The following is a 57,671-nucleotide window of genomic DNA, read 5'->3' as shown; positions in this document are numbered from 1 at the left end:
CACCCATTCCGGGTCGATACGCGCAGCAATGCGCCCCCACAGGCGGCTGGTTTCTACCAGTTCCGCCACCATTACCCATTTCGGCGGTTTTTTGAATAAACCAGAACCGGGGAAGATGGAGAAACGCGCGTTACGTGCGCCGGTATATTCTTGTTTATCGGCATCTTTCATGCCGATATGGGAAAGTAAACCCGTCAGCAACGCAATGTGAATTTCGCGATACTCCGCCGGTTCGCTGTTAACCGGAATGCCAAGTTCTTTCACCACCTGACGCAACTGGGTGTAGATATCCTGCCATTCGCGCACGCGCAGATAGTTGAGGTAATCGGTACGACACAGGCGACGGAAGGCGTTGGAAGAAAGCGCCTTTTGCTGCTCGCCAAGATAATTCCACAGATTTACAAACGCGAGGAAGTCGGATTCTTTGTCGTGGAAGCGACGATGTTTTTCGTCCGATGCCTGCTGTTTGTCCATCGGCCGCTCACGCGGGTCCTGAATGGAGAGCGCGGACGTGATAATCATCGCCTCACGCACGCAGCCATGTTTCTGCGCTTCCAGCACCATACGCGCCAGACGTGGGTCGACAGGCAACTGCGAGAGCTGGCGACCGAGCGGCGTCAGTTTATAGGCGCTGGCCTGTTCATCCGTGGTGATCGCGCCCAGTTCTTCGAGCAGACGCACGCCATCCTGGATATTGCGTTTATCCGGTGCTTCGACAAACGGGAACGCAGCGATATCGCCCAGCCCCAGCGCGGTCATCTGCAAAATAACCGAGGCCAGGTTGGTACGCAGAATCTCCGGATCGGTAAACTCCGGGCGCGAAAGGAAATCGTCTTCGGAATAGAGACGAATACAGATCCCTTCGGACACACGCCCACAGCGGCCTTTACGCTGATTGGCAGACGCCTGCGAAATGGGTTCAATCGGCAAACGCTGCACTTTGGTGCGATAGCTGTAGCGGCTGATACGTGCTGTACCGGGGTCGATAACGTATTTAATCCCCGGTACGGTCAGCGAGGTTTCCGCGACGTTGGTCGCCAGCACAATGCGCCGTCCGCTGTGCGACTGGAACACGCGGTTCTGTTCGCTGTTCGAAAGCCGCGCATAAAGCGGCAATATTTCGGTATGACGCAGATTTAGCTTGTTCAGCGCATCGGCGGTATCGCGAATTTCCCGCTCACCACTCATAAAGATCAGAATGTCGCCAGGGCTTTCCTGACTCAGTTCGTCTACGGCGTCAAAAATCGCCTGCAACTGATCGCGCTCGGTGTCGTCGGCTTCTTCAACAATCGGTCGATAGCGCACTTCCACCGGATAGGTCCGACCGGAGACTTCGATAATCGGCGCATTATTAAAGTGGCGCGAAAAGCGTTCCGGGTCGATAGTCGCGGAAGTGATAATGATTTTTAGGTCAGGACGCCGCGGCAGCAACTCTTTCAAATAGCCGAGCAGAAAATCGATATTCAGGCTGCGTTCGTGTGCTTCGTCAATAATGATGGTGTCGTACTGCATCAGCAGGCGGTCTTGCTGGATCTCCGCCAGCAGGATACCGTCGGTCATCAGCTTGACCATCGTGTTATCACTAACGTGATCGCTGAAACGCACTTTGTAACCGATGCAACCGCCCGGCTCCGTTTTCAGCTCTTCCGCAATACGGTTCGCCACCGTTCTTGCCGCCAGGCGACGCGGCTGGGTATGGCCGATCAGCCCTTTAATCCCGCGCCCCAGCTCCATACAGATTTTCGGTAACTGAGTCGTTTTACCAGAACCCGTTTCCCCGGCGACGATCACCACCTGGTGATCACGAATCGCTTCGAGAATGTCCTGTTTTTTCTGACTAACAGGTAAATTGTCAGGATAAGTAATTTCCGGTCGTGCCGCTTCACGCAGCAGGACTTTCCCTGCCGCCTGGTCAATCTCTTTCGCCATCTCCTGGAAAATGGCCTGTTGTGCATCAGGATTTTTAACCTTCTTAACACCGTGCAGACGCCGAGAAAAACGCAGTCTGTCGCGCAGCATCAGCGAATCCAGCCGCTGCTGCAAGGCCGTAAAGGTCAATTTTTGTTGTTCTGTCATAACGTTAGTGGGCAGTAGTCTGCCTGATTAATTTTCTTTTAAATGATAGATATAGAGTACCACATCGCGGCTTTCTATGCGTTGTTCAATAAATTCGAACATAGGCTTCGATTTATTGCGCTATCTCTGTGGCAGGATTGTGAATAAAGTGTCAGCAAGCAACGGGCATCGCCCATTCAAACATCTATAAGGAAACACCATGAGCAAGGTATTAGTTCTTAAATCCAGCATCCTGGCAGGGTACTCTCAGTCTAATCAGTTGTCCGATTATTTTGTTGAACAATGGCGCGAAAAGCACTCCGCTGATGAAATCACCGTTCGCGACCTGGCTGCAAATCCGATTCCGGTACTGGATGGCGAACTGGTTGGTGCACTGCGTCCGAGCGATGCGCCGCTGACTCCGCGTCAGCAGGAAGCTCTGGCGCTTTCCGATGAGCTGATTGCCGAGCTGAAAGCCCACGACGTTATCGTTATTGCGGCACCGATGTATAACTTCAACATCTCAACTCAGTTGAAAAACTATTTTGACCTGGTTGCACGCGCAGGCGTTACTTTCCGCTATACCGAGAACGGTCCGGAAGGTCTGGTAACGGGTAAAAAAGCCATCGTTATTACCAGCCGCGGTGGGCTCCACAAAGATGGACCAACGGACCTGGTGACGCCGTATCTGTCCACGTTCCTCGGCTTTATCGGCATTACCGATGTGAAATTTGTCTTCGCCGAAGGGATCGCATACGGTCCGGAAATGGCAGCGAAAGCGCAGTCTGACGCGAAAGCGGCCATCGACAGCATTGTTGCTGCATAACCGGACACGATCTTGATGTGGACTGTAGTTCAGTCCACATCTCAATCCACTTACCTGTTTTCCCATAATTTCAGCATCGCTTTGTGATCTTCCTTAAGCACAATATGCGAACGTCTGGCTCGAATATAACTAATCGCTTCATCAACGGTTTTACAGTGTCCGTAACATAACAACCATGCCGCCACTACCAGCGCACTGCGCGATAATCCCAACGCGCAATGGACCAGAACGCTGCCTTGCTCTTCGCGTAATGTTTCCAGCATCGCCACGGCCTGTCGGAGCTCCCCCTCTTCCGGAACCACCAGATCCAGCATCGGTACACAGAAATAGAGTCGATCTTTTGTCGCTCGTCCGCGAGGGAATTCAAAGGTGACGTCCAGAACCGCATTCTGTGCCGGAATATGTCGTGGAAACGCCCCTAAATAAACACCAGCAGTCATTTTGCTCACCGGCTCCAGGCGACGACAAAACCAACGCATAGACAGCCACATCCCGATGCGGCAGGGCAATGTCAGCCAGTAAACGGCGGGCGGGAGTTTCCCCTGACTATCTTTCCCTGTTGTTATCGCGCCAAGCCCACCGTACCCACGGCCAATAATGAGTAGCGATAATACTGGCCAACATAACCAGACTGACCACCATAACTGAATCATCACCATTAGCTCCATCAACACAATGCACGAGCCCGCGCCTACGACATATGGCAGTGCTATTTTGATTCGACGTTGATCAGGTTTCTGATAATTCCAACGACGATCGACGGGCACCATCCAGTCAATCAACATACCTACCGCCAGCCCTGTGATGACATCAATAAAATGATGCTGCCAGGTCGTCAGAGTAGAAATAGCGATGAGTAAAAACCATCCGCCACAGACTTTACGCCACCTCTCAGCCAGATGCTGACGAAAGTGACGCCAAAGTAGCCAGCAGAGAATAATATGCAGCGAAGGAGACTGGTTATAAGGCAGATCAAACAGTTCAAGTTGCGAAAATAGCCATCCCGTCACCCCACTCACTTCAGGACGGATAAAACTAAACTTCAGCGGATAGAGCAAAAAACCGCAGCAGGCCATTACCGTTGCCAGAATAAGCCGGTGGACAAGTCGGCGCTGTTCGAATGTCGTGCTACAAACGAACAGCGAAAATCCATATAAAAGATCCAGACTCCAGTAAGGAACAATAGTCCAGGGAAGAAAAGGGATCGCCGTTTCCCAACCGAATACCTGACTGGGGATATCATGGCTGTTAAGGTCCTGAACCGCGGTGAACTGATTAAGAGATCCATAGGTGAAGAAGAAAAACGGGGCCAGCAACAATAACCAGCCAGCGCCTTGTAGCAATACGTTCCGACGTTCAGTTATCACGACGCACCGCCATCGAAACCGTAAAAATACCCCACTCATCAATCCGTTGTGTGCATTTATCAAATCCGGCATCACGCACGAGTGAATCCATCTCCCCTTGCGAACGCACGCGCATTACCCACGGTTTACCATCTTTATGACTGGTTAACACCCCGGCAATCATCTCCAGTTGAGGGTGCCACGGCTGCCCGGTGTAGATGAGAATGCCGCCCGGTTCGATGGCATTGGCAAGACCTGCGAGTGAGTTTTTTACCTGCTCATTTTCGGGAAAAAGCTCATACAGGCCAGAGACAATCGCCAGCGTAGGCCGCGGAGTTAACGCGCTGAGTTCCTCCGGGTTAAACGCATCGCCCTGTTCAAAACGCACCCGCCCAGACATTCCCCGTTGGGCAATCATCGCTTGCCCCTGTGCAACATTTAACTCACTGTAATCACGTAACAAAATATCGCTTACGGCAGGCTCGTTTGCCAGCGCATCCAGTACATAGCGCCCATGCCCTGCGGCAATGTCAACCACGCGGACGGCTAAACCTTTGGCGTGGAGATCGGCAACGGCTTGTTTAATCAGTATTTGTAAATGGGTTTTACGCTGGCGAATACCGCGCCAGCCAACACTGTTCAGGTAGATTTTGTCAATTAAGCGCCCGAATGCGTTACTGCCTTGCGGTTGATTTTGATAGACATAATCCAGGGAACTGCCTGAATCAAAGCCGGTGCTCATTCCGAGATGCAGGCCCGCAGAGTGCGCCCCGAACAATTTCATCGCCTTTCGCATAAAGCGATACGCCAAATCAACCGGCGATAATGGCACGGGTCCACCTGAAAGGAGCCGCCAGCGATCCGCTGATGGTCCAGTGCGGTCTTCATGCTGATAATCAAATTTTTGTGACTTGTTAGCATATAAACGACTAATAAAGCTTTGCATTTTTTCAAATGCCTGCGCCCTGTTCTCTTCACCCAACGTGTCGTGATAAAAGCCTGGCAGCAGATGCAGCTCTTTCAGAGGGCTACGTAATCTCTGATAAAAATCAATCTGCGGTTGGCGATGCACCACATAGTCATCGCCTGATATCAGAAGTTGCGTGGGGAGCGTAATCGCCGCCGCATCTCTAATAATACGTTCAGACGTTTTGTAGAGATCGAGCAAGATATTAACGGCAATCGCCCGTGTGATCAGCGGATCATTATTGAAACTCGCCACCCGTTGCCGATCGTGGGTCAAATAGCGTCCTTTCACATAGGAATTAATAAAAAACAGACCACGCAGACGATGCCATAACGCCAGCGCAGGACGTGCCAGCGGTACATACAATTTAACCTTAAAGGCCGGAGAAGCCAGCACCAGCCCGCGAATTGCAGGCGCATAATCATGAACCCATGTGGCAACCAGCACTGCGCCGACGCTTTGCGCGATCACTACCACCTCATCCAGTCCGACCTGGCTATCGCTGGCAGCAAAACGAACAAATTCATCGACATCCTGCACTGAACGCGCAAGAGATGGGCTATAACCACGCGGCCCCGAAGTTTGTCCATGCCCTCGGGCATCCCAGGCATAAAAAACAGTATCTGGCATCGCCAGTTCATCAACGAGATGTTGTAGACGACCAGAATGTTCATGACCGCGATGAAATAAGACGATGACCTTTTTAGCCCCGGGCTGTAAAGCGGGCCAGTGCCGATAAAACAACGCTGTATTATCACTGCTGGTAAAAAAATGTTCCCCATGGATGCGTGAATTTTCCATTTTCTCTATTTTCCTTCAGTAACAGCAGTAGCGAATAAAATAAAAAAATACCGGAGCGGTGAAAATTAATGAGTCAATCCTGTCAAGGAGTCCGCCATGTCCTGGTAATAGTTTCCCACTATCTTTAACACCAATATCTCGTTTGATGGCTGACATCACGACATCGCCGCAAAAACCACTAATACCAATTAACAAACCCGCTAATAATGCCTGTAATGTATTTAGCGGTGTCAGCAACGGTCCAATAATCAGTGACGCAATCATGGTGGTGATTACGCCCCCCACCAGACCTTCCAGCGTTTTTCCCGGGCTGACTTTGGGGACCACTTTTCTTCTGCCGCAGGATTTCCCCCATAAATACTGTGCAATATCGTTTGACTCGGTTAATGCCAAAAGAAATAACACCAGTAACGCCCCGCCCTGGATATTTGTGGTTGGCAACATTAATAACCAGGCGGCATGACTCAAGGCGAAAACGGTCATTATCCAGCCCCAAAAAATGGCGCTCACGGTATGCAGAAAACCGGAGGGGTCCCCCATAAAAACTTGCCCGGTGGCTAATATTAGAAACCCAGCCAAAGGTATAAATAATAGATACAGCTCAAAGCAATTAAAACCGATAAACAAATAGTTAAGAGGAATAACCCAATATAACCACCGCGGAAAATGTACAGATATAAGCGTACAATATTCTTTCAATGCCAGAAAACTTATCAGCGCAAAAAACGTCAACGTCATCCAGCGTGGACCTGAAATCACCAGTGAAAAACAAATGACGATGCCCCACCAGGTACGAATACGTAATGTAACTTCATCCTCTTTTCTCTCCGGTAACCGCCATAGCAGAAAATGGTTTATCAGCGTTGCTAAAATTAACAACGCGAAAAGTGTTGCCAGAGATTTTTCCAGCATTATCTTTCAGCGCTCATAAGAAGCACACTCCGACAACGATTAATCGCAGTCCAGAGAAGCAGAATTGAAGCAATGCTCCATAAAAGATTATTCCACTGCATCCACTGTGGATAAATGGCAACGGCCAGACCCCACAGACCAAATATTAACGCGCGATCGCTTTTGCCAAATGGACCGGCATAACTGCGAACACCGTTAATCGTCTGCGCGAGTAAACCGCAAAACTCGGTCAATATGGTGCAAAATAACATGAGTATCACGAGTGATGCGTTACTTTCCGGTAAAAATAAAAATGGTAAATAGAGCGCAATATCGGAAATAACATCACCAGTCTCATTCAAAATTGCCCCAAGCCGTGTTTGCTGATTGCACTCACGCGCCAACATGCCATCCAGCGCATTGAGCGCCATACGGATAAAAAGCACGATGGGCAATAGCATAAAGAGGATGGGTTGTGCCACCAACATCAACAGCAATCCGGTAAGAAGAGAAAGCGCCAGTGCAGCAAGAGTGATGTGATTCGCTGTAACGTGGTGCTTGTAAAGCCAAAACATCGTCGGCCTTAACAGCGACTGAAAGAGCGGTTTTATCTGGTAGAGCGTCATTATCAATCCTTGATAATTCGGTTTGCGCTATGGTGCATCAATTCCCCTGACGGAGATATCGCAACACGCCGCTTCATTAAAAATTCAGAATATATCAAGGTATTGGGGACTCACTGTCAGGAATAATTATACCCAATTAATCAAAGGGTTAAGAAATATTACGTTGTGGATCAATACAACTCATCAAGTTTTCTCATCGCTTGTTCCCGTATTGCGCGCGTCTTACCGTTAAGCGCCAGCTGGCGGACTAAATCCAGTTCAGGGTTAACAAGCTCTAACGCCAGCAAAGGATCACGTTTCAGCCTCGCCTTTAATACATCAACTGGAAAACGGGGATTATTCATCGCCACAATCCACCACTCGGGATCAATTTCTGCCGCCAGTACTGCAGGCGGTGTGTGGCGGTTGTTAAGTGCGCCGAACTTGAAAAATGTGAGATTGCTTTTCGCCAGTGTACTCCACCATATACGATCCGGTTGTTTTGCCAGTACATCCAGTTGTGCTAACGCATCGGGGTCGAGTGCATAATAGACGCGTAATGCTTCATCAACCTGCGCACGGGAGCTGTTTTCCTGCCTCAGAAAAAACTTCGCCCAAATATCATTGCGTGGCGTATTTTGCTGTAATTCCTTGAGGACAACAGCGGGTAAATTATCACAACTAACTAATGCACTCTCTAAAAAGTCCCAGTCTTCCAAACGTATCAGGGCGGTGGCATTTAATAGCATCTGATCATCAACTTCACCGTGGCTGATAAGCTCAGACAAAATCATATCAGCGCTGGTTTCATACGCAGCTGAATCTGCTTTCGGATTATTTTTCCGATGCGATAAAGCACGTTGCCAAATTTTTTGTTTCATCGACGTGCTCAGATACTGATTTTTCGCCAGATTACTCCACCCCTCAGGATCGTTGAAACGTGTCAATAACCGTTGTAGAGCAGCGTCAGAGTGAATTACCTGCATATCCCGACAGCAAAAGTAGGCAGGGGATTTTTTCTCCATCCTTTTAACAAAATTAAACTGTAAGTTATCTGGCAATGCTAAAAATAACACACGTATTAGATCATCGTCATTCTCGAATTTTTGGTATAAATAGGCTGCAACTTTGTCACTCTCTTGTGGCGTCATCCGCAATAATTGACCATGGTGTTTCATCTCTGCCAGCTTGAACGCTAAGCTTGTGACAACATTGTTTGATGAATCGTTCGCCAACTGCATTGCCTGATTGTAGGTGAGTTGTCCTCCAGCACCGACCTGACGAATAGAGGAATCATCACTGCGGATATAGCCATCAATAATGGATTCAGGCAATAACCACGCATCTTTATAAAGCTCCTGAATGATCATATCCCAATCTCTTTTCGCCAGAGTCATTACGATATCCAGAGGGAGATTTTCACGTAGCGCAAGATTCAACGGACCGACACCATCAGGTAGACGACTCATTCGCGTCATTATTTCGACAGAGAGCGGTTCACGGTCGAGCAACCCCAGAACAACAGGCTGGTAACCCAATTGCTGATCGGTCAACTCCAGAATCTCATTGTCAGGCATATATCTCGCCATACTTTCAATCGTTTGTTCATCATTGCTATTAATAAGTTGTTTGCGTAGGTTAGCTGAAATTCCTTTAAGCCTTGGGAGAGTTCGCATTATGGCAAGATCAAATGTCGCAATATCTCGTCCTTCAAATGCAGCAACGTTGCCTTCATCCAGCATTTGCAATTCCTGCACTAACTCAGGAGAAGGCTTAGGGCGAAACAGCGCTTCTTTTTTCATCTGATTACAGACATTCCCTGCCATGCGAATATTGCTTCGCTTAAAAATTTCTTTCAGAGCATCTTCATCATTTATTAGACCCCAATAATATGCATCAGGATTTATTATCATCAGCGCTTTTTTGACATTTTCAGTGTCATTTTTGTCACTCGCACGGACCATGAATTCACTATTTGTCGAAGACGCAACAACAGGTGCAATTATGTCATTGATAAATATTCCACGCGCATTAATACTCCCCTTAATCGAAGACGGATTATCGTAATATGAGTCGATAAATACCAGTCCACTTGCATTTATCGAACCGGTAATTAACAGTGGTGAATCCGTAACTATATTCGTTGCCGTCACGTTACCGAGAATAACCCATGGATTAGAAAGAGAGAAAGTGGAAATATTACCTTTGACTGTCAAATTACCAAGAACAATCAATTTTTGATTACTCTCTATATTACCTTCTACCACTAAATCGCCACGATGCACTTTCCAGTCCGATGCAGATAAACCGAAGGGGACAAGATTCACGCTACTGTTGATAGCTTGTTCAACTTGTTGTTTATCTTCAGCGGTAGCCGCAGAAAAAAATGGTTCAATATCAACTGTATTTGCAACACATCGAAGTTCCGCCTGTACTGGAAGACTCAGCATAAACAGGGGAAGTAAACCTATCCAGCCGCAAATCCTGGCCTTAAACATATGCACTCCATGCCATTAAAAAAGAAACAAAAGGGAAATGCATCTTTCCCTTTTGTATATTCGTTATTCTCGCGAAATACCATCCAACGTAGACAACACTTCCTCAGAAAGATGCAATTTTTCAGCAGCCATATTCTCCCGTAAATGCGCAACAGAAGACGTCCCTGGGATCAGCAAAATATTCGGTGAACGTTGTAACAGCCACGCCAGCGCCACCTGCATGGGTGTTGCACCCAGGCTCGCAGCAACATCCGACAGCGTAGAGGATTGCAGCGGTGTAAAGCCCCCGAGCGGGAAGAACGGCACGTAGGCAATGCCGTCACGAGCCAAAGCATCAATCATTGCGTCATCAGCACGATGAGCAATGTTGTATTCGTTCTGCACACAGACGATTTCGGCAATCTTGCGCGCCTCTGCAACCTGCGTCGGTGTGACGTTGCTCAGGCCAATATGTTTTACCAGGCCTTGTTGTTGCATCTCTGCCAGCACGGTCAGGCTGGCTTCAATCGATCCTTCCGCTGGGCCATGACCATCCCCCATAATAACGCGCAGGTTAACCACATCCAGTACGTCCAGGCCGAGATTACGTAGATTATCGTGCACCGCTTTTTGCAACTCTGCCGGAGAAAAGGCGGGCAACCAGGAAGCGTCCTCTCCACGCCGCGCACCAATTTTAGTGACAATTGTCAGGTCGTCAGAGTAAGGATAAAGCGCTTCGCGGATAATCTGATTGGTGACGTGCGGACCATAAAAGTCGCTGGTATCAATGTGATTGACGCCCAATGCCAGCGCCTCGCGCAGCACGGTTATAGCGACGTGGCGATCTCTTGGGGGGCCAAAAACCCCAGGACCTGCCAGTTGCATCGCGCCATAACCAAGACGGTTAACGGATTTTGTACCGAGAGTAAATGTATTGCTGCTCATCGCACCCTGCCCTGTAATAAAACGGATTAAGAAAAATCAGTATAGAAACGAAAAGAGATAAATAATGCGAGGGCGTAAACAAGATTACTGGATGAGTTGCTCTATTGTCCTGAAAAACACAAAACAAAACGCGTCAAGTACCGCATCCGGCAATAAAAAACCGCAACCTGTATCAGCGTTGCGGTTTAGGTATCACATGCTAAAAATTAGAATGTTCAGTATCTGGACGTTACTGTTTCGGTCGCAGATTCTCATCAAATACCAGGCGCTGCCTGCCAGGTTCAACTTCCCGCAATGGTTCGACTTGATGCAACGTCTGCTTACAGCGTGTCACCAGCACCTGGTACTCATGCGTACCCTGCTTTTTCCATGCCAACTCCTGCTCACTGAGTTCACGAATCGCTTTCGCCGGGCTGCCGACAATCAGGTAATTAGCTGGCATTTCTGCTTTGGCTTTCACAAATGCGGATGCGCCAACAATGCTGTTCTCGCCAATCACCGCGCCGTCCATCACTACCGCGTTCATTCCCACTAATGCATTGCGGCGGATAATGCAACCATGAAGGATAGCGCTATGACCAATATGCCCATCTTCTTCCACGACAGTATCCTGTTCGGGAAAACCGTGCATAACGCAATTATCCTGAATGTTCGCGCCATCTTTCACCACGATACGACCAAAATCGCCACGCAGGCTGGCATTTGGCCCAACGTAAACACCCTTGCCGAGAATAACATCGCCGATCAATACCGCTGTCGGATGAACAAAACTCTCTTCTGGCACAACCGGAGTCAGACCGTCTATCTGATAAATTGGCATAACGCCTCCTGTTCAATATTCAAGCCGCCAAAACGTTGAAAATACAGGCTTCCCGGCGCAGGCAGTTCACCGACCGAGGTTTCACCTTTTTCACTAACGAACGCTAAAGCAGCAGGCGCTACGCGCTGATAAATGTTGATACACAGCTGACGCGCCGTATGCCCTGCCCAGTGTGCCGGAAGCAACTCCTCCGGCAACAATGGGTCTTTAAGGACGACACGGCGATAAAAATGGATCAGTAAAAGCTGAATATGAAATGCCCGCTCCGGGGTTAACTCGTCTGCCGCCTCTTTTAACAGCGGCACCAGCGGGCGGAATGACTGAATAAAGGTTTCGTACATGGCATTTTGTTCAGTTAAATGCCAGCACTCTTCTACTCTGGCACGCAGTGCTGCACGAGAAAGCGCCAGTGGTATTTGCGCTTCAAAACAAATCACGTTATCCGCCACACCCGCTTCATGCAAAAGTGTCTGTACATCGGCCAGTTTTTGCGACGGCGATGCCATCAGGCTGGGTGCCAGTGCGCCAAAACCTTGCCAGATCAACTGCTTTTTGACATCAGCCAGCGTTGATTTATCTAAACCTTCCGAGAGCAACAGGAGCCATTTACCATCCCATGCAGGTTGCTCTGCGCGATAAATTTTACTTTCTGCCCGTCGCGTCAGGCGCAAGCCTTTATCACTGAGGCTATAGAAACTGCGTCGCCCGATGCGGGAAACATCCAGCCAGCCTTCTTTATTAAGACGAAACAAAGCGGTGCGGACGAAACGCTCACCAAATCCCAGCCCTTCCAGCAAAGCAGCCAGACTACCAAGCCAGATTTCACCACCACGATGGGAAAGCGAATCACCATACAGAGAGGAGATCAAAGATGTGCCACTGACCGGAACAGCGTTTACAGCATGTTGGATAAAAGTATCAAGTTTACTCATTCGCTTCAGTCTGTTGTTATTGTTGTGATTTATGAATCATAGCACAGGTCGTATCGACTTCTGGCCCTGGCGCTTTACCCCACCAGGGCCAGACGATACGTCAGGCACCAACAATATTGCGCAGATCAAACACCCGACACGCCTTGCCTTCTGAACGCGGGATACTGCCACAGTTAACGATCATCACATCGGTAGAGATCCCCACCATCGACTTAATCCGATGGCGCAGCTGGTGGCATACCTGGCAACGCTGCTCATGCGTCAATGTCAGGCTACTTTCTTTCAACTCCACTTTCACAGAAAGTGAATCAAGATGCCCCCGGCGGTTCACCTCCAGTTGGTAATGCGGCGATAAATGTTCGAATTTGACAATCTCTTCTTCCAGTTGTGACGGAAAGACATTTACACCGCGAATAATCAACATGTCATCGCTGCGTCCGCTGATGCGATCCATGCGGCGCATAGTCCGCGCCGTTCCTGGTAACAGTCGGGTTAAATCACGCGTGCGGTAACGAATGACCGGCAATGCTTCTTTGGTCAGCGTGGTGAATAACAGTTCGCCATGTTCACCATCGGCAAGCGGTGTGCCGTCATGAGGATTAACAATTTCAGGATAGAAATGATCTTCCCAAATAGTTGGACCGTCGGTAGTTTCCAGACACTCCATCGCCACCCCCGGCCCCATCACTTCTGACAGGCCATAAATATCCAGTGCGGTGATCCCCAGACGCCGTTCAATCTCTTTACGCATGGCCTGTGTCCACGGCTCAGCACCAAACACGCCAACCCGCAGCGAGCAACCGCTGGCATCACCGCCCAACTGCCGCTCCAGCTCTTCAATCAGGTTAAGGCAATAAGATGGCGTAACCATGATCATATCTGGTTGAAAATCGCGGATCAGTTGCGCTTGTTTTTCCGTCTGCCCGCCAGACATCGGGATCACCGTAGCGCCCAGACGTTCGGCACCATAGTGCGCGCCCAGCCCACCAGTAAACAGGCCGTAACCATAGGCAACATGAATTTTGTCTTTGGGCGAGCCCCCTGCCGCACGCAAAGAACGCGCTACAATATTGGCCCAGTTATCAATATCGTTTTGCGTATAACCGACAACTGTCGGTTTACCTGTGGTTCCCGAAGAAGCATGAATGCGCACCACTTGTTCCATCGGCACGGCAAAGGTGTCAAAGGGATAGTTGTCGCGCAGATCCTGTTTGGTGGTACAGGGAAATTTACGCAGGTCTGAAAGTTCCCTGAAATCATCAGGATGTACGCCTGCTGCGTCGAATTTTCGCCGATACATCGGGACATTTTCATACGCGTGTTTGAGCGTCCATTTCAGACGCTGTGTTTGCAACGCCTGTAACTCATCAACAGACGCGGTTTCAATCGGGTCAAGCTTTGTATTGGTTATCATTGTAGGGTACTCGCAGGTTGATATGCTCAAACACGCTCCAGAATCATGGCGATGCCCTGACCGACACCGATGCACATGGTGCATAATGCGTAACGACCGTTACGCCGATGCAGCTCATGGCTGGCAGCCAGTGCCAGGCGGGCACCACTCATTCCCAACGGATGGCCTAAGGCGATAGCGCCTCCGTTGGGGTTAACATGTGGGGCATCATCAGGCAGCCCCAATTCGCGTAGTACACCCAACGCCTGGGCCGCGAACGCTTCGTTCAATTCAATCACGTCCATATCGTGAATACTCAGCCCCGCGCGTTCCAGCACCCGGCGAGTTGCAGGCACCGGACCAAGCCCCATCAGACGCGGTTCCACCCCGGCGGTTGCCATGGCTACGATACGCGCCCGCGGCGTCAGTCCTTGCGCTGCTGCCATCTGTTCACTGGCAATAATCAACGCAGCGGCTCCGTCATTCACCCCGGAGGCATTGCCTGCGGTAATCACCCCATTGGCACGAAACGGTGCTTTTAACCCACGTAACTGTTCCAGCGTCGTTTCCGGGCGCAGATGCTCATCATGTTGTATTTCTGTTACAACGCCTTTCTTGTTTTTCAACACAACCGGAACAATCTCCTCAGCCAGAATGCCTGAGGATTGCGCTTTTGCCGTACGTTGCTGACTGCGTAGCGCAAAACTATCTTGATCTTCTCGCGAGATTTTTAACAGTTCAGCTACATTCTCTGCCGTTTCCGGCATGCTGTCAGTTCCAAATTGTTGAGCCATGAGCGGGTTCACAAATCGCCAGCCAATAGTGGTATCAAACATCTCAGCCTGACGAGAAAATGCATTGGTTGCCTTGCCCATAACAAACGGTGCCCGAGACATTGACTCCACGCCACCAGCGATCAGCAAGTCGCCATCGCCCGCTTTAATCGCCCGTGCGGCAAACCCCAGTGCGTCCAGCCCGGAACCACACAAGCGGTTAATGGTTGTGCCGGAAACACTCTGCGGCAGCCCCGCCAGTAAAGTCGCCATCCGGGCTACGTTACGGTTATCTTCTCCCGCCTGATTAGCACAGCCGAGGATCACATCATCGATACACTCCGCATCGAGACGCGGGTTTCGCACCAGCAGTTCCCGCAAAGGGATAGCAGCCAGATCATCAGCCCGAACACCTGATAATGCCCCGCCGTAGCGACCAATTGGCGTACGAATTCCGTCACAAATAAAGGCTTCACGCATCAGGCTTCTCCTATAATGGTGCCGCCGATGCGGTGAGATTTACCGCGAAACAGCGCAACCGTTTTTTGTTGTTGGTTAACAATTTCGATGTCGTAAACACCGGTTTGCTTGCCCTGATGACGAACCTGCGCAGTCGCAGTTAAGGTGTCTCCGGCAAAGCCTGGACGTAAAAAATCAATCGTGCAGGCAGAAGCGACAGCTGCCAACCCCTGGCTATTGCAGGCGTAGGCAAAGGCAGTATCAGCCAGTGAAAATAGCTGCCCGCCGTGGCAACTTTGATGACCATTAAGCATTTGTACAGTGACGGTCATGGTCACTACAGCAAAGCCTTCATCCATTGAGATAATGTCGATGCCAAGCGCTTTCGCGCAGGCATCGTTCTCATACATTGCATGGGCATTTTGCCAGGCCTTATGACTCATAACCGCTCTCCAGAAGCGCCCGTTGGCGCAGCAATGAACATGGGCGATAGCGTTCTTCGCCATAGTGATGTTGTAGATTTTCCAGGAGCCTTAATATTCGCTGCCAGCCAAGTTGCGCTCCCCAGGCAAGCGGGCCATATGGATAATTCACCCCAAGACGCATGGCGGTATCGATATCCTGTTCAGAGGCCACGCCTTTTTGCAGCGCATCAAGGGCTTCATTGATGATCATTGCTACCGTTCGCCAAATCAGCATTCCTGGGTAATCTGCAATTTGCAGCACTGTTTTGCCCTGCTGTTGCAGGTAATAAATGGCCTTGTGGGTCGCTGAGTCCGGGTTCACCGCTGCCGCAGCAATGGTCACCACCTTGCCCGCCATTTTGTCGATAACTACCACCGGGCGCGCCAGTCGTGTTGCCAGCGCCTGTGCCGTCTCGCCTTGTGTCTCAATCAATAAAACATCGTCAATTTCCGTGACACCGTCACTTTTCTTTTCTACTTTCATTGGGCTAAAACTGTCGCTTACCGCTTCCAGGCCAACAACTGCCTCACGTTCCGCGCGCCAGTCGTACACGCCCAGCCCACTTTTCTTGCCCAACCGTCCACCAATCACCAGTTCCTGTTGCACCAGCGAAGGTAAAAAACGACGCTCCTGCCAGAAAGCGTTAAACACCGAACAGGTGACAGCAAAATTGACGTCCTGACCAATCAGATCGGTTAATTCCAGCGGCCCGATCGGGAAACCAGCGCCATCGCGAAGTGCAGCGTCAATCACTTCTGGTGCAGCAACCTGCTCTTCCAGTGCCCGCCAGGCCTCGGAATAATAAGGACGCGCAACACGGTTAACGATAAATCCGGGGGTCGAATGACAGCGCACTGGCTGCTTACCCCAACTCAATGTCAGTTCACACAACTGCTCGACAACTTCCGCTGCCGTTGCCAGCCCACTGACCACCTCCACCAACTTCATCACCGGTGCCGGGTTAAAAAAATGCAGCCCCGCAACACGTTCAGGATTTTTTACCTCCGCAGCAATCGCGGTTATAGAGATTGACGAAGTGTTAGTGGTCAATAGCGTTTGTGGCGGGCAAACTTCCGCCAGTTGTGCAAAGAGCGCTTTTTTAACTTCCAGACGTTCAGACGCCGCTTCAATAACCAGATTCGCTGCTGCCAGCGCGTGAATATCGGTCACCGGGATCAGGCGTTTCAATGTGCGTTCACAGGTTTCAGCGGTCAGTTTTCCCCGCGTCACGCGTGAATTTAGCCGCGCGTGTATCCCGTCGATTGCGCGGGTCAGCGCTTCAGCAGAAATGTCATACAGTAAAACCTGATGTCCATGACTGGCGGCAACTTCAGCAATGCCTGCCCCCATGGTGCCGCTCCCAATCACTGCCACAGTTTGCACATTTATCATCATGCTATTTCCCCGTGAACTGCGGTGAGCGTTTAGCCAGGAACGCACTGACACCTTCACGATAATCTGCGCTCCGTCCGGCAAGTCGCTGATAGTCACGTTCCAGATCCAGTTGCGTATCGAGCGTATTGGTTTCAGCGCTATTTATCGCTTGCTTGATAAGTCCAAGACCAAATGTCGGTTGTGTCGCCAGATGCCGTGCCAGCTGTTGCGCGGTATCTGCCAGCGTTTCATCATCAACAACCTGCCAGATCATCCCCCATTCGTGCGCCTGTTCAGCACTCAGTTGATTCCCCAGCAGTGCCAGCCCCATGGCGCGCGCTCGTCCGGCAACGCGTGGCAGTAACCAGGTTCCACCGCAATCGGGTATTAAGCCTAACTTACTAAACGCCATGACGAATTTTGCTGAACGGGCAGCAATAACGATGTCGCACCCCAGTGCCAGTGTTGCGCCTGCCCCTGCCGCCACGCCATTGACTGCACAGATCACCGGTTTTGGCAGTTTTGCCAGGCGACGTACCAGTGGGTTATAGAAACGTTCAACTGACATCCCTAAATCCGGTGCGGGGCCTGTGGGATCAACGTTACGATCGTTAAGATCCTGACCAGCACAAAATCCGCGCCCGGCACCTGTAAGTAACAGGCAACGGATAGTGTCGTCGCGCTCGACCTGTTTCAGGCACTCTGCCAGTTGTGCGTGCATCTCATCATTAAAACTGTTCAGGCGTTCCGGGCGGTTGAGCGTTAGTGTCATCACGCCCTTTTCTACATGACTGAGGATGAATTCCATCATTAGCGTCCTTTAAAGTCGGGCGTGCGTTTTTGTAAGAAAGCGGAGATGCCTTCATGACGATCTTCTGTTGCCGCCAGCAAGGTGAATAACTGTCGCTCCTGGGCAAGTCCGGCTTGCAAAGCCACTTCCTGCGACTGGCGCAGCGCTTGCTTTGCCGCTTGTAAGGCCAGCGGCGAGTGACGTGCCATTTTCGATGCCAGCTGTAAGGCGTATTCGAGGGTTAAATCGCTGGGGAAGACGTCGCTAACCAGCCCGGCCTGCTGTGCTTGCTGGGCGGTGATACTTTCTCCGCTCAGCACCATTTTGCTGGCTAACGATTTACCGACACTACGGATTAAACGTTGCGTTCCGCCTGCGCCAGGCATGATGCCGAGAGTGATTTCCGGCAACCCAAAACGCGCGTTCTCTCCGGCAACCACCACATCGCACAACAATGCCAGTTCGCAACCCGCCCCAAGCGCGTAACCGTTGACGGCTGCGATGAGTGGTTTATTAAAGGCCTGCAATCGCGCCCATAGCTGCGGACGTGTATCGTTTAAGGTGGCCGCGAGATCTTTTTCCGCCATTTCGTTGAGATCGGCCCCGGCGGCAAAAAAGCGTGCATTACCGGTAATCACACAGACCGAAATGCTGGTATCGATAGCCGCAGCTTCCAGTTCATTTACCAGTTGCGTCAGAAGGGCATTATTTAGCGCATTACGTGCGGCGGGACGGTTAAGGGTCAGCAACAATACTTGTTGCTGACGGCTGACGATCAGTTCGCTCATGCCATCCCCTTCGCGTCAAAGTCAACCACCACATCGCTGGTCAGCGGCAGTGCCTGGCAACTCAACACATAGCCTGCGGCCAGTTCATCCGGTTCCAGACTGTAATTGGTTTCCATCGCCACTTTGCCACGCAGCACTTTGCATTTGCAGGTCGCACAGACGCCGCCTTTGCAGGCATAGGGCAGATCAGCCCCCTGGCGCAATGCCGCATCGAGAATGCTTTCATCGTCGGCATTAAGCACGATTTCCCGATCCCGCCCATCCTGACGTACAGTCACTTTTTGTCCGTCACTTTGCACGTTAACGCTACGTTTGACGCGCGTGCCAGGCGTATTAAACCGCTCCAGATGAATGGTTTTATCTGGCATTCCCAGTGCTTTTAAGGCGGCTTCCGTCTCATCCATCATCGCCGCCGGACCACAAATAAATGCCTCATCATAAAGACGAAAATTAATGAGCGAGGCCCCAAGTGACTGTAATTTTTCACCGTCAATACGCCCGTGAAGCAGATCGCTGTCGAGGGTTTCCTGACTGAAAATGCACAACAACTGTAAACGCTGAGGATATTTGTCTTTCAGGTCTGCCAGTGCCTGGCGAAACATCATGCTCTGGCTGGTACGGTTACCGTAGATCAGGGTGAACTGACTTTCAGGCTCGGTTTGTAAAGTGGTGGCGATAATCGCCAGCATTGGCGTAATACCTGATCCTGCTGCAATAGCCAGATAGCGGCCCTGGCGTTCGGCCTGTGGCTGATAGCCGAAATGCCCCTGCGGCACCATGACCTCCAGCGTCATACCCTGGCGGATGTGTTCGCGGGCATAGCGGGAGAAACGTCCGCCTTCAATGGCTTTCACCGCCACACTAATTTCGCCAGGCAGATAGCTGCGGCAAATGGAGTAACAACGGCGTAATTCTTCACCATCAAAGCTGGCTTTTAAGGTCAAATGTTGACCGGGGCGAAAGCGATACGCCTCCTGCAAAGGCTGGGGCACCGCAAAGGTAATGGTCACCGCATCACGGGTTTCCGGCTCCACTTTTGCCACCGTTAAGGAATGAAACGTTGTCATGGCATCCTCAAATACATTTGAAATAATCGAAAGGTTCGCGGCAACTATCGCAGCGATACAATGCTTTGCAGGCCGTGGAACCAAATTCACTGATAAGTGTGGTATGGACGCTGGCGCAGCGCGGGCAACGTACTTCTGGCGGCAAATGGGCATGGCAACTGTGTCCGGCGGGCGGGCTAATGCCATACTGTCGCAGACGCTCACGGGCATCGGGGGTCATCCAGTCGGTGGTCCATGCCGGGTCGAGTTGCAGCACAACCTGAACGGGGGTAAACCCGTGGGTTGTCATTGCCTCACGTATCGCGCCAATCAAATGTTCCGTTGCCGGACAACCGGAATAAGTCGGCGTAAAGCCGATCACCCATCCTTCTCCCATCTGTGTCACATTACGCACCATGCCTAAATCGGTAATGGTCAGCACCGGGATCTCCGGGTCCGGGATCTGGCTGAGTAGCGCCCATATCTCATGAACCTGTGGCGGTGCAATGGTGGCCAGACGTTGCATACCCATCTCCTCTGTTACCATTGCTGACCGGGCAAGACACGCTGGAGATACTGCATTTCTGCTAGCATGGGTCCAAGGTGTTCGGTATGCAGTCCTTTTTTACCGCCAGTGCGATACGCCTGCTCTTGCGGTACGTTCAATGTGGCTTCGTTGATTCCGGCAAAAACTTCGGCTTCCCACGCTGCGCGTAAAGTGCGTGGATCAACCGCAATACCCTCTTCACTCAGTGCAATATCAATCTCGTCGGCATCGAACAGTTCGGCAGTAAAACGCCACAACTTGTCGATGGCCTGCTGCATCTTTTGCCCTGATACGTCAGTACCATTGCCCAGTCGCTCCAGCCAGCCACGACTAAAACGCAGGTGATAACGCGCTTCTTTAATTGCTTTGGCAGAAATCGCCGCCAGTTGCGGATCACGGCTTTCCATCAGACGGGTAAAGAGCGCCACATGCCATGCATCGATGAAATACTGGCGTGCAATGGTGTCGGCAAAATTGCCGTTTGGTTGTTCAACCAACAATAAGTTGCTGAACTGGCGCTCGTCTCGGGTGAAGGCCAGGGTATCTTCATCACCTTCTCCCGCTAATTCAGCGGCATACGATAAGAAGTTACGTGCCTGACCTAATAAATCGAGGCCAATGTTTGCCAGTGCGAGATCGATTTCCAGTTCCGGTGCGTGACCGCACCATTCCCCCAACCGCTGGGAGAGCACCAGACAGTTATCGCCCAGGCGCAAGGTGTAAGCCGTTAACTGATTCATTTCCGACCTCACATGTGCTCAATGCCATCAGGGATGGTGTAAAACGTTGGATGGCGATAGACCTTGCTTTCAGCCGGATCAAAAAATTCACCGCGTTCTTCCGGTTGCGAGGCAACAATTTCACTCGCCTTCACCACCCAAATTGAACATCCTTCGCTACGACGGGTGTAAGCATCACGGGCATTTTCCAGTGCCATCCGCTCATCGGCAGCATGTAAACTGCCAACATGGCGGTGTGATAAGCCCTGTTTGCCACGCACGAAAACTTCGTATAACGGCCAGTAAACATTACTCATTTTGAATCTCCTTATGCGACCTTACGGGCAAGTTGTTTTTGTGCATGGGCCAGCGCTGCTTCCCGTACCCAGGTACCTTCTTCCCAGGCTTTACGTTTGGCGTCAAGCCGCTCCTGATTACAAATTCCGCGACCGTTAATTACTTCGTTAAACTCCTGCCAGTCGATCTCACCAAAGCGGTAGTGACCGCTTTCAGTGTCAAAATGCAGATCCGGGTCAGGAACGGTCATACCGAGCATTTCAACCTGTGGAATGGTGTTATCCACGAAACGCTGGCGGAGTTCGTCGTTGGTGAAACGTTTGATTTTCCAGGCGAGACTTCTGGCGCTGTTTGGCGAGTTATCATCGTTTGGCCCGAACATCATTAAGGCTGGCCACCAGAAACGGTTAATGGCGTCTTGCAACATCTGCTTTTGAGCTTCGCTGCCCTGCGCGAGTGCCATGCAGGCTTCAAACCCCTGACGCTGGTGAAAACTCTCTTCTTTGCAGATTTTCACCATTGCTCTGGCATACGGGCCATAAGAAGTGCGACATAACGCCACCTGATTGACGATCGCTGCGCCATCCACCAGCCAGCCGATAACGCCGATATCAGCCCAACTCAATGTCGGATAATTAAAGATGGAGGAATATTTCATCCGTCCGTCGAGCATTTTTTGGTAGATGTCTTCTCTGGCGCAGCCCAGTGTTTCGGCGGCGCTATAGAGATACAGACCATGACCGGCTTCATCCTGCACTTTGGCCAACAGAATGGCTTTACGCCGCAAGGTTGGTGCGCGAGTGATCCAGTTACCTTCAGGCAACATACCAACAATCTCGGAGTGCGCATGCTGCCCAATCTGGCGGATCAGTGTCTTTCGGTAAGCATCGGGCATCCAGTCCTGTGGCTCGATAGCCGTTTCCTGGGCTATCCGTTGCTCAAAGCGTTCTTCTTGGGTCACATCATCACCTTTACGATTCCAGTTTTCGTGAATTAATTAAAAACACGAATCACATTGTTTTATGAAAGTTACACAATAGTTAACTAAAATCACAAATTTTGTATGCTTGAACTGTGACGGATTTCGCACCCTATTTTTATAAATCATTATTTATCAGTGCATTAATGTTTTCCGCAGTTGCTATACAGATCGCATAGTTAACATTTCGTTAAAAGATCCCTTGCTTTTTATGATTCGCGATTTAACTATTAGCAACAGAAATGTGAAACATCTGGAGAGTAGCGATGCAGCAGTTAGCCAGTTTCTTATCCGGTACCTGGCAGTCTGGCCGGGGCCGTAGCCGTTTGATTCACCACGCTATTAGCGGCGAGGCGTTATGGGAAGTGACCAGTGAAGGTCTTGATATGGCGGCTGCCCGCCAGTTTGCCATTGAAAAAGGTGCCCCCGCCCTCCGCGCGATGACCTTTATCGAACGTGCGGCGATGCTTAAAGTGGTCGCTAAACATCTGCTGAGTGAAAAAGAGCGTTTCTATGCTCTTTCTGCGCAAACAGGCGCAACGCGGTCAGACAGTTGGGTTGATATTGAAGGTGGCATTGGGACGTTATTTACTTACGCCAGCCTCGGTAGCCGGGAGCTGCCTGACGATACGCTGTGGCCGGAAGATGAATTGATCCCCTTATCGAAAGAAGGTGGATTTGCCGCGCGCCATTTACTGACCTCAAAGTCAGGCGTGGCAGTGCATATTAACGCCTTTAACTTCCCCTGCTGGGGAATGCTGGAAAAGCTGGCACCAACGTGGCTGGGCGGAATGCCAGCCATCATCAAACCAGCTACCGCGACGGCCCAACTGACTCAGGCGATGGTGAAATCAATTGTCGATAGTGGTCTTGTTCCCGAAGGCGCAATTAGTCTGATCTGCGGTAGTGCTGGCGACTTGTTGGATCATCTGGACAGCCAGGATGTGGTGACTTTCACGGGGTCAGCGGCGACCGGACAGATGCTGCGAGTTCAGCCAAATATCGTCGCCAAATCTATCCCCTTCACTATGGAAGCTGATTCCCTGAACTGCTGCGTACTGGGCGAAGATGTCACCCCGGATCAACCGGAGTTTGCGCTGTTTATTCGTGAAGTTGTGCGTGAGATGACCACAAAAGCCGGGCAAAAATGTACGGCAATCCGGCGGATTATTGTGCCGCAGGCATTGGTTAATGCTGTCAGTGATGCTCTGGTTGCGCGATTACAGAAAGTCGTGGTCGGTGATCCTGCTCAGGAAGGCGTGAAAATGGGCGCACTGGTAAATGCTGAGCAGCGTGCCGATGTGCAGGAAAAAGTGAACATATTGCTGGCTGCAGGATGCGAGATTCGCCTCGGTGGTCAGGCGGATTTATCTGCTGCGGGTGCCTTCTTCCCGCCAACCTTATTGTACTGTCCGCAGCCGGATGAAACACCGGCGGTACATGCAACAGAAGCCTTTGGCCCTGTCGCAACACTGATGCCAGCACAAAACCAGCAACATGCTCTGCAACTGGCTTGTGCAGGCGGCGGTAGCCTTGCGGGAACGCTGGTGACGGCTGATCCGCAAATTGCGCGTCAGTTTATTGCCGACGCGGCACGTACGCATGGGCGAATTCAGATCCTCAATGAAGAATCGGCAAAAGAATCCACCGGGCATGGCTCCCCACTGCCACAACTGTTACATGGTGGGCCTGGTCGCGCAGGAGGCGGTGAAGAATTAGGTGGTTTACGAGCGGTGAAACATTACATGCAGCGAACCGCTGTTCAGGGTAGTCCGACGATGCTTGCCGCTATCAGTAAACAGTGGGTGCGCGGTGCGAAAGTCGAAGAAGATCGTATTCATCCGTTCCGCAAATATTTTGAGGAGCTACAACCAGGCGACAGCCTGCTGACTCCCCGCCGCACAATGACAGAGGCCGATATTGTTAACTTTGCTTGCCTCAGCGGCGATCATTTCTATGCGCATATGGATAAGATTGCTGCTGCCGAATCTATTTTCGGTGAGCGTGTGGTGCATGGGTATTTTGTGCTTTCTGCGGCTGCGGGTCTGTTTGTCGATGCCGGTGTCGGTCCGGTCATTGCTAATTATGGGCTGGAAAACTTGCGCTTTATCGAACCCGTAAAGCCAGGCGATACCATCCAGGTGCGTCTCACCTGTAAGCGCAAGACGCTGAAAAAACAGCGTAGCGCAGAAGAAAAACCAACAGGTGTGGTGGAATGGGCGGTAGAGGTATTCAATCAGCATCAAACCCCGGTGGCGCTGTATTCAATTCTGACGCTGGTGGCCAGGCAGCACGGTGATTTTGTCGATTAATCGGTGAATGAAGGGCAACGGCGAATAGTTGCCCTTTTATTTCACTAAATTTTGTGACGTTGTCACATTATGCATGATGTGTACATCTATTTTCAGGGCATCCACTGTATGAAAAGCTGGCACACCTGCCAAACAACCTGGCAGGTGCAGGCAATCCCCTTTGCATCAGTACTGATAATGTGAACCTGACTAAACCGCCCACAGAGCGCGGTTGCTAACAAGAACACAACATCTGACGAGGTTAATAATGGGAAGCCCCTCTCTGTATTCTGCCCGTAAAACAACCCTGGCGTTGGCAGTCGCCTTAAGTTTCGCCTGGCAAGCGCCGGTATTTGCCCACGGTGGTGAAGCGCATATGGTGCCAATGGATAAAACGCTTAAAGAATTTGGTGCCGATGTGCAGTGGGACGACTACGCCCAGCTCTTTACCCTGATTAAAGATGGCGCGTACGTGAAAGTGAAGCCTGGTGCGCAAACAGCAATTGTTAATGGTCAGCCTCTGGCACTGCAAGTACCGGTAGTGATGAAAGACAATAAAGCCTGGGTTTCTGACACCTTTATTAACGATGTTTTCCAGTCCGGGCTGGATCAAACCTTTCAGGTAGAAAAGCGCCCTCACCCACTTAATGCGCTAACTGCGGACGAAATTAAACAGGCCGTTGAAATTGTTAAAGCTTCCGCGGACTTCAAACCCAATACCCGTTTTACTGAGATCTCCCTGCTACCGCCAGATAAAGAAGCTGTCTGGGCGTTTGCGCTGGAAAACAAACCGGTTGACCAGCCGCGCAAAGCCGACGTCATTATGCTCGACGGCAAACATATCATCGAAGCGGTGGTGGATCTGCAAAACAACAAACTGCTCTCCTGGCAACCCATTAAAGACGCCCACGGTATGGTGTTGCTGGATGATTTCGCCAGTGTGCAGAACATTATTAACAACAGTGAAGAATTTGCCGCTGCCGTGAAGAAACGCGGTATTACTGATGCGAAAAAAGTGATTACCACGCCGCTGACCGTAGGTTATTTCGATGGTAAAGATGGCCTGAAACAAGATGCCCGGTTGCTCAAAGTCATCAGCTATCTTGATGTCGGTGATGGCAACTACTGGGCACATCCCATCGAAAACCTGGTGGCGGTCGTTGATTTAGAACAGAAAAAAATCGTTAAGATTGAAGAAGGTCCGGTAGTTCCGGTGCCAATGACCGCACGCCCATTTGATAGCCGTGACCGCGTTGCTCCGGCAGTTAAGCCTATGCAAATCATTGAGCCTGAAGGTAAAAATTACACCATTACTGGCGATATGATTCACTGGCGGAACTGGGATTTTCACCTCAGCATGAACTCTCGCGTCGGGCCGATGATCTCCACCGTGACTTATAACGACAATGGCACCAAACGCAAAGTCATGTACGAAGGTTCTCTCGGCGGCATGATTGTGCCTTACGGTGATCCTGATATTGGCTGGTACTTTAAAGCGTATCTGGACTCTGGTGACTACGGTATGGGCACGCTAACCTCACCAATTGCTCGTGGTAAAGATGCCCCGTCTAACGCAGTGCTCCTTAATGAAACCATCGCCGACTACACTGGCGTGCCGATGGAGATCCCTCGCGCTATCGCGGTATTTGAACGTTATGCCGGGCCGGAGTATAAGCATCAGGAAATGGGCCAGCCCAACGTCAGTACCGAACGCCGGGAGTTAGTGGTGCGCTGGATCAGTACAGTGGGTAACTATGACTACATTTTTGACTGGATCTTCCATGAAAACGGCACTATTGGCATTGATGCCGGTGCTACGGGCATCGAAGCGGTGAAAGGTGTTAAAGCGAAAACCATGCACGATGAGACGGCGAAAGATGACACGCGCTACGGCACGCTTATCGATCACAATATCGTGGGTACTACACACCAACATATTTATAATTTCCGCCTCGATCTGGATGTAGATGGCGAGAATAACAGCCTGGTGGCGATGGACCCAGTGGTAAAACCGAATACTGCCGGTGGCCCACGCACCAGTACCATGCAAGTTAATCAGTACAACATCGGCAATGAACAGGATGCCGCGCAGAAGTTTGATCCGGGCACGATTCGTCTGTTGAGTAACCCGAACAAAGAGAACCGCATGGGCAATCCAGTTTCCTATCAAATTATTCCTTATGCAGGTGGTACTCACCCGGTAGCAAAAGGTGCCCAGTTCGCGCCGGACGAGTGGATCTATCATCGTTTAAGCTTTATGGACAAGCAGCTTTGGGTAACGCGTTATCATCCTGGCGAGCGTTTCCCGGAAGGCAAATATCCGAACCGTTCTACTCATGACACCGGTCTTGGACAATACAGTAAAGATAACGAGTCGCTGGACAACACCGACGCCGTTGTCTGGATGACCACCGGCACCACACATGTGGCCCGCGCCGAAGAGTGGCCGATTATGCCGACCGAATGGGTACATACTCTGCTTAAACCATGGAACTTCTTTGACGAAACGCCAACGCTAGGGGCGCTGAAGAAAGATAAGTGATTGTTTCAGACAAAAAAACGGCACCAGGTGCCGTTTTTTACTTATGAGCGAACCAGATTAATACCGTACACACACCGACTTAGTTTCACACCAACCGTCCAGCCAGTCGGGGCCAAAATCACGGCCCGTTCCTGACTGCTTCATCCCACCAAACGGTAAGTTAGCGTCAATTAAGGTATGGCTGTTTACCCACACCGTCCCTGCCTGTAAGCGATCGCTATATTCCAGAGCCTGGGAGAGATTTTGCGTCCAGACACTGGCAGTTAAGCCATATTCCGTGTCGTTTGCCAGTTGTAACGCCTCTTCTCCATCCGCTACTCGCACCAGGTTTACCACCGGACCAAACACCTCTTCACGAGTTAAGCGCAATTTAGCATCGGGATTTACCACCAGCGTTGGCGCAACATAATACCCCTCTCCGGCTGGTCCATTCGACCCGCGAATCAGCTCTGCTTGCTGTGCCTGCGCATCGTCGAGGAATGAACACACTTTGTCGCAGTGCGCACGAGAAACCAAAGGGTTAATCTGTGCAACAGGTGACATCCCCGGTCCCACTTGCAACGATTTTACCGCCTGCTCAAATCCACTAACCAGCGTGTCAAACAACGGCGCTTCAATATAAATTCGCGAACTGGCGGCGCATACTTGCCCTTGATTCAGGAAGCTTCCGGTCATCAAGCCTTCAATAACCCATTGCGGATCAGCATCTTTTAATACAATTGCCGGGTTTTTACCGCCCAGTTCCAGCGTTACACGCGTTAAGTGATCAGCAGCAGTTCTGGCAATACCTTTTCCCGTCGCGGTTGAACCGGTAAAACTGATTTTCGCAACATGAGGATGTGACGTCAGGGCCGCGCCGCATACAGCACCTGACCCGGTGACGACATTAAAAACGCCATCAGGGATACCAGCCTCGCTGGCCAGTTCCGCCACGCGCAACATCGTCAGTGGCGTGGTTTCCGAAGGCTTAATCACGATTGAACAGCCTGCTGCCAGTGCTGGCATCACCTTCCACATACCAATCATCAACGGAAAGTTCCATGGCACAATTCCCGCCACTACGCCAACCGGCTCTTTACGCGTCCAGGCCTGATAACGCGCCCCCTGGGGTAAGGGAATCGACAAGTCCAGCGTTTTACCCGCGATTTTGGTCGTTAACCCGGCGGTATAACGCATCCAGTTCAGCGTACAGCCCACTTCAAAAGCACGGGAAATGGCAATTGACTTGCCTTGCTCCAGGGTTTCCAGTTGCGCCAGCTCCTCACTGTGCTGTTCCACCAGATCGGCAAAACGTAGCAGAATACGTTCACGCTCTGCGGGTAATCGCCCGGCCCAGCGACGCGAGACAAAGGCCCGCCAGGCAGACATGACTGCGTTATCTACATCCGCTTCGTTGGCATCAGCAGTAGACGCAATTTCTTGCCCGGTGGCCGGATCAAAGATCGCCAACCGTTTTTCACTTTGTGCGGGGCCAGGACGACCATCAATATAAAGACCGTGTTGACGATCGAGAAACTGTTGGACCTGGCTTAATACTGCTACATGCGGCTCTGTCATCACTTTTCCTTATTATTTACCCAGTGTGATTTCAGTGTACGCAGCGACAAGAAAAGTCACTTTTTTCGCTGTGACATTCGCTTTGTCAGCTGTGACAAGCTCCGCAAATCGTGACAATAACCGCTTATGTCTCTATGCCTGACAAGACTTATTTCCTATAGTCAGGCTCATTAGCTTCGTTTATTGCAACACAAATGCAACAATAAAAATACATTTCACAGAGCGAAAACGTGCCATGAACCCCGCAATGGATAATGAGTTTCAGCAATGGCTTTCCCAAATCAATCAGGTATGCGGAAATTTTACCGGACGCCTGCTGACTGAGCGTTACACGGGTGTACTGGACACGCATTTTGCCAAAGGACTAAAGCTGAGTACCGTGACAACCAGCGGGGTGAATTTATCCCGCACCTGGCAGGAGGTAAAAGGCAGCGACGATGCCTGGTTTTACACCGTTTTTCAGCTTAGTGGTCAGGCAATAATGGAGCAGGATGAGCGTCAGGTGCAGATTGGCGCTGGCGATATTACGTTACTCGATGCCTCACGCCCCTGTTCGCTTTACTGGCAGGAGTCTTCTAAACAGATTTCATTACTTTTGCCACGCACTCTGCTGGAACAATATTTTCCCCATCAAAAACCTGTCTGCGCAGAAAGACTGGACGCTGACTTACCCATGGTGCAACTCAGTCATCGCCTGTTACAGGAGAGCATGAATAATCCGGCACTTTCTGAAACAGAAAGTGAAGCTGCGCTACAGGCGATGGTGTGTCTGCTGCGCCCGGTACTTCATCAGCGGGAATCTGTTCAACCTCGTCGTGAACGTCAGTTTCAAAAAGTGGTTACGTTGATAGACGATAATATTCGCGAAGAGATATTACGCCCGGAGTGGATAGCCGGAGAGACAGGTATGTCAGTACGTAGTTTGTACCGAATGTTTGCCGATAAAGGTTTGGTGGTCGCGCAATATATTCGTAACCGTCGTCTCGATTTTTGTGCAGATGCGATTCGCCATGCCGCAGATGATGAAAAACTGGCAGGCATCGGCTTTCATTGGGGATTTTCTGACCAGAGTCATTTTTCAACGGTATTTAAGCAACGCTTTGGGATGACGCCAGGCGAGTATCGACGTAAATTCCGCTAACTAATTGGCGTTGTGTGTACTGCAACGCCAATTAGTTAAAACAGATATTTGACTATGCATTTTTCAGGGCGAAAGGCAATTTGACAGGAGTTTTTGAATATTCACCTTGTTTCAGGAAAATAGATCAATCGCTTTCTCCTGTAGCGTTATCCCGATATTGCGGTTTTGCTATTAAAATTTTCGCACCCATTTACCGTTTATCCCTTGTACATATTCCCCCGGTTTGGCCCGAGCTACGAGCTTTTGCCCGGCGAGTTTCGCGATATCATCTACAGACACATTATTTTGCTTTGCCAGTTGTTGGTAACTCGCTTTACGTTCGGCATTAATGTCGGTTACTAATTTCTCTGTTTCAGCATCCGTTTTCAGCGCAACCAGATAACCATAAAATGTTTCACCTACCCGCCCCTGAGTTCTGGCTTCATCCAGAGTCAATGCCATTACATTGCTGCTTACCAGCCCAACAAGAAACGCACAAAGAAGTAATGTTTTCTTCATCATCGCCTCAGAAAAGATCGCTACGAGTTTCAAGCAGCTCTTCGACATCTTTGTCTGCCTTGATGATGATCTCATGCTCAATTTTAACGTTCATATTGATAGTGATCGGTTCCTTGGGCGCAGCGACTTCAATACGCGGCGTACAGGCAGCCAGCATAAAAGATGACGTCAACGCAGCCAGTAAAATTTTCATTGTTTTTCCTCACACTCTTTTCCTTGCGGACAGTCATTTCCCGGCAGACGTGCGTTCTGCTCCAACCATGCCTGGAGATTATCGCCAAAGCGTAAACTGCGCCACAGCGTAAAAATATTCTCTTCATGATGGTAATTAAGGTTTACCGTACCGCTTTTACCATCAACGCGACTGGTACCTGTAATGTTGGCCTGCATGGTTAATAAACCGAGATTATCTAAGTTAATTTTTGTCGATGACCGGCTAATTTCCATATAGCGCAACCAGTTAATTGCTGAACCCGCAGTCATATTGTCTTTCACCACCGCATCTGCGGTGTCTTTATCCAGCCGCAAGGTCATTGGCCCGCTATTTGCCAGCCAACCATCTTTCACTATCCATTTTTCGTTGTTTAGCCATAACGGCAATGCACCACTAAATGCCCCGGACATGGCGAATTGTTTCGGATTGACGGCGCTAACCAGTTCGCTGGATGAGAGATTATTCAGCCGCAACAGCGCCGGGTCATGTTGCGGCATACGTAATTGTTTCATCAGTACGTTACCGCCTAACACATCGACGCTAACATCAGTCAACAGCAAGGGTTCTTCTTCAGTCCACGGATAACGCCCTTGCAAATCAGCCGTAATATTTTTCGCTGTCACCAGATTAATCACTTCGGCAATTCGCAACGTAACGGGGCCGCGAGTCCCCAGATGCCAGGCTCCATCGGCAAAACGGAAAGGCAGGACAAAATCGACACCGTTAACCTGATTATCTGGCATCCAGGCACTACCGCCTTTCAACACGCCGTGTCCTCCCGCGCGGAATCCTTGTTCAGGCGCAGCAGAAAATGCAACCTGAGCATACAGTTCACCATCGCGTAAGTTCATCTTCCAGTCGGGTGGCACCAGCGGCTGGAATACAGTCAGTGATTGTTTTGGCCACCAGGCGTTACCGCGCAGACGAATACCGTCCCAGCGACCATTTACCCGAACCGGGCCAATCTCACCAGCATGTAAATCGCCTTTAAAGAGGAAATACGTCGGATCGCGCCCATCGACGCTAAATTTTAAGGTTGATGGCGGTAACACACTGCCGCCAGTGAACAGCGTTTGCCCGGCGTCCAGTGACAGCGCGCCGCTGAAGGAGGGATGCTGTGCGTCACGTACCCAGACGACGGGCTTGTCGAGAATTAATCGCGGCTTTTCTACCGTCATCGTACCGTATTGTAACTGGTCGAAACCGGTGGAGAGGTCGGTCAGCGTAATCGTGCTGTCATGCCATTCACCTTTTCCTGCGACATCCCAGGTGGCATTCATCGGTGTAAAACTGCCTTTTCCCCAGTAGCGCCACTGCCAGCGGCCCGCGTCAGGGAGAAAATCATTCGCCAGCCCATCCATATGCAGCACGAAATCGCCCAGTTCATTTTCATGCGCCTGCAAAATGGCCTGCAAACGTCCGTCAACACCACGTTGGGTGACTTTTACACCCGCTAAAGGCCAGCGGATTTCATCGATGTCCAGCGAATCGATGACTCTTCCCTTCGAACGTAATAACGCGCCTGGCTCAAAGGCCAACGTTGGGTCAGTCAGACTTCCGCTTAGCTGCGCAGGTAAACGGGCATATAAAATGAGGTCCGCCTGTTTCGCTTCACCGGTCAGTTGCAGAGGCAGCTGACTGTTATCCATGCTTAATTTTCCTGGGCCAAAATTTAGCACCGCGTTGCCTTTACCCGCTTGCCCCTGGGTCAGCACACTCAGTCGTCCGCTGATCAGAGCGTTCTCAAGCCCTGCCTGCCAGTTGTCGACTTTGACACCCAGTCGGCCACTCAAAGGAAAACCTGCATACGGCCAACTCCAGCGACCATCGCTTACGGTCAATTGTTGACGAGTAATTTGCCACGGCAAATCGAGCAACGGATCGCCGTTATCCCGTGCCAGCACAATCAATTGCCCGCTATTTTCCTGCCAGTCCAGCTCTGCATCCACCAGTGACGGTTCCTGCGGCAAGTTTAACGTCGCAGTAGCATGCCCACTTACAGGAAGTCCATCCGGCACGAGCGGCATAGTAAATTCCCCCACCAGTTTAACCGGCGGCTGATTTTCAAACGCGACGACATCCAGTTCGCTGACTGTAAGTTGTTGCCCTTTCAGCTGGCCTTGAAATTTAACTTTTTCGCCCTGATAACGCAGTTGCTGGATATCAGAGGTTAATGCGAGAGAGAGTTTTCCCTGCCATTCCTGCCAGGGAGAAAAAATCAGTTTATCGATATTGATCCAGGTGTTAGGCAGCATGGACTGCCACTGCGCGAGGGTTTTTGGAGCAGCTGGCGATTGCTCCGTCTGCGGCAATTTCGCCAGACAAGCAGAATCAAGTTCTACCGTGCCGACGTTCAATAACCAGCGGCTGGGATGTGAAAGGCTGGCGTTGGTGATATGCGCAAGCTGACAATCTCCCACCAGATAACGGAGATCGGGAATGATTAAACCTTTACGCGTAATGCGTGGGCTTTCATCTAATGCAATACGTGTCCCGAGCGGTAGCCAGATGCCCGCCAGCGTGGGAACCCACAGCCCGAGCGTCATCAGCAGCGTCAACGGCACAAGAATAATCAGTAATAACAGCGCGAGAACGGCTTTATATTTACCCAGCATGGGTAGTTAATATCCTGATTTAGCGAAAAATTAAGCATTCAATACGGGTATTGTGGCATGTTTAACCGTTCAGTTGAAGGTTGCGCCTACACTAAGCATAGTTGTTGATGAATTTTTCAATATCGCCATAGCTTTCAATTATATTTGAAATTTTGTAAAATATTTTTAGTAGCTTAAATGTGATTCAACATCACTGGAGAAAGTCTTATGAAACTCGCCGTTTATAGCACAAAACAGTACGACAAGAAGTACCTGCAACAGGTGAACGAGTCCTTTGGCTTTGAGCTGGAATTTTTTGACTTTCTGCTGACGGAAAAAACCGCTAAAACTGCCAATGGCTGCGAAGCGGTATGTATTTTCGTAAACGATGACGGCAGCCGCCCGGTGCTGGAAGAGCTGAAAAAGCACGGCGTTAAATATATCGCCCTGCGCTGTGCCGGTTTCAATAACGTCGACCTTGACGCGGCAAAAGAACTGGGGCTGAAAGTAGTCCGTGTTCCAGCCTATGATCCAGAGGCCGTTGCTGAACACGCCATCGGTATGATGATGACGCTGAACCGCCGTATTCACCGCGCGTATCAGCGTACCCGTGACGCTAACTTCTCTCTGGAAGGTCTGACCGGCTTTACTATGTATGGCAAAACGGCAGGCGTTATCGGTACCGGTAAAATCGGTGTGGCGATGCTGCGCATTCTGAAAGGTTTTGGTATGCGTCTGCTGGCGTTCGATCCGTATCCAAGTGCAGCGGCGCTGGAACTCGGTGTGGAGTATGTCGATCTGCCAACCCTGTTCTCTGAATCAGACGTTATCTCTCTGCACTGCCCGCTGACACCGGAAAACTACCATCTGTTGAACGAAGCCGCCTTCGATCAGATGAAAAATGGCGTGATGATCGTCAATACCAGTCGCGGTGCATTGATTGATTCTCAGGCAGCAATTGAAGCGCTGAAAAATCAGAAAATTGGTTCGTTGGGTATGGACGTGTATGAGAACGAACGCGATCTATTCTTTGAAGATAAATCCAACGACGTAATTCAGGATGACGTATTCCGTCGCCTGTCTGCCTGCCACAACGTGCTATTTACCGGGCACCAGGCATTCCTGACAGCAGAAGCTCTGACCAGTATTTCTCAGACTACGCTGCAAAACTTAAGCAATCTGGAAAAAGGCGAAACCTGCCCGAACGAACTGGTTTAATCTTGCCGCTCCCCTGCATTCCAGGGGAGCTGATTCAGATAATCCCCAATGACCTTTCATCCTCTATTCTTAAAATAGCCCTGAGTCAGAAACTGTAATTGAGAACCACAATGAAGAAAGTAGCCGCGCTCGTTGCGCTAAGCCTGCTGATGGCGGGATGTGTAAGTAATGACAAAATTGCTGTAACGCCAGAACAGTTACAGCATCATCGTTTTGTGCTGGAAAGCGTAAACGGTAAGCCCGTGACCAACGATAAAAATCCGCCAGAAATCAGCTTTGGTGAAAAAATGATGATTTCCGGCAGCATGTGTAACCGCTTTAGCGGTGAAGGCAAACTGTCTAATGGTGAACTGACAGCCAAAGGGCTGGCAATGACCCGTATGATGTGCGCTAACCCGCAGCTTAATGAACTCGATAACACCATTAGCGAAATGCTGAAAGAAGGTGCACAAGTGGATCTGACCGCGAACCAGTTAACGCTGGCGACCGCGAAACAGACATTAACTTATAAGCTGGCGGATTTAATGAATTAATAGCTGCCACAGCTCCCGGCGGCAAGTGACTGTTCACTACAGCGTTTGCCGTTGGGTAATGCACACATCCCAATCGCCGTACCATCCAGTTGACGGGCAACAGAAAGCGAACCGCCGATCATTGCACAATTTGCTTCTCCACTACTGGACATCGACGCTTTTAAACCTGGCGCTACGTGCGCCGCAGTCGCCTGCTGAACAGGTTCACTACTACACGCCGACAACAATAAAGCGGCACACCCTACCCAAAACGCTGCTCGCATCTTTTCTTCCTCTGATCTTCAAGCCAAACGACACCGCCATAAATAATAGGCAGCACAGAGGGCGACGTCGAGAGCTGTCCTGCGCGTTGCCCCGCATTTTTACTTTTTTATGGCTATTTTTTTGCCCTCTGTTTGATCAAAACATTCATTACGCTGATGTGGGGGACACAAAAGCGAAAATGCAGAAGAAAGCCATTTGCTAAAATTGAAGGATTACTACTGGGCGCGCAGCAATTTCGTGCGCCCCTCATTTGCGCAATGTAAGGGTGTCATATGATTACTATTGACGGTAATGGCGCGGTTGCTTCGGTGGCGTTTCGCACCAGTGAAGTTATCGCCATCTACCCTATTACCCCCAGTTCCACGATGGCAGAACAGGCTGATGCCTGGGCCGGAAACGGCTTAAAGAACGTTTGGGGAGACACACCACGCGTAGTTGAAATGCAGTCGGAAGCGGGTGCTATCGCTACCGTGCATGGCGCTTTGCAGACGGGTGCCCTTTCAACATCGTTTACGTCATCGCAGGGTTTGCTGCTGATGATCCCGACGCTGTACAAACTGGCAGGCGAACTGACGCCATTTGTCCTGCATGTAGCGGCACGTACCGTTGCCACACATGCACTTTCTATTTTTGGCGATCATTCCGACGTTATGGCGGTGCGCCAGACGGGTTGCGCGATGTTGTGTGCGGCTAACGTCCAGGAAGCGCAAGATTTTGCTCTCATTTCGCACATCGCAACGCTGAAGAGCCGCGTGCCATTTATTCATTTCTTTGATGGTTTCCGCACGTCCCACGAAATCAATAAAATTGTCCCGCTGGCCGATGACACTATTCTTGATCTCATGCCGCAGGCCGAAATTGATGCTCATCGCGCCCGGGCGCTCAACCCGGAACATCCGGTGATCCGCGGTACGTCCGCCAATCCTGACACTTATTTCCAGTCTCGCGAAGCCACCAACCCATGGTACGACGCGGTCTATGACCATGTTGAACAGGCGATGAATGATTTCTCTGCCGCGACAGGTCGTCAGTATCAGCCGTTTGAATATTACGGGCATCCGCAAGCGGAACGGGTGATTATCCTGATGGGCTCTGCCATTGGCACCTGTGAAGAAGTGGTTGATGAATTGCTAACCCGTGGCGAAAAAGTTGGCGTGCTGAAAGTTCGCCTGTACCGTCCCTTCTCCGCCAAACACTTGCTGCAAGCTCTGCCGGGATCCGTACGCAGCGTGGCGGTACTGGACAGAACCAAAGAACCCGGTGCCCAGGCAGAACCGCTCTATCTGGATGTAATGACCGCACTGGCAGAAGCCTTTAATAATGGCGAGCGCGAAACTCTGCCCCGTGTCATTGGTGGGCGCTATGGTCTTTCATCCAAAGAATTTGGCCCGGACTGTGTACTGGCGGTATTTGCCGAGCTCAACGCGGCTAAACCGAAAGCGCGCTTTACGGTTGGTATTTACGATGATGTGACCAATCTGTCACTGCCGTTGCCGGAAAACACCCTGCCAAACTCGGCGAAACTGGAAGCCTTGTTTTATGGCCTTGGTAGTGATGGCAGCGTTTCCGCGACCAAAAACAATATCAAGATTATCGGTAATTCCACGCCGTGGTACGCACAGGGCTATTTTGTTTACGACTCCAAAAAGGCGGGCGGCCTGACGGTTTCTCACCTTCGCGTGAGCGAACAGCCGATTCGTTCCGCTTATCTCATTTCCCAGGCTGATTTTGTTGGCTGCCACCAGTTGCAGTTTATCGATAAATATCAGATGGCTGAGCGTTTAAAACCTGGCGGCATTTTCCTGCTCAACACGCCGTACAGCGCAGATGAAGTGTGGTCGCGCTTGCCGCAGGAAGTTCAGGCCGTGCTAAATCAGAAAAAAGCGCGCTTCTATGTGATTAACGCGGCGAAAATCGCCCGCGAATGTGGCCTGGCGGCCCGTATTAATACCGTCATGCAGATGGCTTTTTTCCATCTGACGCAAATTCTGCCTGGCGATAGCGCCCTCGCAGAATTGCAGGGTGCGATTGCCAAAAGTTACAGTAGCAAAGGCCAGGATCTGGTGGAACGCAACTGGCAGGCTCTGGCGCTGGCGCGTGAATCCGTAGAAGAAGTTCCGTTGCAACCGGTAAATCCGCACAGCGCCAATCGACCGCCAGTGGTTTCCGATGCCGCCCCTGATTTCGTGAAAACCGTAACCGCAGCGATGCTCGCAGGGCTTGGTGATGCCCTCCCCGTTTCGGCGCTGCCGCCAGACGGCACCTGGCCGATGGGCACCACTCGCTGGGAAAAACGCAATATCGCCGAAGAGATCCCCATCTGGAAAGAGGAACTCTGTACCCAATGTAACCACTGCGTCGCCGCTTGCCCACACTCAGCTATTCGCGCAAAAGTGGTACCGCCTGAAGCGATGGAAAACGCCCCTGCCAGCCTGCATTCGCTGGATGTGAAATCGCGTGATATGCGCGGGCAGAAATATGTCTTGCAGGTGGCTCCGGAAGATTGCACCGGTTGTAACCTGTGCGTCGAAGTTTGCCCGGCGAAAGACCGTCAGAATCCAGAGATTAAAGCCATCAATATGATGTCGCGCCTGGAACATGTCGAAGAAGAGAAAATCAATTACGATTTCTTCCTCAACCTGCCAGAAATCGACCGTAGCAAACTGGAACGTATTGATATTCGTACATCGCAGCTGATTACACCGCTGTTTGAATATTCAGGTGCTTGCTCCGGTTGTGGCGAGACGCCGTATATTAAATTACTGACTCAGCTCTATGGCGACCGGATGTTGATCGCTAACGCCACCGGCTGTTCTTCAATTTATGGCGGTAACCTGCCCTCTACACCGTATACCACCGATGCCAACGGTCGTGGGCCGGCATGGGCGAACTCTCTATTTGAAGATAATGCCGAATTTGGCCTTGGTTTCCGCCTGACGGTCGATCAACACCGTGTCCGCGTGCTGCGTCTGCTGGATCAATTTGCCGATAAAATCCCGGCGGAATTACTGACAGCGTTGAAATCAGACGCTACGCCAGAGGTTCGTCGAGAACAGGTCGCAGCTTTACGCCAGCAACTCAACGATGTTGCCGAAGCACATGAACTGCTGCGTGACGCAGATGCACTGGTGGAAAAATCAATCTGGCTGATTGGTGGCGACGGCTGGGCTTACGATATCGGCTTTGGCGGTCTGGATCATGTATTGAGTTTGACGGAAAACGTCAACATTCTGGTGCTGGATACGCAATGCTATTCCAACACCGGTGGTCAGGCGTCGAAAGCGACACCGCTGGGTGCAGTAACTAAGTTCGGCGAGCACGGCAAACGTAAAGCGCGTAAAGATCTTGGCGTCAGTATGATGATGTACGGTCATGTTTATGTGGCGCAGATTTCTCTCGGCGCGCAGCTGAACCAGACGGTGAAAGCGATTCAGGAAGCGGAAGCGTATCCGGGGCCATCGCTGATCATTGCTTATAGCCCGTGTGAAGAGCATGGTTACGATCTGGCACTCAGCCATGACCAGATGCGCCAACTCACAGCTACCGGCTTCTGGCCGCTATATCGCTTCGATCCTCGTCGTGCCGATGAAGGCAAACTGCCGCTGGCGCTGGATTCACGCCCGCCGTCAGAAGCACTGGAAGAAACGTTACTTCACGAGCAACGTTTCCGTCGTCTGAATTCGCAGCAGCCAGAAGTGGCAGAACAGTTATGGAAAGATGCTGCAGCTGATTTGCAAAAACGCTATGACTTCCTGGCACAAATGGCCGGAAAAGCGGAAAAAAGCAACACCGATTAAATGCTCTGGATAAGGATTATCCAATTCTAAAAAAAAAGCCCGGACGACTGTTCGGGCTTGTCTTTTTATATGTTGGAAAATCAGTGGCAATGCAATGGCCCAACAGAAAATAAAATCTGTGACAATAAAGGCATATAACCCGCGCAGAATAACGTATAGCAAATTAAAAGTATAATTTTTATTTTGTATGTATTATCTTCGATACATTCACCAAACTTATTATCATTTCAGAGGAATTATTTGATTAAGGTTTTACTTAAGGCGTAACAAATGATATTTATCGGCTAACTGAACTTCTCCTTTAGGATGTTTTCACTCCCCGAAATGGGGATAAAAGGCAAATAAAATAACTAAAGGATTTATTCAATGAAAAGCAAAGTACTGGCACTTTTAATTCCTGCCCTGCTCGCCGCAGGTGCTGCACATGCAGCCGAAGTTTATAATAAAGACGGCAACAAATTAGATCTGTATGGCAAAGTTGATGGCCTGCATTATTTTTCTGATAATTCGGCGAAAGATGGCGACCAGAGCTATGCGCGTCTGGGTTTTAAAGGCGAAACCCAAATTAACGATCAACTCACTGGCTACGGTCAATGGGAATACAATATTCAGGCAAACAACACTGAATCTTCAAAAAACCAGTCATGGACCCGTCTGGCATTTGCCGGGCTGAAATTTGCAGATTACGGTTCTTTCGATTACGGACGTAATTATGGCGTAATGTACGACATCGAAGGCTGGACCGATATGCTGCCTGAATTTGGCGGTGACTCTTATACCAATGCAGACAACTTTATGACTGGTCGAGCCAATGGCGTCGCGACTTATCGTAATACTGATTTCTTCGGTCTGATAAATGGTCTGAACTTCGCGGTGCAGTATCAAGGTAACAACGAAGGTGCCAGTAATGGTCAGGAAGGCACCAACAACGGACGTGATGTTCGCCATGAAAACGGTGACGGCTGGGGTCTTTCCACAACATATGATTTAGGCATGGGCTTTAGCGCTGGTGCGGCATACACCTCTTCTGACCGCACCAATGATCAGGTTAACCATACTGCGGCGGGTGGTGATAAAGCAGACGCGTGGACTGCTGGGCTAAAATACGATGCTAACAATATTTACCTGGCAACCATGTATTCAGAAACGCGTAATATGACCCCGTTTGGCGACAGCGATTATGCTGTTGCAAACAAAACCCAGAACTTTGAAGTCACTGCACAGTACCAGTTTGATTTTGGTCTGCGTCCGGCAGTCTCTTTCCTGATGTCTAAAGGCCGTGACCTGCACGCTGCCGGTGGTGCAGACAACCCGGCAGGTGTTGATGATAAAGATCTGGTTAAATACGCCGATGTTGGCGCGACTTACTATTTCAATAAAAACATGTCCACTTATGTTGACTATAAAATCAACCTGTTGGATGAAGATGACAGTTTCTACGCTGCCAATGGCATCTCTACCGATGATATTGTCGCTTTAGGTCTGGTTTATCAGTTCTAAATCCTCCTGCCCGCTGTTATGGCGGGCTTTTTCTGCTTATTCTTCCTCCTTTGATCTAAATTAAAAATGTGAACTCCGTCATTACACAAAAAGTGTCATCTGGCGTTACACTTTATGCGGATACTAAAACAGGAGGTTTTATGAACAGAACGATTCTTGTCCCTATCGATATTTCCGATTCAGAATTAACTCAACGCGTGATTAGCCACGTTGAGGCAGAGGCAAAGATTGATGATGCAGAGGTTCATTTCCTGACGGTAATACCTTCACTGCCCTACTATGCCTCTCTGGGTTTAGCGTATTCCGCAGAATTACCGGCAATGGATGACCTGAAAGCGGAAGCCAAATCGCAACTGGAAGAGATCATTAAAAAATTTAAACTGCCAACCGACAGAGTGCATGTCCATGTTGAGGAAGGCTCGCCCAAAGACCGCATTCTGGAAATGGCGAAGAAGATCCCCGCTCATATGATCATCATTGCTTCCCATCGACCGGATATCACCACTTATCTGCTCGGTTCCAACGCCGCAGCTGTAGTGCGTCACGCAGAGTGCTCCGTGCTGGTTGTGCGCTGACACTAACGCCCGCACATTGCTGCGGGCTTTTTGATTCATTTCGCAAATGTGCTGACATTTTCCCCTCTAATCCGTACCATACACGCCACAGTTTTTATATCAGATTTCTTATGCTGGGCGTTCCGGCATGACGCATACTCTTCTGATGCCATATAACGAATTGAGTCGCTTTTAAATGTCGCAAAATCAAGAAATTAGTAAGAAAGAACAATACAACCTGAACAAATTACAAAAACGTCTGCGTCGTAACGTGGGCGAAGCCATTGCTGACTTCAATATGATTGAAGAAGGCGATCGCATCATGGTTTGCCTCTCCGGGGGTAAAGACAGCTATACCATGCTGGAGATTCTGCGCAATTTGCAGCAAAGCGCGCCAATCAATTTTTCGCTGGTGGCTGTTAACCTCGATCAAAAGCAACCGGGCTTCCCGGAACACGTTCTGCCCGAGTATCTTGAAAAGCTGGGCGTTGAGTACAAGATTGTTGAAGAGAATACTTACGGTATCGTGAAAGAGAAGATTCCAGAGGGCAAAACCACTTGCTCACTGTGTTCTCGCCTTCGTCGCGGTATCCTTTATCGTACCGCAACGGAACTGGGGGCGACGAAGATCGCGTTGGGTCACCATCGTGACGATATCCTGCAAACGTTGTTCTTAAATATGTTCTACGGCGGCAAGATGAAAGGTATGCCTCCGAAACTGATGAGCGATGATGGCAAACATATCGTTATTCGTCCGCTGGCCTACTGCCGCGAGAAAGATATTCAGCGATTTGCCGATGCAAAAGCGTTCCCGATTATTCCGTGCAACCTGTGCGGTTCACAGCCTAACCTGCAACGTCAGGTGATTGCTGACATGTTGCGTGACTGGGATAAACGTTATCCAGGGCGTATCGAGACGATGTTCAGCGCGATGCAGAATGTGGTGCCGTCGCATCTGTGCGATACCAACCTGTTCGATTTCAAAGGCATTACCCACGGTTCTGAAGTGGTTAACGGGGGTGATCTGGCGTTTGATCGCGAAGAGATCCCACTACAACCGGCGGGCTGGCAGCCAGAAGAAGATGAAAATCAGTTGGATGAGTTACGGCTGAATGTGGTTGAAGTGAAATAACCAGGATAGCGCCCGATTCGCAAGCGTATCGGGCTACTCTTATGGAGGCCGGATAAGACGCGGCCAGCGTCGCATCCGGCAATCCCGCATAAGATGTTTACTCTTGCACCCGGCAATTCAACATTTCATTATTTTAATAACCGCACCCGGCACGTTTTTCCTTTAATCTTCCCGCCCTGTAACTGTTTCCATGCTTTATGAGCAACAGCCTGACGGACCGCGACATAGACATGCGCCGGATGCACGGCGATTTTGCCAATATCTACGCCATCAAGCCCGATGTCTCCTGTCAGCGCACCTAATACATCACCCGGGCGCATTTTGGCTTTTTTCCCGCCATCGATACACAACGTTGCCATTTCTGCTTCCAGCGGCAAAATGGAACTATTAGCTGGCGGCGTTTGCCAGTTAAGTTTTATCTGCAACATGTCAGAAATGATATTGGCCCGCTGTGCTTCTTCCGGAGCACAGAAACTGATCGCCAGACCGCTATTTCCTGCACGAGCTGTACGACCGATGCGATGTACATGAACTTCAGGGTCCCACGCCAGCTCAAAGTTCACCACCAGCTCAAGCGATTTAATATCCAGACCACGCGCAGCAACATCAGTCGCAACCAGTACACGGGCGCTACCGTTAGCAAAACGTACCAGGGTCTGATCGCGATCGCGTTGCTCCAGATCGCCGTGTAACGACAATGCACTTTGCCCTACTTCATTCAGCGCGTCGCAGACAGCCTGGCAATCTTTTTTGGTATTGCAAAACACCACACAAGAGGATGGCTGATGCAAACTTAATAACCGTTGCAACAGAGGAATTTTGCCTTTACTGGATGTCTCATAAAATTGTTGTTCAATGGGTGGCAAAGCATCTGTTGAGTCAATTTCAATCGCCAAAGGATCGCGTTGCACTCGTCCGCTGATTGCGGCGATGGCTTCCGGCCAGGTTGCCGAAAACAGAAGCGTCTGTCGAGATGCAGGCGCAAAACGGATGACATCATCAATGGCATCGCTAAATCCCATATCCAGCATGCGGTCGGCCTCATCCATCACCAAAGTATTCAGCGCATCCAGTGATACCGTGCCTTTTTGCAAGTGATCCAGCAAACGACCCGGCGTTGCCACGATAATATGCGGCGCATGTTGCAACGAATCACGCTGCATACCGAACGGTTGACCACCGCACAACGTCAAAATTTTGGTATTTGGCAGAAAACGCGCCAGCCGACGCAATTCACCTGCCACCTGATCCGCCAGTTCACGCGTAGGACACAGCACTAAAGCCTGGGTTTGAAATAGCGACGCATCAATTTGCTGTAACAAGCCGAGGCCAAAAGCCGCCGTTTTGCCGCTGCCGGTTTTCGCCTGCACGCGAACATCTTTTCCGGCAAGGATCGCCGGAAGCGCGGCGGCCTGCACCGGCGTCATGGTTAAATAACCCAACTCATTAAGGTTCGTGAGTTGGGCGGGAGGCAAAACATTCAGGGTAGAAAAAGCGGTCACAATCTATTCTCGTGGTCATCGACGCAAAGTTAGCAGGCGCGTATCCTCGCAGATCTACGCTCACGATGCGACAATTTAATCGGTTCTTCATCAGGTGGTGGGTCAGGCATGGGTTGCGGGCGAGGGATCGGATCGGGCACTGGAACAGGATCGCCAGGAATCGGTTCAGGGACAGGAATTTGCAAATAAATAAGTGTCGTCATATTTCCCTCCGGTCATTGGGTGGACTCTTAAAGGGTAGACGCTGATAAATAACAGGCAAAAAAAAGCCGACTCATCAAAGTCGGCGTCGTACGAATCAATTGTGCTATGCAGTAATTCAAAAAAGGAAGTAAGACAATATGGAGCGCAACGCCCATCGCTTGACGTTGCATTCACCTGCAAGGGAGATATTGCCCTGAATGGGTAGAGAGTTTATTGACTTCGCTCAAACTTTGCGGCGTTTTTGTATACAGACAGCCGGAAAAATTGCTTTTGTTACAACCATTTACTACGGTGCAACCATAAAGCAACACCACCAATAAGAACAACTAACAGAATACAAAAAATTGAAAATCCGAATTGCCACCCGCCGCCAGGGATCCCACCAAGGTTGACGCCAAATAACCCTGTCAGAAAGGTACTGGGTAAAAAGACCATTGCCATCAATGACATTGTATAGGTACGACGAGCTAAATTTTCCTGCATCACCTGAGCGATTTCATCCGCCATCACGCCAGTCCGTGCTATACAGGCGTCGATTTCGTCAAGACCGCGCCCAAGGCGATCGGCAATATCCTGCATCCGACGGCGTTGGTCATCGCTCATCCACGGCAAACGTTCACTGGCAAGACGAGCATAAACATCACGTTGCGGTGCCATATAGCGACGCATCACGATTAATTGTTTGCGCAGCAGAGCCAGGAATCCACGCGGTGGAATTTGCTGATCAAGGAGATTATCTTCAAGGTCGATAATTTTATCGTGCAGCTGCTCGATAAATTCGCTGGAATGATCGGTCAACGCATCGCACACATCCACCAGCCACCCTCCGCAATCGGTCGGACCCGTGCCCTCTTCCAGATCGCTCACCACATCGTCCAGCGCCAGCACTTTGCGTTGTCGGGTCGAAACAATTAACCGCCCGTCCATATATACACGCATGGCGACCAGTTGATCGGGGCGTTCATCGGTGCTGCCGTTTATACAGCGCAATGTAATCAGCGTGCCTTCACCGAGACGGCTGACTCGGGGCCGCGTGCTCTCGCCCGCCAGCGCATCACGTACGTTATTGGGAAGCAGCGGTGTTGTCGCCAGCCATTGGGCGCTATCATGGTGTACATAATTAAGGTGGAGCCAGCAGGGATGCGCTTCATCAATCACATCTGTATTTTCCAGCGGTTTAACGCCGCCTCTACCATCCAGCATCCAGGCAAATACTGCATCCGGGACATTAACGTCCGATCCCTTAATCGCTTCCACAGTGCCTCCATCATCAACGCATTATTTTGTAGTCTAGCCTTCTGGCCCTGTTACGCAACATCTCATCACCCCATTACCCTGAAATGATTAATAAAATTCTGTCTAAATTGAATACAAAAAGCAAAATGCTTTTCCGTATACAAACCGTGTGAAGTGTTAAATAGCGTCTATCATTATCAGAATTATCTGATCATATGACGTGGCTTTTTTGCGATCGGATAGCAACAAAAATTGATAAAAATAACGGGATCTCAATGATTACGCACAACTTCAATACCCTGGACTTACTCACCAGTCCTGTCTGGATCGTTTCGCCCTTTGAGGAACAGTTAATTTATGCCAATAGCGCGGCGCGACTGTTGATGCAAGACCTCACGTTTAGTCAGCTACGAACCGGTCCCTATTCCGTCTCCTCACAAAAAGAACTGCCGAAATACCTCTCCGATCTGCAAAACCAACACGATATTATCGAAATCCTCACTGTTCAGCGTAAAGAAGAGGAAACAGCATTAAGCTGTCGGCTTGTTTTGCGAAAGCTGACAGAAGCAGAACCGGTGATTATTTTCGAAGGTATCGAAGCGCCGGCAACGCTGGGTTTAAAAGCCAGTCGCTCGGCAAATTATCAGCGCAAAAAACAAGGTTTTTATGCGCGCTTTTTTCTGACTAACTCTGCACCAATGTTGTTGATTGACCCCTCACGAGATGGCCAAATCGTCGATGCTAACCTCGCCGCGCTCAATTTCTATGGTTATAACCATGAAACGATGTGCCAGAAACATACCTGGGAAATTAATATGCTCGGGCGTCGCGTCATGCCTATCATGCATGAAATTTCGCATTTACCCGGCGGTCATAAACCTTTGAATTTTGTTCATAAACTGGCGGATGGATCTACTCGTCATGTGCAGACCTATGCCGGGCCGATTGAAATTTATGGCGACAAGCTCATGTTATGTATTGTGCATGATATTACTGAGCAAAAACGGCTGGAGGAGCAGCTGGAACATGCTGCTCACCATGACGCGATGACCGGATTACTGAATCGGCGACAGTTTTATCACATTACGGAACCAGGCCAAATGCAGCACCTCGCCATCGCCCAGGATTACAGCTTGTTGCTCATCGACACCGATCGTTTTAAACACATTAACGATCTCTATGGGCATTCTAAAGGTGATGAGGTGTTATGCGCCCTCGCCCGCACCCTTGAAAGTTGCGCTCGCAAAGGCGATTTGGTGTTTCGTTGGGGAGGCGAAGAGTTTGTCTTATTGCTACCAAGAACCCCACTGGATACCGCGCTTTCGCTGGCTGAAACTATCCGTGTAAGCGTGGCAAAAGTGAGTATTTCGGGCTTACCACGCTTTACCGTCAGCATTGGTGTGGCGCATCACGAAGGAAATGAAAGCATCGATGAACTGTTTAAACGCGTTGATGATGCTTTGTATCGGGCGAAAAATGATGGACGCAACCGCGTGCTGGCGGCATAAGCCGCGGATGCGTCTCGAGATCAACGACTGCGCTTAGCGTGGCGCTCCCAGTTTTCTTGCTTCGCCTGCGCCGTTTTACGTAGTGCGACGTAACACGCCCCGCTGCCGCCATGATGCGGTAGCGCAGTGCAATATGCCTGAACATCATCAAATTCGGTCAGCCAGCGCGCCACATAGCTGCGGACAATATTGGCATGCGATTTATCATCCCGTCCTTTGCCATGAATAATCAGCACGTTACGCAAACCATCAGCCATGGCTTGTTGAATGAAACTGAACATCATTTTGCGGCACTCTTCCACCGGCTGGCGCAAAAGATTCAGGCTCGCCTGTTGCGGATATTTACCACTGCGCAGCTTATCCTGCACCCCATGTTGCAACCCTTCCCGCCGAAACTCCAGCGGCTGACTTAGTGGGATGATGTCGAGAAATCCGGTGGTGAGGAAATTATCAAGCTGCAGCGTGTCGATACGCTGCGGCGCACGTTGGTTACGCGTTGGATGCCAGTGGACATCGGTAGCACGTTTCAGCGGCTGGACATCTTCCATGGCGTCAAGAAACAGCGATTTGTCGTCAAGGTTCATGTTACATCCTCCCGCAATTAAGAGCGCGATATGATAACCAGACCGGGTCGGTCCAACAACGTATTACCCAAAATTCCAGTAATAAGTTCCAAATATTGCCGATATTTTAAGCAAAATGCTTATGCATGATTATTCATTCACGATATTAATAATGTAACTTATATTTTCGTGAAATCTGTCACTGAAGAAAATTGGCAACTAAAGGTTAAAACCGTTATAACACAGTCACCGGCGCAGAGGAGACAATGCCGGATTTAAGACGCGGATGCACTGCTGTGTGTACTGTAGAGTCTGGCGGATGTCGACAGACTCTATTTTTTTATGCAGTTTTAACTTTGCAGATAGCCGCATTCTCGCCGGAATTGCGTGATTAATGACGCGGTCAGTGGTGTCTGGCGACTATCACGCCGCTGAATCAAATAATAGGCCGCTTTCGGTAAAATTTCGCTAACCGGCAACATCACCAGCCCCTGTCCGTGCAAGGGATCGCAGCCCATTTCTTCAGGCAGTATGCTGAGAAAATCGCTTTTTGCCACCAGACTGATACAGGCTGAGAACGTCTCGCAGACTACACCGACCTGTGGCGTTTGCGCCTGATCGTCAAGCAATTCACTCAACTGTTTGTAGTAGCTGCCGTATGGCGTCGGCATTGTCCAGCTGTAATCCAGTAACTGTTTGATCGAACGGGCACCAATGGCGGGGTGTCCCGGGCGGCAAAAGATCGCGAATTGCTTTTCCAGTAATTTCTCAAAAGTAAATTCGTGGTCGTACGGTCCCTGATAATAGGTATTGATGGTGAAATCCAATTCTCCCTGACGCAATTCATTAATCATCGACACCAGTTGCCCTTCCATAATGCGTACTTTTACCTGCGGATGCTGCTGATGAAAACGAGATATGACAGCTGGCATCAGACTGCGGGAAATACTGGCCCCCATGCCGATATTAATCTGCCCTGCCAGTTGCCCTTGTCGTTGGCGAATATCCTCTTGGGCTGCGCGCAGTTCTTCAAGAATAAGACTGGCGTGCTGATAAAAACTTTCACCGGCATCAGTTAACGTCACGCCTTTACTACGGCGAAAAAAGAGTTGCGCCGCTAATCCTTCTTCCAGCTCCTGAATAGATTTACTCAGTGCCGGTTGCGACATATTCAACATTCGGCTCGCTCCGCGAATGCTGCCCTGACGAGCCACTTCAACAAAAGCACGAATTTGATGAATTTTTACCTGAAAAGCCATGACGCCACCGATAACCGTTATTTATCAGACCAAAGAAACTGGCATCTACTTTAATGCAGATGATTGTGTCAGGGTAATTTATGAACGGTTAAAACTGTGAAAAATCAGTTAGTGATAAGTAAAAACTATCGCTACGTGAACCGGGTCACACTTTTTACTGATGACGGGAAAGGTTATGGAGTCTTTGAATCAATTTGTTAATTCGCTTGCCCCAAAATTATCGCACTGGCGACGTGATTTTCATCACTATGCAGAGTCTGGCTGGGTGGAATTCCGCACTGCCACCCTTGTTGCGGAAGAATTGCAGCAGCTCGGCTATTCACTGGCGCTGGGCCGCGAAGTAGTTAATGAAAGTAGCCGGATGGGACTACCTGATGAACTCACTCTACAACGCGAATTCGAGCGCGCTCGTCAACAGGGTGCGCTAGCACAATGGATTGCGGTTTTTGAAGGTGGTTTCACTGGTATCGTCGCCACCCTGGATACCGGTCGCCCCGGTCCGGTGATGGCTTTCCGTGTCGATATGGACGCGCTGGATCTTAGTGAAGAGCAGGATGTCAGCCATCGCCCCTACCGCGACGGTTTTGCGTCATGTAACGCCGGAATGATGCATGCCTGTGGTCATGATGGACATACCGCCATTGGGCTTGGGCTGGCGCATACCCTTAAACAATTCGAGTCCGGACTACATGGCGTCATCAAACTGATTTTTCAGCCTGCAGAGGAAGGTACGCGTGGCGCGCGGGCGATGGTCGATGCAGGTGTCGTAGATGATGTTGATTATTTTACTGCCGTGCACATTGGCACTGGCGTACCTGCGGGCACCGTGGTGTGCGGCAGTGATAATTTTATGGCAACCACCAAATTTGACGCGCACTTCACCGGTACCGCCGCTCACGCAGGCGCAAAACCAGAAGACGGTCACAATGCCTTGTTGGCGGCAGCACAAGCCACTCTTGCACTGCATGCAATCGCCCCGCACAGCGAAGGAGCTTCCAGAGTAAACGTGGGCGTTATGCAGGCAGGAAGCGGTCGTAACGTTGTTCCTGCCTCGGCGTTGCTGAAAGTGGAAACACGCGGGGCCAGCGACGTCATTAATCAATATGTTTTTGACCGTGCACAACAAGCGATTCAGGGCGCAGCAACCATGTATGGTGTCGGCGTTGAAACTCGTCTGATGGGTGCAGCTACCGCCAGTTCTCCTTCGCCGCAATGGGTCGCATGGTTGCAAAGTCAGGCGGCTCAGGTCGCGGGGGTCAATCAGGCCATTGAACGTGTTGAAGCGCCTGCGGGTTCCGAAGATGCCACATTAATGATGGCCCGCGTGCAGCAACATCAAGGGCAAGCCTCCTACGTGGTGTTTGGCACACAGCTGGCGGCAGGTCATCACAACGAAAAATTCGATTTTGACGAGCAGGTTCTCGCTATTGCCGTCGAAACGCTGGCGCGCACCGCGCTCAATTTTCCCTGGACGCGAGGTATCTGATGCAGGAAATCTATCGTTTTATCGACGATGCGATTGAAGCCGATCGCCAACGTTATACCGATATTGCCGATCAAATCTGGGATCATCCAGAAACACGTTTTGAAGAGTTCTGGTCAGCGGAGCATCTGGCTTCGGCGCTGGAATCTGCAGGCTTCACCGTTACCCGCAACGTAGGCAATATCCCAAATGCCTTTATTGCTTCGTTTGGTCAAGGCAAACCGGTTATCGCCCTGCTGGGAGAATATGACGCCCTGGCAGGTTTAAGTCAGCAAGCAGGTTGCGCGCAACCTACATCCGTGACGCCCGGTGAAAATGGTCACGGTTGCGGACACAATTTGCTGGGAACCGCCGCCTTTGCCGCTGCAATAGCCGTCAAGAAATGGCTGGAACAATATGGGCAAGGCGGCACAGTGCGCTTTTATGGTTGTCCTGGCGAAGAAGGCGGCTCGGGTAAAACGTTCATGGTCCGCGAGGGGGTATTTGATGATGTGGATGCGGCACTCACCTGGCACCCGGAAGCCTTTGCCGGTATGTTCAATACCCGCACGCTGGCAAACATTCAGGCATCATGGTGCTTTAAAGGGATCGCAGCACATGCCGCGAATTCCCCTCATTTGGGACGCAGCGCCCTTGATGCCGTAACGTTGATGACCACTGGCACCAACTTCCTCAACGAACATATTATTGAAAAAGCGCGCGTACACTATGCCATCACAAATAGCGGCGGGATCTCGCCCAACGTGGTCCAGGCGCAGGCAGAAGTGCTTTATCTTATCCGCGCCCCCGAAATGACCGACGTGCAGCATATTTATGATCGGGTCGCCAAAATCGCCGAAGGTGCGGCATTGATGACCGAAACCACGGTTGAATGCCGCTTCGACAAAGCCTGTTCCAGTTATCTCCCGAATCGCACCTTAGAAAATGCCATGTACCATGCCCTATCCCATTTTGGTACCCCGGAATGGAACTCCGAAGAACTGGCTTTTGCGAAACAAATTCAGGCTACGCTCACCCCCAACGATCGGCAAAACAGTCTGAATAATATCGCCGCAACCGGTGGCGAAAACGGCAAGGCTTTTGCACTACGTCATCGTGAAACGGTACTGGCGAATGAGGTCGCTCCATATGCCGCCACCGATAACGTGCTTGCGGCATCGACTGATGTCGGCGACGTCAGTTGGAAACTGCCTGTTGCCCAGTGTTTCAGCCCCTGTTTTGCCGTCGGTACACCGCTACATACGTGGCAACTGGTTAGCCAGGGGCGAACATCTATTGCTCATAAAGGAATGCTGCTGGCGGCGAAAACTATGGCAGCAACCACAGTCAATCTCTTCATTGATTCAGGGCTATTGCAAGAATGCCAACAAGAGCATCAGCAAGTTACGGACACGCAACCGTATCACTGCCCTATCCCGAAAAACGTGACACCGTCACCTTTAAAATAACAACAACAACGCAAACACAACAACCGAGGAATGCCCATGAGTATGTCATCCATACCGTCGTCCTCCCAATCCGGGAAGCTCTATGGCTGGGTCGAAAGAATTGGTAACAAGGTTCCCCATCCTTTTTTGCTCTTTATCTATTTGATAATCGTACTCATGGTGACGACGGCAATTTTGTCAGCCTTTGGCGTCAGTGCGAAAAACCCGACCGATGGTACGCCGGTGGTGGTGAAAAACCTGCTCAGTGTGGAAGGATTACACTGGTTTTTACCCAATGTGATTAAAAACTTTAGCGGTTTTGCTCCACTTGGAGCGATCCTGGCGCTGGTTTTAGGTGCCGGCCTAGCGGAGCGCGTCGGCTTACTGCCAGCGCTAATGGTTAAAATGGCATCGCATGTTAATGCCCGCTACGCCAGTTATATGGTACTGTTTATTGCTTTTTTCAGCCACATTTCTTCCGATGCGGCGTTAGTGATCATGCCACCGATGGGTGCGCTGATTTTTCTGGCGGTGGGCAGGCATCCAATTGCAGGTTTACTGGCTGCCATTGCAGGCGTAGGTTGCGGCTTTACGGCTAATTTACTGATTGTCACAACCGACGTGTTGCTGTCGGGGATCAGCACGGAAGCGGCGGCTGCGTTCAATCCGCAAATGCACGTCAGTGTAATTGATAACTGGTATTTTATGGCCAGCTCCGTAGTCGTACTGACGATTGTTGGCGGCTTGATAACCGACAAAATCATCGAGCCACGGTTAGGTCAATGGCAGGGAAACAGCGATGAGAAACTGCAGACATTGACCGAAAGTCAGCGTTTTGGTTTACGCATAGCAGGTGTCGTATCGCTACTTTTTATTGCTGCGATCGCGCTGATGGTGATCCCAGAAAACGGGATATTGCGCGATCCGATTAATCACACCGTGATGCCATCACCCTTTATTAAAGGTATCGTGCCACTAATCATTCTTTTTTTCTTTGTGGTTTCGCTGGCTTATGGCATCGCTACCCGCACAATTCGACGTCAGGCGGATTTACCGCATTTAATGATTGAACCGATGAAAGAGATGGCGGGATTTATCGTGATGGTTTTTCCCCTCGCCCAGTTTGTCGCCATGTTTAACTGGAGCAACATGGGGAAATTCATCGCCGTGGGGCTGACCGATATACTTGAAAGTTCAGGGCTTAGCGGCATCCCGGCGTTTGTCGGTCTGGCGTTGCTTTCCTCTTTCTTATGCATGTTTATTGCCAGCGGTTCCGCAATCTGGTCGATTCTGGCCCCCATTTTCGTACCAATGTTTATGCTACTTGGCTTTCACCCGGCATTTGCGCAAATCCTCTTTCGTATTGCCGACTCATCCGTATTGCCTTTAGCGCCGGTATCTCCTTTTGTTCCACTGTTTCTTGGATTCCTGCAACGCTACAAACCAGACGCAAAACTGGGTACTTACTATTCGTTAGTCTTGCCCTATCCGCTTATCTTTTTGGTGGTATGGCTGCTGATGTTGCTGGCGTGGTATCTTGTTGGTCTGCCGATAGGTCCGGGGATTTACCCACGTTTGTCTTAAGAGAGAACGGATGCTGAGATTACTTGAAGAAAAAATTGCCACGCCACTGGGTCCACTGTGGGTGATTTGCGATGAGCAATTTCGCCTGCGGGCGGTTGAATGGGAAGAGTACAGCGAACGCATGGTGCAGCTGCTGGACATCCATTATCGCAAAGAAGGCTATGAGCGCATTTCTGCCACCAACCCAGGCGGTTTAAGCGACAAGCTTCGTGATTATTTTGCCGGTAATCTTAGCATTATTGATACGCTTCCCACTGCCACAGGGGGGACGCCATTTCAGCGCGAAGTCTGGAAAACTCTACGCACTATCCCCTGCGGGCAGGTAATGCATTACGGCCAACTGGCTGAACAATTGGGCCGCCCTGGCGCGGCGCGTGCCGTTGGTGCGGCAAACGGATCGAATCCCATCAGCATCGTCGTACCTTGCCATCGGGTTATTGGCCGAAACGGCACCATGACCGGATATGCAGGCGGAGTTCAGCGAAAAGAGTGGTTATTGCGCCACGAAGGTTATCTTTTGCTGTAAACATTAAACAATTTGTGCCAGCTTGTTCACACTTTTATGTAAAGTTACCCTTAACAACTTAAGGGTTTTCAAATAGATAGACATATATTTACATCTAATATCGGAATTCTCTGCTGTTAAGGTTTGCTTAGACTTACTTGCTCCCTAAAAAGATGTTAAAATTGACAAATATCAATTACGGCTTGAGCAGACCTATGATCCCGGAAAAGCGAATTATACGGCGCATTCAGTCTGGCGGTTGTGCTATCCATTGCCAGGATTGCAGCATCAGCCAGCTTTGCATCCCGTTCACACTCAACGAACATGAGCTTGATCAGCTTGATAATATCATTGAGCGGAAGAAGCCTATTCAGAAAGGCCAGACGCTGTTTAAGGCTGGTGATGAACTTAAATCGCTTTATGCCATCCGCTCCGGTACGATTAAAAGTTATACCATCACTGAGCAAGGCGACGAGCAAATCACTGGTTTCCATTTAGCAGGCGACCTGGTGGGATTTGACGCCATCGGCAGCGGCCATCACCCGAGCTTCGCTCAGGCGCTGGAAACCTCGATGGTATGTGAAATCCCGTTCGAAACGCTGGACGATTTGTCCGGTAAAATGCCGAATCTGCGTCAGCAGATGATGCGTCTGATGAGCGGTGAAATCAAAGGCGATCAGGACATGATCCTGCTGTTGTCGAAGAAAAATGCCGAGGAACGTCTGGCTGCATTCATCTACAACCTGTCCCGTCGTTTTGCCCAACGCGGCTTCTCCCCTCGTGAATTCCGCCTGACGATGACTCGTGGCGATATCGGTAACTATCTGGGCCTGACGGTAGAAACCATCAGCCGTCTGCTAGGTCGCTTCCAGAAAAGCGGTATGCTGGCAGTCAAAGGTAAATACATCACCATCGAAAATAACGATGCGCTGGCCCAGCTTGCTGGTCATACGCGTAATGTTGCCTGATTTTTCCGCATAACTCACTATCCTTCTGTCATATCATTAAATTTTTCTGATTTATTGATCTGGCAGAAGGTTCATCACTGTTTCATTCACCAGATATGGGTTAATCTTTTAATTACAAACTGCGTTGACAGTTGTTGTAAGGAGACCCTGTATGGCTATGTATCAGAACATGCTCGTTGTTATCGATCCTAACCAGGACGACCAACCAGCATTGCGGCGAGCTGTTTATTTACATCAACGGATTGGTGGCAAAATTAAAGCCTTTTTGCCGATCTATGACTTCTCATACGAAATGACCACCCTGCTCTCCCCGGACGAACGTACGGCTATGCGTCAGGGCGTCATCAGCCAGCGTACAGCCTGGATCCACGAGCAGGCAAAATATTATCTCAATGCTGGCGTTCCCATTGAAATTAAAGTGGTCTGGCATAACCGTCCTTTCGAAGCCATCATTCAGGAAGTGATCAGCGGCGAGCACGATTTGGTGCTAAAAATGGCGCACCAACATGACCGTCTGGAAGCGGTGATTTTTACGCCAACGGACTGGCATCTGTTACGCAAATGCCCAAGCCCGGTGTGGATGGTGAAAGACCAGCCGTGGCCGGAAGGAGGCAAGGCGCTGGTGGCGGTGAATCTCGCCAGTGAAGAGCCGTATCATAATGCGCTCAATGAAAAACTGGTCAAAGAGACGATCGAACTGGCAGAACAAGTCAACCATACCGAAGTTCATCTGGTTGGCGCTTATCCGGTAACGCCAATTAATATCGCGATTGAACTGCCGGAATTTGATCCGAGCGTTTATAACGATGCCATTCGTGGGCAACATTTGCTGGCAATGAAAGCTCTGCGGCAGAAATTCGGCATTAATGAAAACATGACGCACGTAGAAAAAGGTCTGCCAGAAGAGGTGATTCCTGATTTGGCGGAACACTTACAGGCGGGGATTGTGGTTCTGGGCACGGTAGGACGCACCGGTATTTCAGCAGCATTCCTCGGCAACACGGCGGAACAGGTGATTGATCATCTTCGCTGCGATCTGTTGGTCATTAAACCTGACCAGTATCAGACACCCGTTGAACTGGATGACGAAGAAGACGATTAACGACTCTTCAATAACTGACAAGGCCCGAGTTATCGGGCCTATTTTTTACTTACTGCTCTTCACCGCCAAGGAAATAAATTCCCAACGGGATTGCCAGCAACACAGTAAAGACCAGGCTATAAACAAAAATCATCGATGACTGAATCACATACATTGATGTCGTCCACTCAGACAGCGGAATATTGTACTGTTCTATAACGCCGCCGATAGTCGCGCGAGTCACAACCGACGCCGCAATAATGAAAACCGCCAACAAACCAAAGAGAAATTTCTTCCCTTTCGCTGACTTCAGTTTCGCCATAATCATGATGTAATCCTTGTGCAGACAAATTTCTTGTTACCTAAACGTAACAATACCATGACATTTCACCGTTGTCTGCTCTGAAAACCTCACCTCTTAGCTGGATTTACAATCAACGCATTGATTAGTTAGCTAATGTTGCTACTTCCTTCCCTGACTATTGATGATCTGAATGAATTGTCGCGGTAAAATAGCCCCGCCAGGGGTTTCCGGCATGACGACAATTATCTGGAGGAGCCTGATAAAACAATGATCGCTGAACTGTTTACAAATAATGCGCTTAATCTGGTCATTATTTTCGGTAGCTGCGCAGCATTGATTCTGATGAGCTTTTGGTTTCGCCGCGGAAATCGTAAAAGAAAAGGTTTTTTATTCCATGCGGTGCAATTTTTAATCTACACCATAATTATCAGTGCTGTTGGTAGCATTATTAATTATGTTATAGAAAACTATAAACTCAAATTTATCACCCCAGGCGTTATCGATTTTATCTGTACGTCCCTGATTGCGGTTATTCTGACGATTAAGCTATTTTTGCTGATTAATCAGTTTGAAAAACAGCAGATTAAAAAAGGTCGCGATATCACCAGTGCGCGGATTATGTCGCGCATTATCAAAATCACCATTATTGTGGTGCTTGTTCTGCTTTATGGCGAACATTTCGGCATGAGCCTTTCTGGCTTGCTGACCTTTGGTGGTATTGGTGGTCTGGCTGTCGGTATGGCCGGTAAAGATATTCTGAGTAATTTCTTTTCCGGGATCATGCTCTATTTCGACCGTCCTTTCAGTATTGGCGACTGGATCCGTTCACCGGACAGAAATATCGAAGGTACAGTAGCGGAAATTGGCTGGCGAATTACCAAAATTACGACCTTTGATAATCGTCCATTGTACGTACCGAACTCGCTGTTTTCGTCGATCAGCGTAGAAAACCCAGGACGAATGACCAACCGCCGCATTACCACGACCATTGGTTTACGTTATGAGGATGCGGCAAAAGTGGGCGTTATCGTCGAAGCCGTACGTGAGATGCTGAAAAATCACCCGGCCATCGACCAGCGACAAACCTTACTGGTTTATTTCAACCAGTTTGCTGACTCGTCATTGAATATTATGGTTTATTGCTTTACCAAAACCACGGTATGGGCTGAGTGGCTTGCTGCACAGCAAGACGTTTATTTGAAGATTATCGATATTGTACAGTCACACGGCGCGGACTTTGCCTTCCCCAGCCAGACGCTGTATATGGATAACATTACACCGCCGGAACAGGGTCGCTAAATCAGACATCACTGGCGTTATCCACAAGGGTAACGCCAGTTCCCATCACATCAATGCTTCACAATATACATAGTCCGACTGTACGCCACATCCTCAGGGTTATTAATGGGATAACCTTTCAGCCACGGTTTGATTAATCGTCCATTGGTATATTGATAAATTGGTGCAATCGGTGCTTGCTCCATGAGGATTTTTTCTGCCGCGTTGTAATCGGCATTACGCGCTTTAACGGTATTTTCCGTCGATGCCTGGGCCAGAACTTTGTCGTATGCCGGATTGTTAAAGCGTGAAATATTTCCTGAATGCGTTGACGTTAATAATGTCAGGAACGTGGAGGGTTCATTATAATCCCCCACCCATGAGGCGCGAATAACATCAAAATTGCCGGTGTTACGGCTATCGATATAGGTTTTCCATTCCTGATTTTGCAATTTAACATCTACGCCAAGGTTCTTTTTCCACATCGATGCTACAGCAATCGCAATTTTTTGATGGTTTTCTGAAGTGTTATACAAAAGCGTCAGCTTCAGCGGTTTTTGCGGACCATAACCAGCTGCGCTCAACAAAGTTTTTGCCTGCGCATTCAGTTCTTCCTGACTCATTTGTTCAAACGGCGAA

The 57,671-nt window shown here is 50.0% G+C and carries 51 protein-coding genes (2 of these 51 cut by a window edge); 18 read left to right on the top strand and 33 right to left on the bottom strand.

Annotation, left to right across the window (positions count from 1 at the left end; translation table 11 throughout):
- On the bottom strand, positions 1-2,076 hold the 5' portion of the coding sequence (hrpA, locus tag FTE26_RS09990; RefSeq protein ID WP_000139565.1) for an ATP-dependent RNA helicase HrpA. Its footprint begins 1,827 nt before the window's first position; 2,076 of the gene's 3,903 nt are visible here — the first part of the coding sequence; the start codon lies at positions 2,074-2,076; its stop codon lies off the left edge, out of view.
- A 199-nt stretch (positions 2,077-2,275) separates the two neighbouring features.
- Between hrpA and azoR the strand changes: the two genes are divergently transcribed.
- On the top strand, positions 2,276-2,881 hold the full coding sequence (gene azoR, locus FTE26_RS09985) for an FMN-dependent NADH-azoreductase (protein ID WP_000048955.1): 606 nt from the start codon (positions 2,276-2,278) through the stop codon (positions 2,879-2,881).
- Positions 2,882-2,931: 50 nt separating this feature from the next.
- On the opposite strand, the gene FTE26_RS09980 is transcribed toward azoR, so the two are convergent.
- The 19 genes from FTE26_RS09980 to paaA form a co-directional block, all read right to left on the bottom strand.
- Positions 2,932-4,248 (bottom strand): phosphatase PAP2/dual specificity phosphatase family protein, encoded by a 1,317-nt coding sequence (locus FTE26_RS09980; RefSeq protein WP_000627376.1) that lies wholly within the window; start codon positions 4,246-4,248, stop codon positions 2,932-2,934.
- Complete coding sequence (locus FTE26_RS09975; RefSeq protein WP_000431817.1) at positions 4,238-5,995, bottom strand: bifunctional alpha/beta hydrolase/class I SAM-dependent methyltransferase; 1,758 nt, start codon at positions 5,993-5,995, stop codon at positions 4,238-4,240. The genes FTE26_RS09980 and FTE26_RS09975 overlap by 11 nt, the downstream gene beginning before the upstream one ends.
- 15 nt (positions 5,996-6,010) lie before the next feature.
- On the bottom strand, positions 6,011-6,907 hold the full coding sequence (locus tag FTE26_RS09970) for a phosphatidate cytidylyltransferase (protein WP_000890909.1): 897 nt from the start codon (positions 6,905-6,907) through the stop codon (positions 6,011-6,013).
- Positions 6,907-7,512, bottom strand: coding sequence for a CDP-alcohol phosphatidyltransferase family protein (locus FTE26_RS09965; protein ID WP_000177525.1), 606 nt, complete (start codon positions 7,510-7,512; stop codon positions 6,907-6,909). The genes FTE26_RS09970 and FTE26_RS09965 overlap by 1 nt, the downstream gene beginning before the upstream one ends.
- A 170-nt stretch (positions 7,513-7,682) precedes the next feature.
- Positions 7,683-9,989, bottom strand: a complete 2,307-nt coding sequence (locus tag FTE26_RS09960) for a DUF2773 domain-containing bactofilin (RefSeq protein WP_000471488.1) — start codon at positions 9,987-9,989, stop codon at positions 7,683-7,685.
- Between the two features lie 63 nt (positions 9,990-10,052).
- Positions 10,053-10,913 carry a pyridoxine 4-dehydrogenase gene (pdxI, locus tag FTE26_RS09955; protein ID WP_000097797.1) on the bottom strand — a complete coding sequence of 287 codons (861 nt, stop codon included), beginning with the start codon at positions 10,911-10,913 and terminating at the stop codon, positions 10,053-10,055.
- 229 nt (positions 10,914-11,142) lie between these two features.
- Complete coding sequence (paaY, locus tag FTE26_RS09950; protein WP_001123453.1) at positions 11,143-11,733, bottom strand: phenylacetic acid degradation protein PaaY; 591 nt, start codon at positions 11,731-11,733, stop codon at positions 11,143-11,145.
- Positions 11,715-12,665, bottom strand: a complete 951-nt coding sequence (paaX, locus tag FTE26_RS09945) for a phenylacetic acid degradation operon negative regulatory protein PaaX (RefSeq protein ID WP_000039887.1) — start codon at positions 12,663-12,665, stop codon at positions 11,715-11,717. The genes paaY and paaX overlap by 19 nt, the downstream gene beginning before the upstream one ends.
- A 100-nt stretch (positions 12,666-12,765) precedes the next feature.
- Entirely contained in the window at positions 12,766-14,079 is a 1,314-nt protein-coding gene (paaK, locus tag FTE26_RS09940) for a phenylacetate--CoA ligase PaaK (RefSeq protein WP_000632280.1), read from the bottom strand.
- A gap of 26 nt (positions 14,080-14,105) precedes the next feature.
- Positions 14,106-15,311 carry a bifunctional 3-oxoadipyl-CoA/3-oxo-5,6-dehydrosuberyl-CoA thiolase gene (gene paaJ / locus FTE26_RS09935; protein ID WP_001206185.1) on the bottom strand — a complete coding sequence of 402 codons (1,206 nt, stop codon included), beginning with the start codon at positions 15,309-15,311 and terminating at the stop codon, positions 14,106-14,108.
- On the bottom strand, positions 15,311-15,733 hold the full coding sequence (paaI, locus tag FTE26_RS09930; RefSeq protein WP_000018415.1) for a hydroxyphenylacetyl-CoA thioesterase PaaI: 423 nt from the start codon (positions 15,731-15,733) through the stop codon (positions 15,311-15,313). Before paaI ends, paaJ begins: the two co-directional genes overlap by 1 nt.
- On the bottom strand, positions 15,723-17,150 hold the full coding sequence (gene paaH / locus FTE26_RS09925) for a 3-hydroxyacyl-CoA dehydrogenase PaaH (protein ID WP_000973369.1): 1,428 nt from the start codon (positions 17,148-17,150) through the stop codon (positions 15,723-15,725). The genes paaI and paaH overlap by 11 nt, the downstream gene beginning before the upstream one ends.
- 1 nt (position 17,151) lies before the next feature.
- Positions 17,152-17,940, bottom strand: a complete 789-nt coding sequence (gene paaG, locus FTE26_RS09920) for a 2-(1,2-epoxy-1,2-dihydrophenyl)acetyl-CoA isomerase PaaG (protein ID WP_000969777.1) — start codon at positions 17,938-17,940, stop codon at positions 17,152-17,154.
- A complete protein-coding gene (paaF, locus tag FTE26_RS09915) occupies positions 17,940-18,707 on the bottom strand; it encodes a 2,3-dehydroadipyl-CoA hydratase PaaF (RefSeq protein WP_001292333.1) in 768 nt (255 codons plus the stop codon). The genes paaG and paaF overlap by 1 nt, the downstream gene beginning before the upstream one ends.
- Positions 18,704-19,774 (bottom strand): 1,2-phenylacetyl-CoA epoxidase subunit PaaE, encoded by a 1,071-nt coding sequence (gene paaE / locus FTE26_RS09910; RefSeq protein WP_000206364.1) that lies wholly within the window; start codon positions 19,772-19,774, stop codon positions 18,704-18,706. Before paaE ends, paaF begins: the two co-directional genes overlap by 4 nt.
- A 7-nt stretch (positions 19,775-19,781) precedes the next feature.
- Positions 19,782-20,279, bottom strand: coding sequence for a 1,2-phenylacetyl-CoA epoxidase subunit PaaD (gene paaD / locus FTE26_RS09905; protein WP_001189197.1), 498 nt, complete (start codon positions 20,277-20,279; stop codon positions 19,782-19,784).
- A 14-nt stretch (positions 20,280-20,293) separates the two neighbouring features.
- Positions 20,294-21,040 carry a 1,2-phenylacetyl-CoA epoxidase subunit PaaC gene (gene paaC / locus FTE26_RS09900; protein ID WP_001072831.1) on the bottom strand — a complete coding sequence of 249 codons (747 nt, stop codon included), beginning with the start codon at positions 21,038-21,040 and terminating at the stop codon, positions 20,294-20,296.
- 8 nt (positions 21,041-21,048) lie between these two features.
- Positions 21,049-21,336: a 1,2-phenylacetyl-CoA epoxidase subunit PaaB gene (gene paaB / locus FTE26_RS09895; protein ID WP_000073393.1), complete on the bottom strand. Its 288-nt coding sequence runs from the start codon at positions 21,334-21,336 to the stop codon at positions 21,049-21,051.
- An 11-nt stretch (positions 21,337-21,347) separates the two neighbouring features.
- Positions 21,348-22,277, bottom strand: a complete 930-nt coding sequence (gene paaA / locus FTE26_RS09890; RefSeq protein ID WP_000191067.1) for a 1,2-phenylacetyl-CoA epoxidase subunit PaaA — start codon at positions 22,275-22,277, stop codon at positions 21,348-21,350.
- 284 nt (positions 22,278-22,561) lie between these two features.
- Between paaA and paaZ the strand changes: the two genes are divergently transcribed.
- On the top strand, positions 22,562-24,607 hold the full coding sequence (paaZ, locus tag FTE26_RS09885; RefSeq protein ID WP_001186506.1) for a phenylacetic acid degradation bifunctional protein PaaZ: 2,046 nt from the start codon (positions 22,562-22,564) through the stop codon (positions 24,605-24,607).
- A gap of 247 nt (positions 24,608-24,854) precedes the next feature.
- Positions 24,855-27,128: a primary-amine oxidase gene (tynA, locus tag FTE26_RS09880; protein WP_000535473.1), complete on the top strand. Its 2,274-nt coding sequence runs from the start codon at positions 24,855-24,857 to the stop codon at positions 27,126-27,128.
- Between the two features lie 57 nt (positions 27,129-27,185).
- On the opposite strand, the gene feaB is transcribed toward tynA, so the two are convergent.
- Complete coding sequence (gene feaB, locus FTE26_RS09875) at positions 27,186-28,685, bottom strand: phenylacetaldehyde dehydrogenase (RefSeq protein WP_000138615.1); 1,500 nt, start codon at positions 28,683-28,685, stop codon at positions 27,186-27,188.
- A 235-nt stretch (positions 28,686-28,920) separates the two neighbouring features.
- Between feaB and feaR the strand changes: the two genes are divergently transcribed.
- Positions 28,921-29,826, top strand: coding sequence for a transcriptional regulator FeaR (feaR, locus tag FTE26_RS09870; RefSeq protein ID WP_001067491.1), 906 nt, complete (start codon positions 28,921-28,923; stop codon positions 29,824-29,826).
- Between the two features lie 171 nt (positions 29,827-29,997).
- On the opposite strand, the gene FTE26_RS09865 is transcribed toward feaR, so the two are convergent.
- The 3 genes from FTE26_RS09865 to FTE26_RS09855 are packed head-to-tail and all read right to left on the bottom strand — an operon-like array spanning position 29,998 to position 33,153.
- The gene (locus tag FTE26_RS09865; RefSeq protein ID WP_001325798.1) at positions 29,998-30,327 is read right to left on the bottom strand and encodes a YdbL family protein; all 330 of its coding nucleotides are present in this window, start codon (positions 30,325-30,327) and stop codon (positions 29,998-30,000) included.
- A 4-nt stretch (positions 30,328-30,331) separates the two neighbouring features.
- Positions 30,332-30,517: a YnbE family lipoprotein gene (locus FTE26_RS09860; protein ID WP_000698141.1), complete on the bottom strand. Its 186-nt coding sequence runs from the start codon at positions 30,515-30,517 to the stop codon at positions 30,332-30,334.
- Positions 30,514-33,153: a YdbH family protein gene (locus FTE26_RS09855; protein WP_000900972.1), complete on the bottom strand. Its 2,640-nt coding sequence runs from the start codon at positions 33,151-33,153 to the stop codon at positions 30,514-30,516. The genes FTE26_RS09860 and FTE26_RS09855 overlap by 4 nt, the downstream gene beginning before the upstream one ends.
- Before the next feature lie 207 nt (positions 33,154-33,360).
- Between FTE26_RS09855 and ldhA the strand changes: the two genes are divergently transcribed.
- On the top strand, positions 33,361-34,350 hold the full coding sequence (ldhA, locus tag FTE26_RS09850; protein WP_000762229.1) for a D-lactate dehydrogenase: 990 nt from the start codon (positions 33,361-33,363) through the stop codon (positions 34,348-34,350).
- A gap of 110 nt (positions 34,351-34,460) precedes the next feature.
- Entirely contained in the window at positions 34,461-34,883 is a 423-nt protein-coding gene (gene hslJ / locus FTE26_RS09845; RefSeq protein WP_001299385.1) for a heat shock protein HslJ, read from the top strand.
- Here the strand turns inward: hslJ and FTE26_RS09840 are convergent.
- Positions 34,880-35,146, bottom strand: coding sequence for a putative hemolysin (locus FTE26_RS09840; protein ID WP_001295715.1), 267 nt, complete (start codon positions 35,144-35,146; stop codon positions 34,880-34,882). The genes hslJ and FTE26_RS09840 overlap by 4 nt on opposite strands.
- Positions 35,147-35,419: 273 nt before the next feature.
- On the opposite strand from FTE26_RS09840, the gene nifJ reads away from it, so the two are divergent.
- The 4 genes from nifJ (at position 35,420) to ttcA (ending at position 42,130) form a co-directional block, all read left to right on the top strand.
- The gene (gene nifJ, locus FTE26_RS09835; RefSeq protein ID WP_000628158.1) at positions 35,420-38,944 is read left to right on the top strand and encodes a pyruvate:ferredoxin (flavodoxin) oxidoreductase; all 3,525 of its coding nucleotides are present in this window, start codon (positions 35,420-35,422) and stop codon (positions 38,942-38,944) included.
- 366 nt (positions 38,945-39,310) lie between these two features.
- Positions 39,311-40,444 (top strand): porin OmpN, encoded by a 1,134-nt coding sequence (gene ompN / locus FTE26_RS09830; RefSeq protein WP_000837909.1) that lies wholly within the window; start codon positions 39,311-39,313, stop codon positions 40,442-40,444.
- 140 nt (positions 40,445-40,584) lie between these two features.
- The gene (gene uspF / locus FTE26_RS09825; protein ID WP_001082294.1) at positions 40,585-41,019 is read left to right on the top strand and encodes a universal stress protein UspF; all 435 of its coding nucleotides are present in this window, start codon (positions 40,585-40,587) and stop codon (positions 41,017-41,019) included.
- A gap of 175 nt (positions 41,020-41,194) precedes the next feature.
- Positions 41,195-42,130, top strand: coding sequence for a tRNA 2-thiocytidine(32) synthetase TtcA (ttcA, locus tag FTE26_RS09820; protein WP_000081418.1), 936 nt, complete (start codon positions 41,195-41,197; stop codon positions 42,128-42,130).
- Positions 42,131-42,258: 128 nt separating this feature from the next.
- Here the strand turns inward: ttcA and dbpA are convergent, their stop codons facing one another.
- The 4 genes from dbpA to ydaN all read right to left on the bottom strand — a co-directional run bounded on the left by dbpA (position 42,259) and on the right by ydaN (position 45,154).
- Complete coding sequence (gene dbpA / locus FTE26_RS09815) at positions 42,259-43,632, bottom strand: ATP-dependent RNA helicase DbpA (RefSeq protein WP_000123739.1); 1,374 nt, start codon at positions 43,630-43,632, stop codon at positions 42,259-42,261.
- A gap of 29 nt (positions 43,633-43,661) precedes the next feature.
- A complete protein-coding gene (gene ynaL / locus FTE26_RS09810; RefSeq protein ID WP_001296046.1) occupies positions 43,662-43,835 on the bottom strand; it encodes a proline-rich small protein YnaL in 174 nt (57 codons plus the stop codon).
- Positions 43,836-44,109: 274 nt separating this feature from the next.
- A complete protein-coding gene (gene zntB, locus FTE26_RS09805; protein WP_000387388.1) occupies positions 44,110-45,093 on the bottom strand; it encodes a zinc transporter ZntB in 984 nt (327 codons plus the stop codon).
- Positions 45,094-45,106: 13 nt separating this feature from the next.
- Positions 45,107-45,154, bottom strand: a complete 48-nt coding sequence (gene ydaN / locus FTE26_RS09800; protein ID WP_211180494.1) for a protein YnaN — start codon at positions 45,152-45,154, stop codon at positions 45,107-45,109.
- A 193-nt stretch (positions 45,155-45,347) separates the two neighbouring features.
- Here ydaN and dgcM point away from each other — a divergent pair, with 193 nt between their 5' ends.
- Entirely contained in the window at positions 45,348-46,580 is a 1,233-nt protein-coding gene (gene dgcM / locus FTE26_RS09795; RefSeq protein WP_001307164.1) for a diguanylate cyclase DgcM, read from the top strand.
- 20 nt (positions 46,581-46,600) lie between these two features.
- On the opposite strand, the gene smrA is transcribed toward dgcM, so the two are convergent.
- Positions 46,601-47,164, bottom strand: coding sequence for a DNA endonuclease SmrA (smrA, locus tag FTE26_RS09790; protein WP_001046834.1), 564 nt, complete (start codon positions 47,162-47,164; stop codon positions 46,601-46,603).
- 329 nt (positions 47,165-47,493) lie between these two features.
- Positions 47,494-48,402: a LysR family transcriptional regulator gene (locus tag FTE26_RS09785; RefSeq protein WP_000885462.1), complete on the bottom strand. Its 909-nt coding sequence runs from the start codon at positions 48,400-48,402 to the stop codon at positions 47,494-47,496.
- Positions 48,403-48,577: 175 nt separating this feature from the next.
- Here FTE26_RS09785 and abgA point away from each other — a divergent pair, with 175 nt between their 5' ends.
- The 6 genes from abgA (at position 48,578) to uspE (ending at position 55,471) form a co-directional block, all read left to right on the top strand.
- Positions 48,578-49,888 carry a p-aminobenzoyl-glutamate hydrolase subunit AbgA gene (gene abgA, locus FTE26_RS09780; protein ID WP_000444949.1) on the top strand — a complete coding sequence of 437 codons (1,311 nt, stop codon included), beginning with the start codon at positions 48,578-48,580 and terminating at the stop codon, positions 49,886-49,888.
- The gene (gene abgB / locus FTE26_RS09775) at positions 49,888-51,333 is read left to right on the top strand and encodes a p-aminobenzoyl-glutamate hydrolase subunit AbgB (RefSeq protein WP_001156437.1); all 1,446 of its coding nucleotides are present in this window, start codon (positions 49,888-49,890) and stop codon (positions 51,331-51,333) included. The genes abgA and abgB overlap by 1 nt, the downstream gene beginning before the upstream one ends.
- A 36-nt stretch (positions 51,334-51,369) precedes the next feature.
- Entirely contained in the window at positions 51,370-52,896 is a 1,527-nt protein-coding gene (gene abgT, locus FTE26_RS09770) for a p-aminobenzoyl-glutamate transporter (protein WP_000062954.1), read from the top strand.
- A gap of 10 nt (positions 52,897-52,906) precedes the next feature.
- A complete protein-coding gene (ogt, locus tag FTE26_RS09765) occupies positions 52,907-53,422 on the top strand; it encodes a methylated-DNA--[protein]-cysteine S-methyltransferase (RefSeq protein ID WP_000945005.1) in 516 nt (171 codons plus the stop codon).
- A gap of 194 nt (positions 53,423-53,616) precedes the next feature.
- Positions 53,617-54,369 (top strand): fumarate/nitrate reduction transcriptional regulator Fnr, encoded by a 753-nt coding sequence (gene fnr, locus FTE26_RS09760; protein ID WP_000611911.1) that lies wholly within the window; start codon positions 53,617-53,619, stop codon positions 54,367-54,369.
- 151 nt (positions 54,370-54,520) lie between these two features.
- Positions 54,521-55,471 carry a universal stress protein UspE gene (gene uspE / locus FTE26_RS09755; protein ID WP_001262114.1) on the top strand — a complete coding sequence of 317 codons (951 nt, stop codon included), beginning with the start codon at positions 54,521-54,523 and terminating at the stop codon, positions 55,469-55,471.
- Between the two features lie 49 nt (positions 55,472-55,520).
- Here the strand turns inward: uspE and FTE26_RS09750 are convergent, their stop codons facing one another.
- Entirely contained in the window at positions 55,521-55,778 is a 258-nt protein-coding gene (locus tag FTE26_RS09750) for a DUF2534 family protein (RefSeq protein ID WP_000605090.1), read from the bottom strand.
- Between the two features lie 243 nt (positions 55,779-56,021).
- Here FTE26_RS09750 and ynaI point away from each other — a divergent pair, with 243 nt between their 5' ends.
- A complete protein-coding gene (ynaI, locus tag FTE26_RS09745) occupies positions 56,022-57,053 on the top strand; it encodes a low conductance mechanosensitive channel YnaI (RefSeq protein WP_000559900.1) in 1,032 nt (343 codons plus the stop codon).
- 50 nt (positions 57,054-57,103) lie between these two features.
- Here the strand turns inward: ynaI and mppA are convergent, their stop codons facing one another.
- Positions 57,104-57,671: the 3' portion of a murein tripeptide ABC transporter substrate-binding protein MppA gene (gene mppA / locus FTE26_RS09740; RefSeq protein ID WP_000683020.1), read on the bottom strand. 1,046 nt of this gene lie beyond the right edge of the window; the window shows 568 of its 1,614 coding nt (coding positions 1,047-1,614); its start codon lies beyond the right edge, outside the window; its stop codon occupies positions 57,104-57,106.

Source organism: Escherichia sp. S10b (assembly GCF_028421345.1).
In the GTDB taxonomy this organism is placed as follows: Bacteria; Pseudomonadota; Gammaproteobacteria; order Enterobacterales; family Enterobacteriaceae; genus ECMA0423.
This window is presented reverse-complemented; position numbering and strand designations above follow the sequence as displayed.

Coding starts and splice junctions, on each gene's coding strand:
- azoR (WP_000048955.1), top strand. CDS start 2,276: ATGAGCAAGGTATTAGTTCTTAAATCCAGCATCCTGGCAGGGTACTCT.
- FTE26_RS09975 (WP_000431817.1), bottom strand. CDS start 5,995: ATGGAAAATTCACGCATCCATGGGGAACATTTTTTTACCAGCAGTGAT.
- FTE26_RS09970 (WP_000890909.1), bottom strand. CDS start 6,907: ATGCTGGAAAAATCTCTGGCAACACTTTTCGCGTTGTTAATTTTAGCA.
- FTE26_RS09965 (WP_000177525.1), bottom strand. CDS start 7,512: ATGACGCTCTACCAGATAAAACCGCTCTTTCAGTCGCTGTTAAGGCCG.
- FTE26_RS09960 (WP_000471488.1), bottom strand. CDS start 9,989: ATGTTTAAGGCCAGGATTTGCGGCTGGATAGGTTTACTTCCCCTGTTT.
- pdxI (WP_000097797.1), bottom strand. CDS start 10,913: ATGAGCAGCAATACATTTACTCTCGGTACAAAATCCGTTAACCGTCTT.
- paaY (WP_001123453.1), bottom strand. CDS start 11,733: ATGCCAATTTATCAGATAGACGGTCTGACTCCGGTTGTGCCAGAAGAG.
- paaX (WP_000039887.1), bottom strand. CDS start 12,665: ATGAGTAAACTTGATACTTTTATCCAACATGCTGTAAACGCTGTTCCG.
- paaK (WP_000632280.1), bottom strand. CDS start 14,079: ATGATAACCAATACAAAGCTTGACCCGATTGAAACCGCGTCTGTTGAT.
- paaJ (WP_001206185.1), bottom strand. CDS start 15,311: ATGCGTGAAGCCTTTATTTGTGACGGAATTCGTACGCCAATTGGTCGC.
- paaI (WP_000018415.1), bottom strand. CDS start 15,733: ATGAGTCATAAGGCCTGGCAAAATGCCCATGCAATGTATGAGAACGAT.
- paaH (WP_000973369.1), bottom strand. CDS start 17,150: ATGATGATAAATGTGCAAACTGTGGCAGTGATTGGGAGCGGCACCATG.
- paaG (WP_000969777.1), bottom strand. CDS start 17,940: ATGATGGAATTCATCCTCAGTCATGTAGAAAAGGGCGTGATGACACTA.
- paaF (WP_001292333.1), bottom strand. CDS start 18,707: ATGAGCGAACTGATCGTCAGCCGTCAGCAACAAGTATTGTTGCTGACC.
- paaE (WP_000206364.1), bottom strand. CDS start 19,774: ATGACAACGTTTCATTCCTTAACGGTGGCAAAAGTGGAGCCGGAAACC.
- paaD (WP_001189197.1), bottom strand. CDS start 20,279: ATGCAACGTCTGGCCACCATTGCACCGCCACAGGTTCATGAGATATGG.
- paaC (WP_001072831.1), bottom strand. CDS start 21,040: ATGAATCAGTTAACGGCTTACACCTTGCGCCTGGGCGATAACTGTCTG.
- paaB (WP_000073393.1), bottom strand. CDS start 21,336: ATGAGTAATGTTTACTGGCCGTTATACGAAGTTTTCGTGCGTGGCAAA.
- paaZ (WP_001186506.1), top strand. CDS start 22,562: ATGCAGCAGTTAGCCAGTTTCTTATCCGGTACCTGGCAGTCTGGCCGG.
- tynA (WP_000535473.1), top strand. CDS start 24,855: ATGGGAAGCCCCTCTCTGTATTCTGCCCGTAAAACAACCCTGGCGTTG.
- feaB (WP_000138615.1), bottom strand. CDS start 28,685: ATGACAGAGCCGCATGTAGCAGTATTAAGCCAGGTCCAACAGTTTCTC.
- feaR (WP_001067491.1), top strand. CDS start 28,921: ATGAACCCCGCAATGGATAATGAGTTTCAGCAATGGCTTTCCCAAATC.
- FTE26_RS09865 (WP_001325798.1), bottom strand. CDS start 30,327: ATGATGAAGAAAACATTACTTCTTTGTGCGTTTCTTGTTGGGCTGGTA.
- FTE26_RS09860 (WP_000698141.1), bottom strand. CDS start 30,517: ATGAAAATTTTACTGGCTGCGTTGACGTCATCTTTTATGCTGGCTGCC.
- FTE26_RS09855 (WP_000900972.1), bottom strand. CDS start 33,153: ATGCTGGGTAAATATAAAGCCGTTCTCGCGCTGTTATTACTGATTATT.
- ldhA (WP_000762229.1), top strand. CDS start 33,361: ATGAAACTCGCCGTTTATAGCACAAAACAGTACGACAAGAAGTACCTG.
- hslJ (WP_001299385.1), top strand. CDS start 34,461: ATGAAGAAAGTAGCCGCGCTCGTTGCGCTAAGCCTGCTGATGGCGGGA.
- FTE26_RS09840 (WP_001295715.1), bottom strand. CDS start 35,146: ATGCGAGCAGCGTTTTGGGTAGGGTGTGCCGCTTTATTGTTGTCGGCG.
- nifJ (WP_000628158.1), top strand. CDS start 35,420: ATGATTACTATTGACGGTAATGGCGCGGTTGCTTCGGTGGCGTTTCGC.
- ompN (WP_000837909.1), top strand. CDS start 39,311: ATGAAAAGCAAAGTACTGGCACTTTTAATTCCTGCCCTGCTCGCCGCA.
- uspF (WP_001082294.1), top strand. CDS start 40,585: ATGAACAGAACGATTCTTGTCCCTATCGATATTTCCGATTCAGAATTA.
- ttcA (WP_000081418.1), top strand. CDS start 41,195: ATGTCGCAAAATCAAGAAATTAGTAAGAAAGAACAATACAACCTGAAC.
- ynaL (WP_001296046.1), bottom strand. CDS start 43,835: ATGACGACACTTATTTATTTGCAAATTCCTGTCCCTGAACCGATTCCT.
- dgcM (WP_001307164.1), top strand. CDS start 45,348: ATGATTACGCACAACTTCAATACCCTGGACTTACTCACCAGTCCTGTC.
- smrA (WP_001046834.1), bottom strand. CDS start 47,164: ATGAACCTTGACGACAAATCGCTGTTTCTTGACGCCATGGAAGATGTC.
- FTE26_RS09785 (WP_000885462.1), bottom strand. CDS start 48,402: ATGGCTTTTCAGGTAAAAATTCATCAAATTCGTGCTTTTGTTGAAGTG.
- abgA (WP_000444949.1), top strand. CDS start 48,578: ATGGAGTCTTTGAATCAATTTGTTAATTCGCTTGCCCCAAAATTATCG.
- abgB (WP_001156437.1), top strand. CDS start 49,888: ATGCAGGAAATCTATCGTTTTATCGACGATGCGATTGAAGCCGATCGC.
- abgT (WP_000062954.1), top strand. CDS start 51,370: ATGAGTATGTCATCCATACCGTCGTCCTCCCAATCCGGGAAGCTCTAT.
- ogt (WP_000945005.1), top strand. CDS start 52,907: ATGCTGAGATTACTTGAAGAAAAAATTGCCACGCCACTGGGTCCACTG.
- fnr (WP_000611911.1), top strand. CDS start 53,617: ATGATCCCGGAAAAGCGAATTATACGGCGCATTCAGTCTGGCGGTTGT.
- uspE (WP_001262114.1), top strand. CDS start 54,521: ATGGCTATGTATCAGAACATGCTCGTTGTTATCGATCCTAACCAGGAC.
- FTE26_RS09750 (WP_000605090.1), bottom strand. CDS start 55,778: ATGATTATGGCGAAACTGAAGTCAGCGAAAGGGAAGAAATTTCTCTTT.
- ynaI (WP_000559900.1), top strand. CDS start 56,022: ATGATCGCTGAACTGTTTACAAATAATGCGCTTAATCTGGTCATTATT.